50 protein-coding genes, 1 tRNA gene and 1 pseudogene (1 of these 52 running past the window's edge) are annotated in these 57,671 nt (G+C 59.9%); 27 read left to right on the forward strand and 25 right to left on the reverse strand.

Annotated elements, in window-relative coordinates:
- Positions 1–269: 269 nt before the first annotated feature.
- The 4 genes from AC1RQB_RS18695 to AC1RQB_RS18710 all read right to left on the reverse strand — a co-directional run bounded on the left by AC1RQB_RS18695 (position 270) and on the right by AC1RQB_RS18710 (position 3,950).
- Positions 270–668 (reverse strand): putative zinc-binding protein, encoded by a 399-nt coding sequence (locus tag AC1RQB_RS18695; protein WP_063340215.1) that lies wholly within the window; start codon positions 666–668, stop codon positions 270–272.
- 74 nt (positions 669–742) lie between these two features.
- Entirely contained in the window at positions 743–1,417 is a 675-nt protein-coding gene (locus AC1RQB_RS18700) for a Crp/Fnr family transcriptional regulator (protein WP_063340214.1), read from the reverse strand.
- Between the two features lie 86 nt (positions 1,418–1,503).
- Positions 1,504–2,151 carry a two-component system response regulator NarL gene (narL, locus tag AC1RQB_RS18705; protein WP_008067117.1) on the reverse strand — a complete coding sequence of 216 codons (648 nt, stop codon included), beginning with the start codon at positions 2,149–2,151 and terminating at the stop codon, positions 1,504–1,506.
- Positions 2,148–3,950, reverse strand: coding sequence for a HAMP domain-containing protein (locus AC1RQB_RS18710; RefSeq protein WP_063340213.1), 1,803 nt, complete (start codon positions 3,948–3,950; stop codon positions 2,148–2,150). Before AC1RQB_RS18710 ends, narL begins: the two co-directional genes overlap by 4 nt.
- Positions 3,951–4,253: 303 nt before the next feature.
- Between AC1RQB_RS18710 and AC1RQB_RS18715 the strand changes: the two genes are divergently transcribed.
- From AC1RQB_RS18715 to AC1RQB_RS18765, 11 genes are all read left to right on the forward strand, one after another.
- Positions 4,254–5,558, forward strand: coding sequence for an MFS transporter (locus tag AC1RQB_RS18715; protein WP_008067112.1), 1,305 nt, complete (start codon positions 4,254–4,256; stop codon positions 5,556–5,558).
- On the forward strand, positions 5,536–6,933 hold the full coding sequence (locus AC1RQB_RS18720; RefSeq protein WP_063340212.1) for a NarK family nitrate/nitrite MFS transporter: 1,398 nt from the start codon (positions 5,536–5,538) through the stop codon (positions 6,931–6,933). Before AC1RQB_RS18715 ends, AC1RQB_RS18720 begins: the two co-directional genes overlap by 23 nt.
- A 68-nt stretch (positions 6,934–7,001) precedes the next feature.
- Complete coding sequence (locus AC1RQB_RS18725; RefSeq protein ID WP_063340211.1) at positions 7,002–10,775, forward strand: nitrate reductase subunit alpha; 3,774 nt, start codon at positions 7,002–7,004, stop codon at positions 10,773–10,775.
- Position 10,776: 1 nt separating this feature from the next.
- Positions 10,777–12,315: a nitrate reductase subunit beta gene (gene narH / locus AC1RQB_RS18730; protein WP_038982852.1), complete on the forward strand. Its 1,539-nt coding sequence runs from the start codon at positions 10,777–10,779 to the stop codon at positions 12,313–12,315.
- Between the two features lie 2 nt (positions 12,316–12,317).
- Positions 12,318–13,073 carry a nitrate reductase molybdenum cofactor assembly chaperone gene (narJ, locus tag AC1RQB_RS18735; RefSeq protein ID WP_008067101.1) on the forward strand — a complete coding sequence of 252 codons (756 nt, stop codon included), beginning with the start codon at positions 12,318–12,320 and terminating at the stop codon, positions 13,071–13,073.
- A complete protein-coding gene (gene narI / locus AC1RQB_RS18740) occupies positions 13,066–13,746 on the forward strand; it encodes a respiratory nitrate reductase subunit gamma (protein WP_063340210.1) in 681 nt (226 codons plus the stop codon). Before narJ ends, narI begins: the two co-directional genes overlap by 8 nt.
- Positions 13,747–13,756: 10 nt before the next feature.
- Entirely contained in the window at positions 13,757–14,716 is a 960-nt protein-coding gene (locus tag AC1RQB_RS18745; RefSeq protein WP_063340209.1) for a peptidylprolyl isomerase, read from the forward strand.
- Positions 14,717–14,741: 25 nt separating this feature from the next.
- Positions 14,742–15,734, forward strand: a complete 993-nt coding sequence (gene moaA / locus AC1RQB_RS18750) for a GTP 3',8-cyclase MoaA (protein WP_063340208.1) — start codon at positions 14,742–14,744, stop codon at positions 15,732–15,734.
- A gap of 277 nt (positions 15,735–16,011) precedes the next feature.
- The gene (locus AC1RQB_RS18755) at positions 16,012–18,027 is read left to right on the forward strand and encodes a ribonucleoside triphosphate reductase (protein ID WP_063340207.1); all 2,016 of its coding nucleotides are present in this window, start codon (positions 16,012–16,014) and stop codon (positions 18,025–18,027) included.
- A gap of 32 nt (positions 18,028–18,059) precedes the next feature.
- Positions 18,060–18,227: an anaerobic ribonucleoside-triphosphate reductase gene (nrdD, locus tag AC1RQB_RS18760; RefSeq protein ID WP_017338867.1), complete on the forward strand. Its 168-nt coding sequence runs from the start codon at positions 18,060–18,062 to the stop codon at positions 18,225–18,227.
- Entirely contained in the window at positions 18,224–18,919 is a 696-nt protein-coding gene (locus AC1RQB_RS18765; RefSeq protein ID WP_198537170.1) for an anaerobic ribonucleoside-triphosphate reductase activating protein, read from the forward strand. Before nrdD ends, AC1RQB_RS18765 begins: the two co-directional genes overlap by 4 nt.
- Before the next feature lie 15 nt (positions 18,920–18,934).
- Here AC1RQB_RS18765 and AC1RQB_RS18770 read toward each other — a convergent pair whose 3' ends face one another.
- From AC1RQB_RS18770 to AC1RQB_RS18785, 4 genes are read right to left on the reverse strand one after another with little or no spacing between them, the layout of a single operon-like run.
- Positions 18,935–20,314, reverse strand: coding sequence for a 4Fe-4S binding protein (locus AC1RQB_RS18770; protein ID WP_063340205.1), 1,380 nt, complete (start codon positions 20,312–20,314; stop codon positions 18,935–18,937).
- Complete coding sequence (locus AC1RQB_RS18775) at positions 20,302–21,156, reverse strand: FTR1 family iron permease (RefSeq protein WP_207267264.1); 855 nt, start codon at positions 21,154–21,156, stop codon at positions 20,302–20,304. The genes AC1RQB_RS18770 and AC1RQB_RS18775 overlap by 13 nt, the downstream gene beginning before the upstream one ends.
- A gap of 22 nt (positions 21,157–21,178) precedes the next feature.
- Positions 21,179–21,511 (reverse strand): cupredoxin domain-containing protein, encoded by a 333-nt coding sequence (locus tag AC1RQB_RS18780; RefSeq protein WP_063340204.1) that lies wholly within the window; start codon positions 21,509–21,511, stop codon positions 21,179–21,181.
- The gene (locus AC1RQB_RS18785; RefSeq protein WP_008067069.1) at positions 21,512–22,042 is read right to left on the reverse strand and encodes an iron transporter; all 531 of its coding nucleotides are present in this window, start codon (positions 22,040–22,042) and stop codon (positions 21,512–21,514) included. It lies immediately after the preceding gene.
- 205 nt (positions 22,043–22,247) lie between these two features.
- On the opposite strand from AC1RQB_RS18785, the gene AC1RQB_RS18790 reads away from it, so the two are divergent.
- Positions 22,248–22,493, forward strand: a complete 246-nt coding sequence (locus AC1RQB_RS18790) for a DUF3079 domain-containing protein (RefSeq protein ID WP_063340203.1) — start codon at positions 22,248–22,250, stop codon at positions 22,491–22,493.
- Between the two features lie 67 nt (positions 22,494–22,560).
- On the opposite strand, the gene AC1RQB_RS18795 is transcribed toward AC1RQB_RS18790, so the two are convergent.
- From AC1RQB_RS18795 to AC1RQB_RS18825, 7 genes are all read right to left on the reverse strand, one after another.
- On the reverse strand, positions 22,561–23,235 hold the full coding sequence (locus AC1RQB_RS18795) for a polysaccharide lyase family 7 protein (RefSeq protein ID WP_008067064.1): 675 nt from the start codon (positions 23,233–23,235) through the stop codon (positions 22,561–22,563).
- A gap of 354 nt (positions 23,236–23,589) precedes the next feature.
- A complete protein-coding gene (locus AC1RQB_RS18800) occupies positions 23,590–24,381 on the reverse strand; it encodes an XRE family transcriptional regulator (RefSeq protein ID WP_081235175.1) in 792 nt (263 codons plus the stop codon).
- A 376-nt stretch (positions 24,382–24,757) separates the two neighbouring features.
- Positions 24,758–27,853, reverse strand: a complete 3,096-nt coding sequence (locus AC1RQB_RS18805) for an efflux RND transporter permease subunit (RefSeq protein ID WP_063340202.1) — start codon at positions 27,851–27,853, stop codon at positions 24,758–24,760.
- The gene (locus AC1RQB_RS18810) at positions 27,850–28,962 is read right to left on the reverse strand and encodes an efflux RND transporter periplasmic adaptor subunit (RefSeq protein ID WP_063340201.1); all 1,113 of its coding nucleotides are present in this window, start codon (positions 28,960–28,962) and stop codon (positions 27,850–27,852) included. The genes AC1RQB_RS18805 and AC1RQB_RS18810 overlap by 4 nt, the downstream gene beginning before the upstream one ends.
- Before the next feature lie 30 nt (positions 28,963–28,992).
- The gene (locus tag AC1RQB_RS18815; protein ID WP_063340439.1) at positions 28,993–30,507 is read right to left on the reverse strand and encodes an efflux transporter outer membrane subunit; all 1,515 of its coding nucleotides are present in this window, start codon (positions 30,505–30,507) and stop codon (positions 28,993–28,995) included.
- 117 nt (positions 30,508–30,624) lie between these two features.
- Positions 30,625–30,840: a hypothetical protein gene (locus AC1RQB_RS18820; RefSeq protein ID WP_008067053.1), complete on the reverse strand. Its 216-nt coding sequence runs from the start codon at positions 30,838–30,840 to the stop codon at positions 30,625–30,627.
- Positions 30,841–30,989: 149 nt separating this feature from the next.
- The gene (locus AC1RQB_RS18825; protein ID WP_063340200.1) at positions 30,990–33,887 is read right to left on the reverse strand and encodes an AAA family ATPase; all 2,898 of its coding nucleotides are present in this window, start codon (positions 33,885–33,887) and stop codon (positions 30,990–30,992) included.
- Between the two features lie 336 nt (positions 33,888–34,223).
- Between AC1RQB_RS18825 and mhpA the strand changes: the two genes are divergently transcribed.
- Together mhpA and AC1RQB_RS18835 are read left to right on the forward strand one after the other, a co-directional pair.
- Complete coding sequence (gene mhpA / locus AC1RQB_RS18830) at positions 34,224–35,882, forward strand: bifunctional 3-(3-hydroxy-phenyl)propionate/3-hydroxycinnamic acid hydroxylase MhpA (RefSeq protein ID WP_063340199.1); 1,659 nt, start codon at positions 34,224–34,226, stop codon at positions 35,880–35,882.
- A 2-nt stretch (positions 35,883–35,884) separates the two neighbouring features.
- Positions 35,885–36,529: a TetR/AcrR family transcriptional regulator gene (locus tag AC1RQB_RS18835; protein ID WP_008067041.1), complete on the forward strand. Its 645-nt coding sequence runs from the start codon at positions 35,885–35,887 to the stop codon at positions 36,527–36,529.
- A 22-nt stretch (positions 36,530–36,551) separates the two neighbouring features.
- Here AC1RQB_RS18835 and AC1RQB_RS18840 read toward each other — a convergent pair whose 3' ends face one another.
- The gene (locus AC1RQB_RS18840) at positions 36,552–37,787 is read right to left on the reverse strand and encodes an NADH:flavin oxidoreductase/NADH oxidase family protein (RefSeq protein WP_063340197.1); all 1,236 of its coding nucleotides are present in this window, start codon (positions 37,785–37,787) and stop codon (positions 36,552–36,554) included.
- A 355-nt stretch (positions 37,788–38,142) separates the two neighbouring features.
- Here AC1RQB_RS18840 and AC1RQB_RS18845 point away from each other — a divergent pair, with 355 nt between their 5' ends.
- The 5 genes from AC1RQB_RS18845 to AC1RQB_RS18865 all read left to right on the forward strand — a co-directional run bounded on the left by AC1RQB_RS18845 (position 38,143) and on the right by AC1RQB_RS18865 (position 44,448).
- On the forward strand, positions 38,143–38,757 hold the full coding sequence (locus AC1RQB_RS18845; RefSeq protein ID WP_063340196.1) for a TetR/AcrR family transcriptional regulator: 615 nt from the start codon (positions 38,143–38,145) through the stop codon (positions 38,755–38,757).
- An 84-nt stretch (positions 38,758–38,841) separates the two neighbouring features.
- Positions 38,842–39,933, forward strand: a complete 1,092-nt coding sequence (locus tag AC1RQB_RS18850) for a VOC family protein (RefSeq protein WP_063340195.1) — start codon at positions 38,842–38,844, stop codon at positions 39,931–39,933.
- A gap of 175 nt (positions 39,934–40,108) precedes the next feature.
- Positions 40,109–41,065, forward strand: coding sequence for a fumarylacetoacetate hydrolase family protein (locus AC1RQB_RS18855; protein ID WP_063340194.1), 957 nt, complete (start codon positions 40,109–40,111; stop codon positions 41,063–41,065).
- Entirely contained in the window at positions 41,065–42,966 is a 1,902-nt protein-coding gene (locus AC1RQB_RS18860; protein WP_063340193.1) for an acyl-CoA synthetase, read from the forward strand. The genes AC1RQB_RS18855 and AC1RQB_RS18860 overlap by 1 nt, the downstream gene beginning before the upstream one ends.
- Positions 42,967–43,128: 162 nt before the next feature.
- Complete coding sequence (locus tag AC1RQB_RS18865; protein WP_063340192.1) at positions 43,129–44,448, forward strand: outer membrane protein transport protein; 1,320 nt, start codon at positions 43,129–43,131, stop codon at positions 44,446–44,448.
- Between the two features lie 82 nt (positions 44,449–44,530).
- Here the strand turns inward: AC1RQB_RS18865 and AC1RQB_RS18870 are convergent, their stop codons facing one another.
- Positions 44,531–45,241 (reverse strand): class I SAM-dependent methyltransferase, encoded by a 711-nt coding sequence (locus tag AC1RQB_RS18870; RefSeq protein WP_063340191.1) that lies wholly within the window; start codon positions 45,239–45,241, stop codon positions 44,531–44,533.
- Between the two features lie 190 nt (positions 45,242–45,431).
- Between AC1RQB_RS18870 and AC1RQB_RS18875 the strand changes: the two genes are divergently transcribed.
- The 5 genes from AC1RQB_RS18875 (at position 45,432) to AC1RQB_RS18895 (ending at position 48,722) form a co-directional block, all read left to right on the forward strand.
- Complete coding sequence (locus tag AC1RQB_RS18875; protein ID WP_081235174.1) at positions 45,432–45,593, forward strand: DUF2986 domain-containing protein; 162 nt, start codon at positions 45,432–45,434, stop codon at positions 45,591–45,593.
- Positions 45,594–45,741: 148 nt separating this feature from the next.
- On the forward strand, positions 45,742–46,437 hold the full coding sequence (locus AC1RQB_RS18880) for a tRNA (adenine(22)-N(1))-methyltransferase (RefSeq protein ID WP_063340190.1): 696 nt from the start codon (positions 45,742–45,744) through the stop codon (positions 46,435–46,437).
- A 166-nt stretch (positions 46,438–46,603) separates the two neighbouring features.
- Complete coding sequence (locus AC1RQB_RS18885) at positions 46,604–47,206, forward strand: eCIS core domain-containing protein (protein ID WP_063340189.1); 603 nt, start codon at positions 46,604–46,606, stop codon at positions 47,204–47,206.
- 59 nt (positions 47,207–47,265) lie between these two features.
- A complete protein-coding gene (locus AC1RQB_RS18890; protein ID WP_063340188.1) occupies positions 47,266–47,616 on the forward strand; it encodes an ArsR/SmtB family transcription factor in 351 nt (116 codons plus the stop codon).
- Positions 47,617–47,654: 38 nt separating this feature from the next.
- A complete protein-coding gene (locus AC1RQB_RS18895) occupies positions 47,655–48,722 on the forward strand; it encodes a flavin-containing monooxygenase (protein WP_063340187.1) in 1,068 nt (355 codons plus the stop codon).
- A 49-nt stretch (positions 48,723–48,771) separates the two neighbouring features.
- On the opposite strand, the gene AC1RQB_RS18900 is transcribed toward AC1RQB_RS18895, so the two are convergent.
- From AC1RQB_RS18900 to AC1RQB_RS18910, 3 genes and pseudogenes are all read right to left on the reverse strand, one after another.
- Positions 48,772–49,446 (reverse strand): MarC family NAAT transporter, encoded by a 675-nt coding sequence (locus AC1RQB_RS18900; RefSeq protein ID WP_008067018.1) that lies wholly within the window; start codon positions 49,444–49,446, stop codon positions 48,772–48,774.
- A gap of 49 nt (positions 49,447–49,495) precedes the next feature.
- Positions 49,496–50,062 (reverse strand): hypothetical protein, encoded by a 567-nt coding sequence (locus AC1RQB_RS18905; RefSeq protein WP_063340438.1) that lies wholly within the window; start codon positions 50,060–50,062, stop codon positions 49,496–49,498.
- Positions 50,063–50,222: 160 nt separating this feature from the next.
- A pseudogene (locus AC1RQB_RS18910) lies at positions 50,223–50,357 on the reverse strand (carbamate kinase); the annotation flags it as partial.
- Positions 50,358–50,371: 14 nt separating this feature from the next.
- Between AC1RQB_RS18910 and AC1RQB_RS18915 the strand changes: the two are divergent.
- The gene (locus AC1RQB_RS18915; protein WP_131815865.1) at positions 50,372–50,563 is read left to right on the forward strand and encodes a hypothetical protein; all 192 of its coding nucleotides are present in this window, start codon (positions 50,372–50,374) and stop codon (positions 50,561–50,563) included.
- A gap of 148 nt (positions 50,564–50,711) precedes the next feature.
- Here AC1RQB_RS18915 and aldA read toward each other — a convergent pair whose 3' ends face one another.
- The 4 genes from aldA to AC1RQB_RS18935 are packed head-to-tail and all read right to left on the reverse strand — an operon-like array spanning position 50,712 to position 55,477.
- Positions 50,712–52,145 (reverse strand): aldehyde dehydrogenase, encoded by a 1,434-nt coding sequence (aldA, locus tag AC1RQB_RS18920; RefSeq protein WP_063340186.1) that lies wholly within the window; start codon positions 52,143–52,145, stop codon positions 50,712–50,714.
- Between the two features lie 20 nt (positions 52,146–52,165).
- On the reverse strand, positions 52,166–52,966 hold the full coding sequence (locus tag AC1RQB_RS18925; protein WP_063340185.1) for an aldolase/citrate lyase family protein: 801 nt from the start codon (positions 52,964–52,966) through the stop codon (positions 52,166–52,168).
- Positions 52,967–52,979: 13 nt separating this feature from the next.
- Positions 52,980–54,164, reverse strand: a complete 1,185-nt coding sequence (gene rhmD, locus AC1RQB_RS18930) for an L-rhamnonate dehydratase (RefSeq protein WP_063340184.1) — start codon at positions 54,162–54,164, stop codon at positions 52,980–52,982.
- 17 nt (positions 54,165–54,181) lie between these two features.
- Positions 54,182–55,477 (reverse strand): MFS transporter, encoded by a 1,296-nt coding sequence (locus AC1RQB_RS18935; RefSeq protein ID WP_008066999.1) that lies wholly within the window; start codon positions 55,475–55,477, stop codon positions 54,182–54,184.
- Between the two features lie 127 nt (positions 55,478–55,604).
- On the opposite strand from AC1RQB_RS18935, the gene AC1RQB_RS18940 reads away from it, so the two are divergent.
- Positions 55,605–56,546, forward strand: a complete 942-nt coding sequence (locus AC1RQB_RS18940; protein ID WP_063340183.1) for a LysR family transcriptional regulator — start codon at positions 55,605–55,607, stop codon at positions 56,544–56,546.
- A 504-nt stretch (positions 56,547–57,050) separates the two neighbouring features.
- Here the strand turns inward: AC1RQB_RS18940 and AC1RQB_RS18945 are convergent.
- Positions 57,051–57,138 (reverse strand) — tRNA-Ser (locus tag AC1RQB_RS18945).
- Positions 57,139–57,262: 124 nt separating this feature from the next.
- Between AC1RQB_RS18945 and AC1RQB_RS18950 the strand changes: the two genes are divergently transcribed.
- Positions 57,263–57,671 carry the 5' portion of a Bax inhibitor-1/YccA family protein gene (locus tag AC1RQB_RS18950; protein ID WP_007898177.1) on the forward strand. The gene runs 263 nt beyond the window's last position, so 409 of the gene's 672 nt are visible here — the first part of the coding sequence; it begins with the start codon at positions 57,263–57,265; its stop codon lies beyond the right edge, outside the window.

Here is a 57,671-nt window from a genome sequence, read left to right on the forward strand (position 1 = left end):
GTTAGCCGCGCACGGCCATGGATGGCCGATCGCGGCGGGCCCACGGAGCAGGACCGGAGCGAGGGCATGCCGAGCCTTAGCGAGGCACCGAACGAAAGGGGCAAAAGCGCTTTGGTTACTTTCGCGCTTTTCGAAAGTGACTCGCTGTAAAAGCGAAACCAATAGCAGTCGTTACCGCAGAAATGGATATGTACCCCGACCAAAATTATAGGTCAGCAGTCAGTCCGCCATCGCGGGCAAGCCCGCTCCCACAGGGTCTTTGTTGTCCTTCAGACCGTCGTTTCCTGCCGGCTTACATGCTGGCGAGCATCACTGGCAATCAACTGCCTGATCCCTTCAAACAACTCATCACTCTGCGCCTGCGTGCAGTCCTCACCATGGCGTTTACGCAGCCCGTAATGGCTGAGAATCAGATGCACATCCGCATGCAGCCCATGTTGCTTGAGGCAGTTTTCAACACATTGCAACGGACAGCCATCCAGCGCGAAGATCCGGCGCCCCGAGCGCGCTTTGTTGACCAGCGCCGCCACATGCCCGCCAACACCGACGATGCAGGACATTTCAGCCAGGCCACTGCGGTCCAGTCGCACGGCCTGGGTATTGGCCAGTTGGGCGACATTGGAGCAACCTGAGCAGGAGTAAACCAAAGGCAGGGTTGAACGGGGCATTTGCACTCTCCGTGGATGGACGCTGCCAGTGTGCAAGGTGCCTGGCATTGCGCCTTGATGACGGTCAATTCCGGCTATTGGAAAGCCGCCAGCTCCTCTTCAGCGAGGATGCTGATATGGCGACGCTCCATGGCGATCAGGCCGCACTCCACCAGACGATGCAAAATCCGCGAGAAGGTTTCCGGCTGAATCCCAAGCTTCGACGCCACCAGGCGTTTGGACACTTGCAAGACAATCTGGCCGGTAACCGGGTGGCGTTCCTGGAACAGAAAATTGATCACCCGACGAGTCGCACTGGCCATGGTCAAGGTATCGATGTCGCGCAGACGCAGGTGCAGGTGAACACTCATGCTCGCCAGGATCGCCAGACAGACTTTCGGCTGGTCCTCCAGGGCATTGCGGTAATGGTTGCCCTCGATACTTACCAGCACGCTGTCCTTCAGCGCGGTGGCGCTCACCGGGTAGAGCCGGGCCTGGCTGAACAGCAAGGCTTCGGCAAAGGTCTGGCCGGGCTGGATGATCTCCACCAGGTTTTCCTGGCCTTCGCCGGTGAGCCGGTACAACTTGACCTGGCCGCTGACCAGCAGGAAAAAACGCCTGGCCGGATCCCCTTGATGCATGAGCGTGCTGTGACAACTCAGACGCTTGAGCATGGCCAGGCTGCAGACTTCCTCGAAGACTTTCTCCGGCAGTTGGCTGAACAGATGATGACGGCGCAACGTTAAAACGATGGAAGGGTGGGTCAGCATGGCGTACCTCCGCTGACCGTCATAGTAGAGAGCGCAGGCCAATTGACCTATGCCTCTGCAGGCCTACCTCCAAGGAGGGATGCCTGTCAGCCTGCACTGCGCAGATGCTCCATGGCCCACACTGCCGCCTCCACCCGCGAGCGCAAGCCGAGTTTGTGCAGCAGGTTTTTCACGTGGACCTTGACCGTCCCTTCGGTGATGCCCAGCTTGTGCCCGATGACCTTGTTGCTGAAGCCGCTGGCGATGGTTTTCAACACCTGACGCTCACGCTCGGTCAGTTCCACCACGGCCTGGCGTGCAGGAGCGCGCAGTGCCTGGGCCATGACTTGAGTCAGCCCCGGGCTGATGACCAAGGCGCCGTTCAAGGCATCGCGGATGTACTGGATCAACAGTTCCGGCTCCATGTCCTTGAGCAGATAACCGTCGGCATCCAGGCGCAGTGCATCGCGAATATCGTCTTCGGCGTCCGACACGGTGAACAGCAGCACTTTGCCGGTGTAGTGCATCGCCCGTAATCGGCGCAGGGTTTCGATGCCATTCATTTGCGGCATGTTGTTGTCGAGCAGGACCAGATCCGGTCGAAGCGGCTCAATCAGACCGAGTGCTTCTTCACCCTGGCTGGCTTCGCCGACGATCAGGAAATCATCTTCGAGTTCGAGCATCTGGCGAATGCCGTGACGCATCATCGGGTGGTCGTCTACCAGCAGGATTCTGTGTTGCGGGGACGGGGTCATAGGGTGCTGCCTTCTGTTTGCTGCCCGAGAAATTCCGGGTGGAATTCCAGTTGGACACGGGTGCCTTGGGGTTCCCTGGAGATGATCTGCAGCTGGCCGTGCAAGCTGCGAGCCCGCTCATCCATGATGTTCAGACCGTGGTGTTCGCGTTGGTCGACGTTGCCGCTGAAGCCGCGACCGTCGTCTTCGACCGACAACCTGACCGTCTCGCCGTCTTGGCGCAGTTGTAGCCAGGCGTTTTGTGCATGGGCGTGGCGCAGACAGTTGGAAAGCGCCTCGCGGGTGATCTGCAGAATATGGATTTGTTCGCTGGCCGATAGCTGGAAGGCCAGCGTGTCGACGTGCAGATGCACCTGAAACTCCCCGCGACGGGAAAATTCCTCGGCGGTGTCCTTGAGTTCCTGCACCAGTCCCGCGTCGTGAATCTGCAAACGAAAAGTCGTCAGCAACTCGCGTAACTGGCGATAGGCATTGTTCAGTCCCTCGCGCAATTCGGCGGTGACGGTTTCCAGGGTCTGGACCGGTTCGCCCCGGCGCATCAGGGTCTGCATACGGCTGACTTGCAGCTTCATGTAGGACAGGGCCTGGGCCAGTGAATCGTGTAGCTCGCGGGCGATGATCGTGCGTTCTTCGAGCAGTAGCAGGCGATGATCCTGTTCCCGTTGGCGCTTGAGCGAGAGCGAGGTGCCGATCAGGTTGGCCAGGGCCTGGATCAGTTGGGTTTCCCAGGCTTGCATGGGATGCCCGTCGACAAAGTGCGCCTTCAGTTCACCCAGTTCACTGCCCTGGTTGCTGATGCTGAAGGCTTGCGGATTGGCTTTGTGGTGCTTCTGGCAAGTGGCGCAGTCGCTACTGGCGCAGACTTCGCGGATGTTCGCGCCATGCAGAGCCAGTAACTGTTGGGCCGGTGCCTGCAGTTGGCCTTGCAAGCACAGCGACAGGCGCAAGCCGGGCAGGCGTTGCTGGAAGCGTCGAATCAACTCATCCAGGCCTTCGGCATTGGCCAGGCGTGTGGCCAGGCTTCGGCTGCTTTGATACAGCAGCTCCAGAGCGGCATTGGCTTGTTGCAGGTTCAGGGTTTTTTGCCGGACCTGACTTTCCAGGGTGCGATGCGACTCTTCAATCGTCTCGGCCATGGTGTTGAAACTCGTGGCCAACTGGCCCAGTTCGTCCTGGGACTGATGGTTGACCCGCACCTTGAAGTCGCCGCGACGAAAGCGCTGGGTTGCGTCCACCAACTCCTTGAGGGGCGTGACGACACCGTACTGTAACTCGTACAACCCGATCAGCAGGACAATCATGGTGGTGAACAAGGCCAGGCCCTGGATCACCTGTTGCCAGCCTTGCTTTTGTTCGCTTTGACGCTGCAACAGGTTGACGAACTGGTTCAGTTGTTCAACGAAGGGCAGGGCCTGGACCTGAAAATAGGCCGCATCGCCGCGCAGCAGTGCCGGGAGTAAATCCTCGTTCCATTGTTGCTGGATTTGCCCATAGCTGATTTGCAGGGCGGCGGTCGGGCCATCTTCCAGCACGGCCTTGAGTGACTGGCTGGTGAGACGGGTTTGCAGGCTGTCGGTGATGGTGGCGATTTCTGAGGGCGTTGCACCCGCGGCGAGTTTCCAGCTCAGGTGATAAGTCTCCATGCGCACCGAGCCTGCGGTGTTGATGGCGGCGGCATCGCCCTGGCTGAACCAGGCGATCAGCCCGGCGCTCAGCGAACTGGCGAGCGCCAGCACGGCGATCAGGATCACCGCCAACCCGGCGCGAGCGGGCAGGGAGCTGCGCAACCAGCGGATCATCGGCGCAGGTCCCGGAAGAAATCAGGAAAACAGAGCATGTGCAGCACCAGAGTGGGTTTTGCCGCCGTTCCCTGACGCGCTACCTCTAAAGAGTTGTCGACAGGTCCTTGTCAGCAAAATCGTGGCTTAAAACTCTTAACAAGCTGATAAATAAAGGGTTTTAAGGCTTTTCAGGACTACCTCCTTAGAGGTAGACCGCACAAGCATAGGCCTATGCCCCTTTGGGCATCGTTGACCTGGGTCAAGTTTTTGCGGGGTTGGCCTCTCTAGTCTGCCGCCATGGCTAACTGACTGGAGAGCATTGTGACCCAACCGCGTGTACGACAAGGCTTGGTGCTGGGCATGAGCACGCTGGCCTTCACTGTGTGCTTCATGGTCTGGATGATGTTTGCCGTGCTCGGTGTACCGATCAAGGACCTTCTCCAGCTCAACGAAACCCAGTTCGGCCTGCTGGCCGCGACCCCGGTGCTGACCGGCTCGCTGGTGCGTTTGCCGCTGGGCCTGCTGACCGACCGCTTTGGCGGGCGCAGCGTGTTCTTCCTGCTGATGCTGGCCTGCGTCGCGCCGCTGTATTTGATCAGTCATGCCACCGCCTACTGGCAGTTCCTGGTGCTGGGCTTGTTCGTCGGCCTGGCCGGCGGCTCGTTCTCGGTCGGGATTGCCTACGTCGCCAAATGGTTCGACAAGGAGAATCAAGGCTTCGCCATGGGCATCTTCGGTGCCGGTAACGCCGGAGCCGCGGTGACCAAGTTTCTCGCCCCGGCACTGATCGCCGCCGGCAGCTGGCAACTGGTGCCGAAAGTCTTCAGCGCGATCCTCTTTATTACCGCGCTGCTGTTCTGGTTTCTCAGTGCCGAAAACAAGGACCACCGCAGTGCATCCGGCGCTACCTTGCGTGAGCAACTGCGCTCGTTGAAAGACCCTGCGGTGTGGCGCTACTGCCAGTACTACTCGATCGTCTTCGGTGGCTACGTTGCCCTGGCATTGTGGATGACCAAGTACTACGTGCAGGAATACGGTTTCAGCCTGCAAAGCGCGGCGCTGCTGGCGGCCTGTTTTTCCCTGCCCGGTGGCGTGCTGCGCGCCGTCGGCGGCTGGATGTCGGATCGCTGGGGGGCGCAAAGCGTGACCTGGTGGGTGTTGTGGGTCAGCTGGATCTGCCTGTTCCTGCTCTCGTATCCCCAGACCCAACTGCAAGTGCAGACCATCGACGGCCCGGTGGATTTCCACATCGGCCTGAGCCCGGCGTTGTTCACCGTGCTGCTGTTCGTCATGGGCATCGCCTTCGCGTTCGGCAAGGCCTCGGTTTTCAAATACATCGCCAACGACTACCCGAAAAACATGGGCGCGGTGTCCGGCATCGTCGGCCTCGCCGGTGGCCTGGGTGGTTTTGTGCTGCCGATCCTGTTCGGCGCCCTGGTGGACCTCACCGGCGTGCGCTCTTCCTGCTTCATGTTGATGTACGGCGTGGTCTGGGTCTCCCTCACCTGGATGTACTTCAGCGAAATACGCAAAAGCCCGGTGCTGGGTAAAGCGCCGCTGCTGACCCCGTCCCCGATTTCCAGCATTGCCCTAGGAGAAGAACATGTCCGTTCTGCAAAAGCCTGACAAAGGCCCGGTCATTCATGACTGGCGCCCCGAGGACCCCGCGTTCTGGGGAAGTAGCGGCAAACAGACCGCCACGCGCAACTTGTGGATTTCCATTCCTGCGCTGTTGTTGGCCTTCGCGGTGTGGATGGTCTGGAGCACGGTGATCGTGCGTTTGAACGCCATCGGCTTCACCTTCACCACTGACCAGCTGTTCTGGCTGGCGGCGTTGCCGGGGTTATCCGGGGCGACCTTGCGCGTCTTCTATTCCTTTATGGTGCCGATCTTCGGTGGCCGTCGCTGGACCGCCCTGAGCACCGCGTCGCTGTTGTTGCCATCGATCTGGATGGGCTTCGCCGTGCAGGACCCGAGCACCTCCTACAGCGTGTTCGTGTTGATTGCCTTGCTCTGCGGTTTCGGTGGCGGCAACTTCGCCTCGAGCATGTCCAACATCAGCTTCTTCTACCCCAAGTCGCAGCAGGGCACAGCCCTGGGCCTCAACGCAGGGTTGGGTAACCTGGGCGTTTCGGTGATGCAGTTCTGTGTACCGCTGGTGATTACCTTCGGTGTGTTCGGCTTCATGGGCGGCTCGCCGCAAGCACTGCCGGACGGTGGCCAGTTGTGGCTGCAGAACGCCGGGTTCATCTGGGTGCCTTTTATTGTCCTGGTGACGGTGCTGGCCTGGTTCGGCATGAATGACCTGTCCAGTGCCCGCGCTTCGTTCAGCGAACAGGCGGTGATCTTCAAGCGCAAACACAACTGGCTGATGTGCTGGTTGTACCTGGCGACCTTCGGTTCATTCATCGGTTTCTCCGCCGCGTTTCCGCTGCTGATCAAAACCTCGTTCCCTGATGTCATCGCTTTGAAATTCGCCTTCCTCGGCCCGTTGGTTGGCGCTTTGGTCCGTCCTTTGGGCGGCTGGCTGGCGGACAAGCTTGGTGGCGCGAAAGTGACCTTGTGGAACTTCGTGGCGATGATCGTGATGGTCTTCGGCGTCATGCACTTCCTGCCGCAGAACGGTACCGGCGGCAACTTCTACGGCTTCCTCGGCCTGTTCATGCTGCTGTTCATCACCACTGGCGTCGGCAACGGCTCCACCTTCCGGATGATCCCGGTGATCTTCCGCACCCAGCACGAAAAAGCCTCGGCCGGAAAACCACCGGCAGTGCGCGAACAAGCGCTCAAGGATGCCGGTAAAGAATCGGCTGCGGTCCTGGGCTTCAGTTCGGCCATGGGCGCCTTCGGTGCGTTCTTCATTCCCAAATCCTTCGGCTCTTCGATGGCCCTGACCGGCGGCCCGGAGATGGCCTTCTACATGTTCGTCGGCTTTTACCTGAGCTGCATCGTGGTGACCTGGTGGTGGTACGCGCGCAAAGGCGCCGCGACACCCTGCTGAGACGACCCGAATTCAATCATTGCGTGGGCGGGGCACAGAACCCCGCAGCAAGCCTGAGAGGACACACCGTGAGTCATTTACTGGATCAACTGCGGTTTTTCAATCGCAAGCAAAACGAGTTTTCCGACGGTCATGGAGAGACCCGCAAAGAGTCTCGCGACTGGGAGAACGTCTACCGTTCGCGCTGGCAGTACGACAAAATCGTGCGTTCCACCCACGGGGTGAACTGCACCGGCTCCTGCTCGTGGAAAATCTACGTCAAGAACGGCCTGATCACCTGGGAAACCCAGCAGACCGACTACCCGCGTACCCGCAACGACCTGCCGAACCATGAGCCCCGTGGCTGCCCCCGTGGTGCCAGTTACAGCTGGTACATCTACAGCGCCAACCGCCTCAAGTACCCGAAAATCCGTAAGCCGTTGCTCAAGCTCTGGCGCGATGCGCGGCAGACCATGGCGCCGGTCGAAGCCTGGGCCAGCATTGTCGAGGACAAGGCCAAGGCCGACTCCTATAAAAGCAAGCGCGGCATGGGTGGCTTCATTCGTTCCAATTGGGAAGAAGTCAACGAGATCATCGCGGCGGCCAACGTCTATACCATCAAGCAATACGGCCCGGACCGGATCGTCGGCTTCTCGCCGATTCCGGCCATGTCGATGGTCAGCTATGCGGCCGGTTCGCGTTACCTCTCGCTGATCGGCGGTGCCTGCCTGAGTTTCTACGACTGGTACTGCGACTTGCCACCGGCCTCGCCGATGGTCTGGGGCGAGCAGACCGACGTGCCGGAATCGGCCGACTGGTACAACTCCAACTACATCATCGCCTGGGGCTCCAACGTTCCGCAGACCCGTACCCCGGACGCGCACTTCTTTACCGAAGTCCGCTACAAGGGCACCAAGACGGTCGCGATTACCCCGGACTACTCGGAAGTCGCCAAGCTCACCGACCTGTGGCTGAACCCTAAACAGGGCACCGATGCGGCGCTGGCCCAGGCGTTCAACCATGTGATCTTCAAAGAGTTCCACCTGGACAAACCGAGCGCCTATTTCACCGATTACGCCAAGCGCTTCACTGATTTGCCGGTGCTGGTGCTGCTCAAGCAAATGGTCGACAAGGCACCGGGCGCCGGTTACCAGCCGGACCGCTTCCTGCGCGCCAGCGACCTGACCGACAACCTCGGCCAGGAAAACAACCCGGAATGGAAAACCATCGCCCTCGATGTCAACGGCGAACTGGTGTCCCCTCAGGGCTCCATCGGTTATCGCTGGGGCGAGAAGGGCAAGTGGAACATCCTGCCTCGTGAAGGCGGCGAAGGCCGTGAGATCGATTTGAAGCTGAGCCTGATCGGTGATGACGTGGCCGAAGTGGCGTTCCCGTATTTTGCCGGCGAGTCCCACGAGCACTTCCAGCATGTGGCCGGCGATGCCGTGCAATACCGCCGCGTGCCGGTGCATAACGTGGTGCTGGCGGACGGCAGCGTGGCCAAGGTCGCCACCGTGTTCGACCTGTCGGCCGCCAACCTGGCGATCGATCGCGGCCTCGGCGGCGAAAACGTGGCCAAGGATTACAACGACGCCTCGGTACCCGGCACCCCGGCCTGGCAGGAGCAGATCACCGGCGTCAGCCGCGAGAAAGCCATCCAGATCGCCCGTGAGTTCGCCGACAACGCCGACAAGACCAAGGGCCGCTCGATGATCATCGTCGGCGCGGCGATGAACCACTGGTACCACATGGACATGAACTACCGCGGGCTGATCAACATGCTCATGCTCTGCGGGTGTGTTGGCCAGACCGGTGGCGGTTGGGCGCACTACGTCGGCCAGGAAAAACTCCGTCCGCAATGCGGCTGGCTGCCCCTGGCGTTCGGCCTGGACTGGAACCGTCCGCCTCGCCAAATGAACGGCACCAGCTTCTTCTACGCCCACAGTTCGCAATGGCGCCACGAGAAGATGAGCATGCACGACGTGCTCTCGCCATTGGCCGATAAATCACAATTTCCCGAGCATGCCCTGGACTACAACATCCGCGCCGAACGCGCCGGCTGGTTGCCCAGCGCACCGCAACTCAACACTAACCCTTTGCACATTTGCCGCGACGCCGCTGCTGCCGGCATGGACCCGAAAGACTACGTGGTCAAGTCGCTGCAGGACGGTTCGCTGCGCTTCTCCTGCGAACAGCCGGACAGCCCGGTCAACTTCCCGCGCAACATGTTCATCTGGCGTTCCAACTTGCTGGGCTCCTCGGGCAAGGGCCACGAGTACATGCTCAAGTACCTGCTGGGCACCAAAAACGGGGTGATGAACGAAGACATCGGCCAGGTCGGCGATTGCAAACCCGAAGAGGCCGAATGGGTGGACGAGGGCGCCATCGGCAAGCTCGATCTGGTCACCACGCTGGACTTCCGCATGTCTTCGACCTGCGTCTATTCCGACATTGTCTTGCCGACCGCGACCTGGTACGAAAAAGACGACATGAACACCTCGGACATGCACCCGTTCATTCACCCGTTGTCGGCCGCCATCGACCCGGCGTGGGAATCGCGTTCCGACTGGGAAATCTACAAAGGTATCGCCAAGGCGTTTTCCAGCATGGCCGAAGGGCATCTGGGCGTTGAAAAGGACCTGGTGACCATCCCGCTGATGCACGACAGCGTCGGCGAACTGGCCCAACCGTTTGGCGGCACCGACTGGAAAAGCGCTGGCGTGGCACCGGAGCCGGGCAAGAACGCGCCGAATCTGCACGTGGTGGAGCGTGACTACCCGAACATCTACAAACAGTTCTCGTCGCTTGGGCCATTGCTGGAAAAACACGGCAACGGTGGCAAGGGCATCAACTGGAACACCGACGCCGAAGTGAAATTCCTCGGTGCGCTCAATCACAAAGAAGGGGCTGCCGGGATCAGCCAGGGTCGGCCGAAAATCGACTCAGCGATCGATGCTGCTGAAGTGATTCTGTCCCTGGCGCCGGAAACCAATGGCCATGTCGCCGTCAAGGCCTGGGCCGCGCTGTCGGAATTTACCGGCATCGATCACAGCCACCTGGCGCTGTCCAAGGAACACGAGGCGATTCGTTTCCGCGACATTCAGGCACAGCCGCGCAAGATCATTTCCAGCCCGACCTGGTCGGGGCTCGAAGACGATCACGTCAGCTACAACGCCGGCTACACCAACGTTCACGAAGGGATTCCATGGCGCACCATCACCGGTCGCCAGCAGTTCTACCAGGATCACCCGTGGATGCAGGCGTTCGGCGAGCAACTGATGAGTTATCGCCCGCCCGTCAACACCCGCACCATCGAAGGGGTTAAAGGCAAGCGCAGTAACGGCCACAAGGAAATCGTCCTGAACTGGATCACTCCGCACCAGAAGTGGGGCATTCACAGCACCTACAGCGACAACCTGCTGATGCTCACCCTCAGCCGCGGCGGGCCGATTGTCTGGCTCTCGGAGAACGACGCGAAAAGCGCTGGCATCGAGGACAACGACTGGATCGAGTGCTTCAACGCCAACGGCGCACTGACCGCCCGAGCGGTGGTCAGCCAGCGCGTCAAGGACGGCATGGTGATGATGTATCACGCACAGGAACGGATCGTGAACGTGCCAGGTTCGGAAACCACCAAGACCCGTGGCGGCCACCACAACTCGGTCACCCGGGTGGTGCTCAAGCCGACCCACATGATCGGCGGCTATGCCCAGCAAGCCTACGGTTTCAACTATTACGGCACGGTCGGTTGCAACCGCGACGAATTCGTCGTGGTGCGCAAAATGTCCAAAGTCGACTGGCTCGATGGTTCAAGTGGCGATGACCTGCCACGTCCGCTGCCGACCGATATCGAGGAGAACTGAGATGAAGATTCGCTCACAAATCGGCATGGTTCTGAACCTGGACAAGTGCATCGGTTGCCACACCTGTTCGATCACCTGCAAAAACGTCTGGACCAGCCGCGAAGGCATGGAATACGCCTGGTTCAACAACGTCGAATCGAAACCCGGGATCGGCTACCCGAAAGAATGGGAAAACCAGGACAAGTGGAAGGGCGGCTGGATCCGCAACGCCAACGGCACGATCAACCCGCGCATCGGCGGTAAGTTCCGCGTGTTGGCGAACATTTTCGCCAACCCGGATCTGCCGAGCCTCGACGATTACTACGAACCGTTCGACTTCGATTACCAGCACCTGCACACCGCGCCGCTGGGCGAGCATCAGCCCACTGCGCGCCCGCGCTCGCTGATCTCCGGCAAGCGCATGGAAAAAATCGAGTGGGGCCCGAACTGGGAAGAGATCCTCGGTACCGAATTCGCCAAACGTCGCAAGGACAAGAACTTCGACAAGATCCAGGCGGACATTTACGGCGAATACGAAAACACGTTCATGATGTATTTGCCGCGCCTGTGCGAGCACTGCCTCAACCCGACGTGCGCGGCGTCGTGCCCGAGCGGGGCGATCTACAAGCGTGAAGAAGATGGCATCGTCCTGATCGACCAGGAGAAATGCCGTGGCTGGCGGATGTGCATCAGCGGCTGTCCGTACAAGAAGATCTATTTCAACTGGAAAAGCGGCAAGTCCGAGAAATGCATCTTCTGCTACCCGCGGATCGAAGCCGGGATGCCGACCGTTTGCGCGGAAACCTGCGTCGGGCGCATCCGTTACCTCGGCGTGCTGCTGTATGACGCCGACCGCATCAGCGAAGTGGCGAGCACCGCCAATGAGCAGGACCTGTACGAGAAACAGCTGGAAATCTTCCTCGATCCGAACGACCCGGCAGTGATTCGTCAGGCCCTGGCCGATGGCGTACCGCAGTCGGTGATCGATTCAGCCCAGCGTTCGCCGGTCTACAAAATGGCCGTGGACTGGAAACTCGCACTGCCGCTGCACCCGGAATACCGCACCTTGCCGATGGTTTGGTACGTGCCGCCGCTGTCACCGATCCAGAACGCCGCCACTGCCGGCACCGTCGGTATGAACGGGGTGATCCCTGACGTCGACAGCCTGCGTATTCCACTCAAGTACTTGGCCAACCTGCTGACCGCCGGCGATGAAAAACCGGTCAAGCGTGCGCTTAAACGCTTGCTGGCGATGCGCGCCTACAAACGTTCCGAGCAAGTCGATGGCGTTCAGGACCTGCAAGTGTTGAAGGACGTCGGCCTGAGCGTGGCCCAGGTCGAGGAGATGTATCGCTACCTGGCGATCGCCAACTATGAAGACCGCTTTGTGGTACCGAGCGCGCACCGTGAAGACGCCATGAGCGACGCCTTCGCCGAGCGCTCCGGTTGCGGTTTCAGTTTCGGCAGCGGCTGCAGCGGTAGCTCTGACACCAACATGTTCGGTGCGAAGAAAGCCAACCGCCGCGACATCCTGAAAACCGTCCAGTTGTGGGAGGAATGAGCATGCAAATTCTCAAAGTGATTTCGCTGCTGCTCGATTACCCGACCGAGACGCTGATTGGCGGTCGCGACGAACTGGAGCAGGCGATTATCCAGTCACGGGAAATCAGCCCCAAGCAACGCGGTGCGTTGTTCGAATTGCTCGAGCTGATCTGCGCCAATGACCTGATGGATGGGCAGGAGCACTACGGTGCGCTGTTCGGCCGGGGTCGTTCGCTGTCGTTGCTGTTGTTTGAGCACGTGCACGGTGAATCCCGCGACCGTGGCCAGGCCATGGTCGACATGATGGCGCAATACGAAGAAGCCGGTTTTGCGATCGGCGTCAAAGAGCTGCCCGATTACATCCCGCTGTACCTGGAGTTCCTCTCCACCCGCGAAGACATCGAGGCTCGCGAGGGCCTGGCGGATGTTTCGCACTTGCTGGCCTTGCTCGCCGCACGCCTGGAAGAGCGCGAAAGCGCCTATGCCAGCTGCTTCCGGGCGCTGCTGCAAATCGCCGGTGCCGAACCGCATCAGGCGGTCGCCGACCTGCGAGCGCAGGTGGCGGCGGAACCGCGCGACGACTCCCTCGAAGCCCTCGACAAGATCTGGGAAGAGGAGGCCGTGGACTTTCTCCAGGCCGAACAGCAGGACCGTTGCAGTGGGCTGCCAAGCGCACCGGGCAAGGCTCGGGAAGAAAGCGCGGTGCCGTTGCACTGGGTGGATTTTCAGCATGAAGGGTTGGCCGCCGCGCCAGCCCAGGAGGTCGGTAATGTCTAAATGGAATCTGTTGTTGTTCGGGATCTATCCCTACGTCGCTTTGGCGATCTGCCTGATCGGCAGTTGGGCACGCTTCGACCTGTCGCAATACAGCTGGAAGGCAGGCTCGAGCCAGATGCTCAATCAGCGCGGGATGCGCGTGGCGAGCAACCTCTTTCACGTCGGTGTGTTGTTCGTGCTGGCCGGGCATTTCGTCGGCCTGCTGACGCCAGCGTCGGTTTATCACCACGTGATCAGCACCGAGAACAAGCAGTTGCTGGCCATGGTGTCCGGTGGGTTTTTTGGCCTGTTGTGCCTGATCGGCTTGCTGATGCTGGTCAATCGGCGGCTCACCGATCCTCGGGTACGTGCCACCTCCAGTCCTTCGGACATCCTGATTCTGCTGGTGCTGCTGGCGCAGTTGCTGCTCGGTCTGCTGACGATTGCCGCGTCCACCGCGCATATGGACGGCTCGGTGATGGTGATGCTCGCCGATTGGGCACAGAACACCGTGCTGTTGCGGCCGATGGAAGCAGCGGCGGCCATTGAGCCGGTCGGGCTGACCTACAAGCTGCACGTGTTTCTCGGTTTGACCCTGTTTGTGCTGTTCCCCTTCACCCGTCTCGTACACATGATCAGCGCACCGATCTGGTACCTGGGGCGTCGTTATCAAATCGTTCGTCAGAAGTACTGAGGAGACAATCATGTCAGGTGGATGTGGATGTGGTGGTGGTAACGGCGGCAGCGGTGGCTGCGGGTCTTCCAAAAAAGCCGAGGACGTTCTCGATATCGCGCCAGTCGCAGAGGCGCAGTTTGAAGCACTCCCGGTGGAGCCGGCGGCTGCCCACGACGCTCCGGCGCAGTTGATCGCCAGCAGCGAGCAGGAGTGGCCGATCATCAGCGTCAACGAGGTCTCGATCACACCGGAAGCGATGGCCCAGGAGCTGCAATATCACCCGGCCGAAAGCCGCGAGGAAGCGGTGTACCTGGCCGCCCGGGCGTTGGTGATTCGCGAGTTGTTGCAGCAGCGCATTGCCGAACTCGGCGTGTCGATGGAGATCGGTGCCGGCGAGAACGAAGAAGAAGCGGCCACGCGCTTGTTGCTCGAACGCGAGGTGCACGTACCGCAGTGCGATGAGGAAACCAGCCTGCGTTACTACGAAAACAATCGCGGGCGCTTTCACAGCGCACCGTTGCTGGCGGTTCGGCACATCCTGCTCGAGTGTGCGCCGGATGATGTCGAGGCGCGCGCCGTTGCGCATGATCAGGCGGAAGTTCTGCTGCAACGTCTGGAAGACTTTCCCGGCAGTTTCGCCGAGCTGGCCGTGAAGTATTCGGCCTGCCCGTCGAAGGCTCAGGGCGGTTCTCTGGGGCAAATCAGCAAGGGCCAGACCGTGCCTGAACTGGAACGTCAGTTGTTTACTCTGGCGCCGGGCCTGGCCAGCAAACCGCTGGAAAGTCGCTACGGCTGGCATGTGGTCAGTGTCGATCAGCGGATCGAAGGCATGCCGTTGCCCTATGAAGTGGTGTCGACAGCGATCCGCACGCTGTTGCAGCAAGGCGTCTGGCAAAAAGCCTTGGTGCAGTACCTGCAAACCCTGATCGGTGCGGCGGATATTCGCGGCATCCACTTGCAGGGCGCCGACTCACCGCTGGTGCAGTGAGCATCGTGGCAAACCGGGAGATGTGATGAACGCTGTAATGCAGGATGGCTTTGGACGGCAGATCGATTATCTGCGGATGTCGGTGACGGACCGGTGTGATTTTCGCTGTGTGTATTGCATGGCGAAAAACATGACCTTCCTGCCGCGTCAGCAGGTGCTCACGCTGGAAGAGTTGCAACGTCTGGCAACGCTGTTCGTCGGGTTGGGCGTACGCAAAATCCGCCTGACCGGTGGCGAACCGCTGATTCGTCCGGGCATTGTCGAACTGTGCCGCAACATCGCCGCGCTGCCCGGTTTGCGCGAACTGGTAATGACCAGCAACGGCTCGCAACTGAGCCGCCTGGCCCGGCCATTGGTGGAGGCGGGGGTCAAGCGGATGAACATCAGCCTCGATAGCCTGGACGGGCAGAAGTTTCGTGCGATCACCCGCATCGGCGATCTCGATCAGGTGCTCAACGGCATCGAATCGGCGCGGGACGCGGGGTTTGAGCGGATCAAACTCAACTGCGTGGTGATGAAAGGGCGCAACTTCGATGAAGTCCCGGCGTTGGTGCAATACGCCATCGATCAGCGCATCGATATCAGTTTTATCGAAGAAATGCCCTTGGGCGACGTCGGGCGTTCCCGGGGCGAATCGTTTTGTTCCAGCGACGAAGTGCGGGCGCTGATCGCCAACCAGCATCGGTTACTCGACAGCACTGAAAACAGCGGCGGACCGGCGCGGTATGTGCGTCTGGAGCGCCATCCCGATACTCGGATCGGGTTCATTTCACCCAACAGTCACAACTTCTGTGGCAGCTGTAATCGGGTGCGGATGACGGTTGAAGGGAAGCTGTTGCTTTGTCTGGGGCAGGACGATGCCCTGGATTTAAGAGGATTGCTGCGGCGTTATCCGCTGGATGACCAGCCTGTGATCAATGCCGTGCAAAAGGCCTTGCGCGGTAAGCCGTTGCGCCACGATTTCAGTCCTGAAAGGGAGGTGCAGATTGTGCGGTTCATGAACATGAGTGGCGGTTGAGCTGTCTTGCACGATTCAAAAAATACAACCAATCCATGTGGGAGCGGCGGTGCGACGATTCGACTTGCCCGCGAAGAGGCCATTACATCCAACATCAATGTTGACTGATAGACCGCCATCGCGGGCAAGCCCGCTCCCACATGGGACCCGCGCTTGTCACAGATTCACCGCCAAATCTTGATATCGATCAATTGCAGATCAGCCCTTTGTCCGTACTCTTCACTGCATGTTGTGTTTGTTTGTCTATAAACATCTATATGTAGTGTCTGGAGGCCGAATGCAGAGCACGCTGATCTCAGTTGGATGTAACCGCTTGCACAAGCGTGATGGCAGTCTGGTTGCCTTCGATGCGGACAAGATCCGTCAGGCGTTGATCGCCGCCGGCAAGGCAACGGGGGAGTACACCGGGGTTGAGGTTGAAGGTTTGCTTCAGGCGGTACTCGCTCGGCTGGACGGACTGCCAAGGCTGCATGTCGAGCAGATCCAGGATCGTGTCGAACGGGTATTGATGGACGCCGGTTTTTTCTTCGCCATGCGGGCCTACATCGTCTACCGCGAACAACACGGGCGTTTGCGTCGTGACCGCCGGACCATGGTCGAAGTGGCGACCTCGATGAACGAGTACCTGGACCGGGAAGACTGGCGGGTTCAGGCCAACGCCAATCAGGGGTATTCCCTGGGTGGGCTGGTGTTGAACGTGTCGGGCAAGGTCACTGCCAACTACTGGCTGGACGAGGTGTACAGCGAGGCCATCGGCCAGGCCCACCGCGAGGCGGACTTGCATGTGCACGACCTCGACATGCTCGCCGGTTACTGCGCCGGGTGGTCGCTGCGCACCCTGTTGCACGAAGGGCTCAACGGTGTGCCAGGGCGTGTCGAAGCCGGTCCGCCGAAGCACTTGAGCAGCGCTTTGGGGCAGATGGTGAACTTCCTCGGCACCCTGCAAAACGAATGGGCCGGTGCTCAGGCATTCAGCTCGTTCGACACCTACCTGGCGCCTTATGTGCGCAAGGACCAGCTGAGTTATCAAGAGGTGCGCCAGGCGATCCAGGAGTTCATCTACAACCTCAACGTGCCGTCGCGTTGGGGCACCCAGACGCCGTTCACCAACCTGACTTTTGACTGGGTGTGCCCGCAGGATTTACGCGAGCAGATACCCGTCATCGGCGGGAAGGAAATGCCGTTTGCCTATGGCGACCTGCAGGTCGAAATGGACCTGCTCAACCGCGCCTACATCGAGGTGATGCAGGCTGGCGATGCGAAAGGGCGAGTGTTCACCTTTCCGATCCCGACCTACAACATCACTCATGATTTCCCGTGGGACAGTGAAAACGCCGACCGCTTGTTCGAGATGACCGCGCGTTATGGCCTGCCGTACTTCCAGAACTTCCTCAATTCGGATCTGCAGCCCAATCAGGTGCGTTCGATGTGCTGCCGTTTGCAGCTGGATGTTCGCGAGTTGCTCAAGCGTGGCGGCGGCCTGTTCGGCTCGGCGGAGCAGACCGGATCGCTGGGTGTCGTCACCATCAACTGCGCCCGTCTGGGCTATGTGTTCAAGGGCAACACCAGTGGTTTGTTGCAGCGCCTGGACGCATTGATGGAACTGGCGATGGAGAGCCTGGAGGTCAAGCGCAAAGTCATTCAGCACCACATGGACGCCGGTTTGTACCCTTACACCAAGCGTTACCTGGGTACCTTGCGCAACCATTTTTCCACCATCGGCCTCAACGGCCTGCATGAAATGCTGCGCAATTTCACCGGCGACGAGGAGGGTATGCACACCGAGCACGGCCGGCAGTTTGCCCTGAAGATGCTCGATCATGTGCGTGCCACGTTGCTGCGTTTCCAGGAGGAAACCGGTCATCTCTACAACCTGGAAGCGACACCGGCAGAAGGCACCACTTACCGCTTCGCCAAGGAAGACCTCAAGCGCTATCCGGACATTCTCCAGGCCGGCAGTGTGCAGGCGCCGTATTACACCAACTCCTCGCAACTGCCCGTGGGCTACACCGAAGACCCCTTCGAGGCCCTGGAACTTCAAGACGAACTGCAATGCAAATACACCGGCGGCACGGTCCTGCACCTGTACATGGCAGAGCGGATTTCATCGACCCAGGCCTGCAAGCAACTGGTGCGAAAAGCCCTTGGCCGCTTCCGCCTGCCGTACCTGACCGTGACCCCGACGTTCTCGATCTGCCCGGTGCATGGCTACCTCGATGGCGAACATGAGTTCTGCCCCAAATGCGACGAGGTCCTGCTGCTGCAAGAGCAGAAAGCCGGCGCTGTTCATTGATTTCGATCCACTCAACTGCAAGGAGCTTCACCATGACTGCATCGCAAACACTGCCCCAGGCTCAACGTCAACGCTGCGAAGTCTGGACCCGGGTGATGGGCTATCACCGTCCTGTGTCGGCGTTCAATCCGGGCAAACAGTCGGAGCACCGTGAGCGGGTGCACTTCACTGAAAGCGCGGCACTGGCCGGGCGCCAATGAGTCGAATGCTTCGGGTCGGGGGCATGGTGCCCCTGACCACTATCGACTATCCGGGACAGCTCGCCTGCGTGCTGTTTTGCCAGGGTTGCGCCTGGCGTTGTCGTTATTGTCATAACCCGCAGCTGATTCCCCCTCGTGGCAGTGAGGAAGTGGATTGGCGGCGGGTGTTGGCATTTCTGCAACGTCGTCAGGACCTGCTCGATGCGGTGGTGTTCAGCGGTGGTGAGCCAACCTTGCAGGACGGTTTGCTCGGCGCCATGGATGAAGTGCGGGACATGGGATTTCGCATCGGCTTGCACAGCGCCGGCATCAAGCCTGCCGCGTTCGCCAAGGCACTGACCGGCGCGGATTGGGTCGGTTTCGATGTCAAGGCGTTGCCCGAGGATTGCCAGGCCATCACTCGGGTCGAGGGCAGCGGGACCGCCAACTGGCGCAGCCTTGAGCATCTGTTGGCCAGTGGTGTCGACTACGAATGTCGCACCACGGTGCATTGGCGTCTGTTCGAGCCGGCGCGTCTGCTGATCCTGGCAAAACGCTTGAATGCGCTTGGCGTCAAACGCTTCGCCGTGCAACTGGTTCGCACCGAGCGGATGTTCGATCCGCTGCTGCCGAGCGTTTCGGCTCAAGCGTTGCTGCCAGAGTTGTGGGAGGCCATGCGCGAGTTGTTTCCAGCCTTCGTGTTGCGGGGATAACGGGGGCTGGGCAACTCAAGCCCAGCCCCAGAATTGCAACCACCAGCCAAATCCCACCATGCCTTCGGCCAGGAGCAGGCAAGCGATGGCGGACCCGCGTCGCACCTGGGAAAGACCTTCGCGACTCAGCCGTTTCCAACCCAGTAGCAGGCTCCAGCCCATCGCGGCCAATAACAGACAGGCCCTGGCCGGTTGCACCCACTCCAGCAGCAGACCTTCATAACGCAGTAATTTGACGGTGGTGGCCGACAGCCCGAGAAACAGTCCGGCACCCCCTAAGGGCGTGAGTGTCAGCGCCAGGGGCCAATACAGTGTGCGATCCCGCGCCAGTCGGGCCGTCAGGCGCAGAAGCAGCATCAACGCCGTGCCGAGCACGATCGAACTCAAACTCAGGTAAGCGACGATGCTGAAACCGTCGAGCCAGCTGAAGCTGTCATTGAGCTGCGGGTAATGGGTCAGCAGCCACCAGGGGGCGTTATCCTGCAAGGCCCAGAACTGGTTGTGTTCGACCAGCCACTGGGCCAGGGATTGTTTGAGGGCGACAAACCATGGGCTGACCGTCCACTGAAACGCGCCCATGGCCAAGCCAATCACGCCGAACAGCAGCAAGCGTGTATCCCAAGGGGATAGGGTCTGTGCTGTCGCGTGAAGAATCTCCTGATTGCTGGAGCGGGCGATCAGTTGAACGGCACCGCGTTGCCCGCTGCAGCGTCCGCAGGCGTGGCAATCACTGGCGCCTTGCAGGCGGCGGATATCGAGCAGGGGAGCGCAGTTGGGCGGCGGCAGGCGTGGTGCGGAATTTTCTAGCCAGCGTTGTTCGTCGACCTGAAAGTGCACGGGGGCCAGCCTTGCGAGCAGGGCGAAGACACCGCTGACCGGGCACAGGTAACGGCACCAGACTCGCTTGCCCCGGGCGAACAACAACCCGACGATGACCGCTGCGACGGTCGAACCGCCCAGAATCAACAGCGCGGCCTGGGCGTAGTCATAGACGCTGATCAATTGGCCGTAGAGGGTCGTCAGGCAGAACGCCAAGGTTGGCCAGCCGCCCCAACGCAACCAGCGCGGCACACCCAGGCCTTTACCGTAATGGCTGGCCCATTCGCTGAGCGAGCCTTCCGGGCACAAAACGCCACACCAGAGTCGGCCGAAGAACACCATCGACAGCAACACGAACGGCCACCAGATCCCCCAGAATAGAAACTGCGCGAGCAAGGTCAGGTTGTCGAGTATCCGTGCCTGGCTGTCTGGCAGCGGCAACAGCGCCGGGGTCACCAACAGCACCGCATAAAACACTACAACAGCCCACTGCACCGCACGGATGACGGGCGCATGACGACGCATCCCGTTGCCCAGTCGTTGGAGCCATCGATTGCGCCGGCTCAGGTCGGGCATGGCAGGTTTTCCGCAGTCCGTTGCCGTAGCCAGCCGCCGACGGCCAGCCAATAACCGATCCACACCAACAAGGTCAGGCCACTGGGGCTTGCCCGATAACCGGCGAACCCGGCAAGAAAACCACCCAATCCATGGCTGTCGCTCAGCAACGTGCTGCTGTCCCAAAGTGCTTCGCCAACGAGGCTGTAAATCACGTCCGGCAAATCCAGGGCGAGCAGTTGGCCGCCGATTCGTTCGGTGCCGCTGACCAGCAACGCTGCGCCGAGCATGAGCAGGATGACTTCGCTGATGGCAAAGAATCGCTGCCATGAAATGAATCGGCGACTGCTGTGCAGCAGCGTGATGGTCAGCGCCGACAGCACCAGTCCCAACACGCCGCCGACGGCAAACAAACCGAGCTGCGGACCTCGCAACCGGGCGCCGGCGCCATAGAGAAAAACCACCGTTTCGCTGCCTTCGCGGCTGATCGCGAGCATGGCCAGCAGTAATAGACCTGCGCCCCCTTGCCGAGCCAGGTGGCTATCGGCGTGTCGTCGCAAATCGTGGTTGAGGCTGCGTCCGTGGCGATGCATCCAGCCCACCATCTGCACCATCAACAGGCTTGCAACCAGTGCGAGTGCGGCCTGGAACCATTCGCTGGCCGACCCGCTCATGGCCTCACCGGCAAACAGAATCAACACCGCCAGCAGGCCCGAGAGCATCAACCCCAGCACCACACCTGCCCAGAGGAATTTGACCAGCCGATTACATTGGCCTTGCTGGCTGGCCCAAGCCTGGAGAATACCGATCACCAGCAACGCCTCGACGCTTTCGCGCCAGACGATGAACATTGATTGATTCATGGAAGCTCCGTGCGCTAACAGGTTATTTCGCGAGGATGCCGCCCTCGGGCAATTGCGGATTGAACTCGTCAAAAAAGGGGTAGTGACCGGGCCTCAGGGGGTGAATGACCACGAAGGTTGTCACGCCCGGCGACAAGACTTTTTCAACCCGCAACGGCGTGCTCTCGAACTCGGCCGGACCTTGGCCGACGTTCTTCAGAACGATCTTGAAGCGCTGTCCGGCCGGCACCTCCAGCAAGGCAGGGGTGAAGTGGCCATCGCGCAGAACCAGTTCGTAGCTCGGCAACTCGGCATGGGCCGTCAACGGTGCAACTGTTCCGGCCACAATCAGCCAGGCAAGATGCAGGCGCTTCATTCAATAGCCGCCTTTTTTACCGATGCCGGCGTAGATGAATTCGTAGTGCAGTTCGCAGCGTTCAAACCAGGGAGCGACACCGGTTTCCTTATCGGTGTGGCGCCCGAGGGAGCCATGACCGCCGGGTGGCAGGACGGTGAACGTCAGTTGATATTTACCGGGGCCAAGCAGCTTTACATTGTCGCCATAGTGCGGGCCGTCGTTGGCCACCATGGCGTGGAAATCGCCTTTGATCTCGGGGTCGCTGCCGTGTTTTTTCAGGTTGAAAGAGACGTTCAGGTAGGGGACGAAACTGCCTTCCTGAAAGCCCTGGCGATTGTCCGCAGTGGCGCGAATATCGGCTTCCAGGTGGACGTCAGAATCCGCCGTGGCGCGCATCATCCCCGCAGGTGCCATTTCTATCGGCTGCAAATACACCGCCCCGACTTCCAGCCCGGGACACAACTGTGGTTCCCCGATCGGGTATTCCTTGGCGTGAGCCAGCGGCGATAGCAAGAGCAGGGCGAGTGATAGCGAAAAAGGGGTACGCATAATAGCTTCCTGAACACTGACGAGTAGGAGCCCGAGTCTAGGAAGCTTTGCTGCGAACAATAATGATTGTTATCAAGTTTTGAGCAATTAGACCGATGGTTCAGGATTGCGCAGGGGCTTGATGTCGATTCTTGACAGGCATCAAGGCTGGTGTCGCGCAAGGGTTGTAGGTTGGGAAAACGCCACTCAATGATCGGAGATCGGCATGGCCAAGAACTTCCCCGTCAACCCCAAGCACCCCGAACGGATCTGTTGGGGATGCGACCTGTATTGTCCGGCGAAGTCCCTGGCGTGCGGCAATGGTTCCGAACGCACGATGCATCCGGTGGAGATGTTTGGAGAGGATTGGCACCTGCCTGGCGATTGGGGCCTTGATGCGATCATTACTACAGACAAGGTGGTGGATGACTTTCAATCACTGCCTGATGATGCGCTGCACGCAAAGCGTTGATCCGCTTTTCGTAGGAGCCAGCGGTGCGTCGATCGCCACACCGCTGGTTCCTATAGGCTGCAGGATATCAAGCGTGGGTGATGGAAAGGTCGCTGATGATGCACACCGAACCGTCTTCGGGGTCGGTGGTGTCGGAGTAATCGATCTGGTTGTACACACCGCCGTGGAAGGCCAGCGTTTTCGTGTCCCAGGTGTTGTCGAGGCGCATGATTGCGGAGGTCGATTTGACCCCGTTACAGCTCGCCGAAACGGAGACAGCGCCGCTCGAATTGGCGTGAATGTTGATTTTGAACAGTGCACCGAGCGGCACGTCTTCCAGAACCGTCGTGTTCACCGGGTCTTCTTGAAGATAACTCGACCGGAACCCCATGGTGATTCGGCCTTTGTTCCAAAACACTTTCACCGGTGGTCGCTCTGAACCCTGCACATGAATCTGGCCGATCACGACCTTCTGCAGCGAGTTGACCTTCGTCAGGCGCATTTCTTGTCGATTCCAGTGGTCAGCAGCGCTGGCGAACAGCCAATAACCCGGCTCTTTCCACTCGCAGCGGGTACGGTGCGTGCTTTTGCTCGAAGCGCCGAGCGTCGGCGCCGTCATTTGCAGCGAACCATCTGGAAGCATCGAAATGACTTCCGGGCATTCAAGCAGTGCCCGCCAGCCGATGAGCTCAAGTGCGATGGGGTTGGTGTCGGAGATAGGAAGCGGTGTAGCGATTGTGTAGTTGCTGATGTCTACGGTCATGGTCATTTTCCTTAATTCATTTTGATGTCACCTTTTGCTCCGTTGAGCCTTTCGCTGTTGATGTAGGCCTACATCCCACTGCCCACTCAGTGAATGGGCAGAAGTGATGCTTTCGTTGTTGCTCGCGTTCCGGGTCATGTGTCCGTTCGGTCAGCGCCTCGTCCGCCGTCGCAGATCTAAAGAGCGGTGCGACTTTCGATCCTTTGAAAATAAAAGTAGCAGTGCTTATATTTAATGTAAATAGCGCTGCTAATAATATTTTGGCGGGGCGTAAAAAAACCCGCACCTGGCGGGTTTTTGATGTTTCGGCTTTTTAGCTGCAACCTCATCGCCTGACGGGCATGTGAACGTCAATCAGCGGGCAAACATTCCCCACCAGAACACGTGGCCCAGGATCACGATCTGCTGTTCCTGAACTTCTGCAAAGGTGTAGTCCTCATCCGGATGCTCGTCGCGATTGAAGCTGCGCAGGCGGATGCCCGTCGGTAGGCGGTAAACCTGCTTCACCCGTAGCTGACCGTTGTGGTTGATGGCGTACATGTCGCCATCAACGATATCGCCCAGTGAGCTCTTGCCTACGTTGATGCCTACGGTCGCGCCGTCACGCAGCACTGGCAGCATGCTGTTGCCGCTGACAACCACGCACTTCGCGTTGCTGAACTGAACGCTGTTATGGCGAAGGTCTTTCTTGAAAAAGCGAAGCCGGGCAGTGTCGCTTTCCTCGATCACGAAACGGCCTGATCCGGCCGCCAGTTCCACTTCACGCAGGAAGGGAACGTAGACCTCATCGTCGTCCAGGGGAGTGTCGTCATCCCAAGGCTGGATGTCCGACATCAATACGCTTGGCTGAATGCGTTCGAAAGACTGGACGCTTGCAACCGTCGACATCAGGCGTGGGCTCACTTCGCTGGCATCGAAGCGCAAGGCTTTTGCCAGTTTCAGGAGTGCCTCGACATTCAGTGGAACCTTGCCGGTTGCGTACTGACTGAAGGCGCTTTGGCCAGACCATCCGCAGGCCTCGGCCACATCCGCTTGAGTGAGATTTGATCCAGCCGCTTTGGCAGCAGACTTTCGCTGGTCGTAAATAGCCTTGAGCCTGGAGCTCTCGACGACTTCTTCAGGGGTAAGGGGGCGGCGTGTTTTCATGGTGACAAGGGTATTAGCAGAACTGATATTTCTGCAAGCAGCGCTGCTAGTAGTTTTCGACTGATAAAAGCAACTCCGCTGCTCTGCGTGGCCGATCGTGATGATCCCCGGTGTGGCTGCAGGATTATCCGGGCATCTTGAAACCGTTGGCAAACTTGCGCATAAGCCGCACTGGATTCTCGACATCCTGTTCTTCCCATGTGGCGAAAATCGATAGCCCCATTCTCAGTCGCGCCTTCCGCACAAAAAAAAAGCCGCTCACTGAGCGGCGTTTTTGTTGCAGAACCTCGCGGCTGACCTTGGTTGTTTTCAACAACGATGCTGAGCAAGCCCTTCTAATAGTGGTGAGGTCGGGAACACAGTGCCACGGCACTCATCACTCAGAAGCGAGTGCGGCATCCCCCCGTACCTGTTGGCTGTCAGCGGCCGGCTGGCGACCCACCTTGAACCATGCAGCGTATAACGCCGGGACGAAGAAGATCGTCAATAGCGTCGCCACGGTAAGGCCGCCCATGATCGCAATTGCCATCGGCCCCCAGAACACACTGCGCGTCAGCGGGATCATTGCCAGCACGGTGGCCAGCGCTGTCAGCATCACTGGGCGGGCCCGGTGAATGGCGGCATCCAGCACAGCATTCCATGGGTCGCGCCCTTCAGCGATCTCGGTTTGTACCTGATCGATCAGGATCACCGAGTTGCGCATGATCATGCCACCCAATGCGATGATGCCCAGGATTGCGACGAAGCCCAGCGGCGACTGGAACACCAGCAGCGCCGGCACCACACCGATCAGGCCCAGCGGTGCGGTCAGCACCACCATCCACATGCGAGAGAAGCTCTGCAGTTGCAACATAAGCAACAGCAGGATGCTGATCAGCATCAGCGGGGCCACCGCCAGCAGTGCCTTGTTGGCTTTGTCACTTTCCTCCACCGCGCCGCCCACGTCGATGCGGTAGCCCGACGGCAGCTTCGCTTCGATATCCTTGAGCAACGGCTGGATCTCCTGCGTTACCGATACACCTTGTTCGCCATCCTTCACGTCGGCACGCACCGTGATCGCCATGTCGCGGTTGCGGCGCCACAACACTGGCTCTTCCAGCTCAGAGCGCACCTGTGCGACTTGCGACAGTGGCACCACCGTGCCCTGGCGCGTGTAAAGGTTGATGTCTTTCAGTGTGTCGAGGCTCAAGCGTTCCTCAGGCACGGCACGGGCCACGATGTCGATCAGGTCCTCGTGCTCACGCAGTTGCGACAGGGTGGCGCCGTTCATCACGGTTTGGGTCGCCAGCGACACATCGGCCGGCGTGAGGCCCAGCGCGCTCGCCTTGTCCTGATCAAGCTCGACCTTCAGCGTGCGCACCGGGTCGTTCCAGTCGAGCTGGAGGTCGCGCACCTTCGGGTTGGATGCAACTACGTTCTCCACCTCACGGGCGATCCGGCGCACCACTTGGGTATCGGGGCCGACGACGCGAAACTGCACCGGGTAGCCGACAGGCGGCCCCAACTCGAGCCGGGTCACGCGCACCCACGCCTGCGGGAATTGTTGGTCGGCCGAGGTCACCAGCCGCTCACGTACCCGCTCGCGCGCATCCAGGTCCTTGGTCATTACAACGAACTGGGCGAATCCTGGATTCGGCAGCTCGGGGTTGAGCGAGAGATAGAAGCGCGGTGCGCCGGCGCCGGTGTAGGCGGTATAGAAACGCACGTCCTCGTCCTTCGCCAGGATCTCCTCCATATGCTTGACCTGCTCGGTCGTCGCGGCGAACGAGGCGCCTTCCTTGACGCGCAGGTCAATGACCAGTTCAGGGCGCGAACTGTTGGGGAAGAATTGCTGCGGCACCAGTTTGATACAGGCCAGAGCAAGCACCAAAGCGCCAAACGTCGCACCGATGACCACCCAGCGACGCTCGATGGCGGTGTCGATCAGGCGGCGCAGGGTACGGTAGAACTTCGTGTCATACATATCACCATGCTGGTGCTTGCCCAAGTCGTTGGGCAGCATCTTGACCGCCAGGTACGGCGTGAAGATGCCGGAACAGATCCACGAGAACAGCACCGCGGCGCCGACGATCCAGAAAATGCCACCCGCGTACTCGCCGGTGGTGGACTTCGAGAGGCCGATCGGCAGGAAGCCCACGACGGTGATGAGTGCGCCGGTCAGGCGCGGCATGGCGGTGGACTGATAAGAGAAGGCGGCCGCCTTTACGCGGTCCATGCCGGTTTCCATCTTCGCCACCATCATCTCGATGGCGATGATGGCGTCATCCACCAGCAGGCCCAATGCGATAATCAGCGAGCCGAGCGAGATACGCTCCAGGTTCCAGCCCATCGCCAGCATCACCAGCGCTACGCCGCCCAACACCAGCGGCACTGTGGTCGCGACCACAAGGCCAGCGCGCCAGCCCAGGCTGGCCAGGCTCACTGCGATCACGATGATCAGCGCCTCAGCCAGCGCGTGCGCGAAGTCGTGGATAGCATCCTTCACCGTGGTGGGTTGGTCGGCCACGAGCTCAAGCTCCACGCCATGTGGAAGCTCCGACTGGATCTTGGCGACTGCCGTGTCCATCGCCTTGCCAAGGTCCACGATGTTGCCGTCGCTGGTCATCGTGATGCCGAGCATCAGCACTGGCTGGCCGTTGTGACGCACCGTGTAGGTCGGCGGATCCTCGAAGCCGCGTGTAACGGTCGCAATGTCGCCGAGCTTGATCAGCCGACCGCCTGCGGAGATGGGCACGTTGCGGATAGCCTCTTCGCTGGCGAACTGGCCGCTCACACGCACCATGACACGGTCGCCGCGGGTGTCGATCTGGCCGGCGGGCAACATGGCGTTCTGACTCTTGAGGCTTTCGGCGATGGCCAGCGGTGTAATGCCCAGCGCTGCCAGGCGCTCGTGCGAGAACTCAACGTAGACACGCTTGGCCTGCTTGCCGATGACGTCGATCTTCTTGACCATCGGCACTTTCAGCATCTGGCGCTTGATGTCCTCGGCCGCGTCCGACAGGTCGGCGTGGCCGATGCCGTCGCCCTTGACCGCGTACATCAGGCCATACACGTCGCCGTACTCGTCGTTTACGATCGGGCCGATCACGCCGTCAGGCAACTCGCGGCTCAGGTCGTTGAGTTTCTTGCGCGCCTGGTACCAGGCCTCGCGCTGGTCAGCCTTGGAGGTGCCGCCGCGCACGGTGAGCGTCATGCCGGCGTAGCCTTGCCGCGCGTAGGTGACCACTTTCTCGAAGTTGTCGATCTGCTCGAATTTCTTCTCCATGCGGTTGAGAACCTGGTCCTGCATCTGCTGGGCGGTGGCGCCCGGCCAGATGACCATGGCGGTCATGGAGGGCACGGAAAAGTTCGGATCCTCGAGCTGACCGAGCCTGGTGAAGCTGAAAGCGCCGGCCATCGCGACAATGAGGAGCATGAACAGGACGATGGCGCGATGGCGCAGCGCCCAGTCGGTGAGGTTCAGGTTGTTCATCGGGCGGCCTGCTGCGTGATGTTCGCGTCAACAATCGCCGCATCGGGAAGCGCGACCTTAAGTCCGGAGGCCATCTTCTGCACCCCGGCGGTAACGACCAATGCACCGGCCTGCGGCCCGGAGACGAGCACCTCGTCGTTGCGGTAGCCCAATACCGCCACCTGCACCAGTTCGACGACGCCTACCGGATTTTTGCCCTCGGGCGTGACCACCCACAGCGCAGGCTGGCCGCCGCTTTGCGTCAGTGCCGTGGCTGGCACCGCTGCCACCGAGACACTGGTCATCACGCGCTCGGCCGTTACCGTGGCAGTGGCGCCCAGCGGCAGCGCCTGCATTGGCTTGAGCCGCGCGCGATAGGTGCGCGTTTGCGCCGCAGCCTGCGGCGACAGCTCACGCAGCGTGACATCGAAGATCTCGTTCGGCGCACTGGCCAGCGAGGCCTTGAAACGCGCCTCCTTGAAGACGGACAGCTGATCCTCGGGTACATCAACAACGATCTCGGACTCATCCGGATTCGCGATCGAGACAACCGGTTGGCCCTCAGCCACGACTTGCCCGGCCTCAACGCGAACAGCCGTGACGACGCCGCTACGCGAGGCGCGCAGCACGGTGTATTTGAGCCGGTTGCGTGCGAGCTCAAGCTTTCGCGCCTCGGCCTCGGCGGTCGCATGCGCGGTCTGGGCATTTGTATGTGCACGCTCGTCGTCGGCCGCGCTGACCGAGCCGTCAGCCTTCAGCGCGGTCAGGCGCTGGCGGTCCGAGTCGGCCTGACGCGTCTGCTCGGCGGCAACCGCCCACTGTTGTCGAGACGCTTCTTCAGCGAGGCGGTAGTCGCTGTCATCCAGCACAGCCAATATGCTGCCTTCGCGTACAAACTGGCCTACATCGACGTTGCGCTGGGCGACTTTGCCGCCCACGCGGAAGGCCTGTTCGACTTCATGTCGCGACTGTACGGTGCCCACGTAGCGACTGATGTCGCGGGCATTGTCGTAGCTGATTTCAACGGTGCGTACCGGTCGTGGTGCCTGCACGGTTGGCTGGTCCGGGCTACACGCGGACAGCATGACGGCTACGGCCAAAGCGCCGGCCGCAGTAAGGGAGGTTTTCAAGGCGGTTCCTCTTTGAAAAACGGCAGTTTCTTAAGAAAGTGGTGGCCGGTCGGCTTGGGTGGCTGCGGTGGGAGTGACGGGTTGTTCGAACACCTGCCAGCCCCCGCCCAGTGCCTTATAGAGCTGCACGCTATCGAGCAGCAGGCGGGTGTTGCTGTCGTTGGCATTCAGGCGCACTGCCAGGCGTGCCCGTTGCGCGTCGAGCAGCGGCAACAGGTCGATCTGCCCCCTGTCGTAGAGCGATTGCGCGTGGCTCAGCGCCGCCTCAGCGGACTCGGTGGCCGACTGCAATGACTGGGCGCGCTGACGCTCTTGCGTCTGCGTGACGAGGGCGTTCTCCACGTCTTCGAGCGCGCGCACAATGCCGTCCTCGGCGCGCAGTAGCGCCTCACGCTGGCCGCTCTCGGCGACCTCGTTGATCGCGCGTGTACGCCCGGCGTTGAAGATCGGCATCGCAAGCAGGCCGGCCACATTGGTGAAGCGCGCGGCGCCCAGATCCAGACCGTTCAGCTCAAGGCCTTGGCGGCCGTAGGATGCACCGAGGAACAGCCGCGGGAACCACTCAGCCGCGGCTTGTTTACGGCGTGCATTGGCGGCATCGAGCTGCGCCATCAGCGCCAATACGTCAGGCCGACGCTGTAGCAGGGTGGCGGGCTGCCCCTGGCGGGCTTCGGGCGCTACCACGTTGCCAGGGGAGGGCTGGATGCTCGTGGCATTAAAGGCCTGGTCACCGATCAGTACCGCGATGCGGTGTCGCGATACGGCTGCCAGCGTCTCCAGCGGTGGGATCTGCGCGCGCGCCGATGCGGCATCGGTCTGTGCGCGCTCGACGTCGAAGGAGGTTGCCAGCCCTACACGGTGGCGCGCGTTAACCAGGCGCAGTGTCTCGTCCTGCGCCTTGGCGATCGCGCCTAATGTTTCGGCCTGGCGCAGTGCGCCGACCAGCGTGAAGTAGTTGCTGGCGACGTCGCTCATTACCAGCAGGCGCACGCCGCGCACGCCATCCTCCGCGGCCAGTGCGTCGGCCTCGGCCGCTTGCGCGCCAGCGCGCAGGCGTCCGCTCAGATCAAGTTCCCACGAGACGTCAAGGCCCGCGCCCACGGTCTCGGTATCTGGATAACCCTGCTTCTTGGTCGTGCTGTAGCCGCTGCTACGGTCGGAGCCGAAGGCGGACATTCCGACACTCGGAAAGAGCCAGGAGCGACTGATCGTCTCACCGGCGCGAGCGGTGCGCACACGCTCGGCGGCGATCTTGATGTCACGGTTCTCGCGCATCGCGCGGCGCACCAGATCCGTCAACACCGGGTCGTTGAACGTCTCCCACCATGCGGCTTCGGGTTCCATTTCGGAGGCCGTGCTTGCGGCGAACTTGGGCGGCAAGTCTACCGACGGCTTGGCGACCTCTGTGGAACAACCGGTCAAGACCAGAGCGAAAGACGCGGCGAGCGCCGCACCCACGACGACGCCGAGCAGGCGTTCGGCATGTTGCAGGGGCGTCCGCCCGGTGTAGCGGATCAGCGGAGGGGAGGTTGGAAGTCGCGGCATCGGATTGGACTCGTGTAGATTCGAGATGGCGTCAGCGTAGGGCCCGGTGTGTGCGAAGTCGTCAGCGAAGCGTCGCCGTTCGGTCGCCATATCGAGCGCTCATTCATGTTGGAGGCGTCACTCGCCGTCGGTATCTGCCGCGTGCTCGCCGGCCGCCGATGCGAGGTCCGAGTCAATCGACTCCAGTAACTCATCGGCGGACGAAAACTCGCGCTGACGCCCGGTGACCAGGTTTTCAAGGCGGCCCGCGAGGGCTCCTGGCGTGGCATCGCTACGCAGCTTCACGACGTATGAGCGGCGGTTCGGGTACTTGGATTCAGGGTTCAGGCTCATTGCGGACCAGGGGGCAAGAAAGTTCGACGACAGCGTAGGCCGTCCCCTGGGGCAAGTCGTAAGCGAAAGGTCAGATTTCGGTCGGCTTGAACACCGAAGCCCTGTGGGAGCGAGCAGGCTCGCTCCCACAAGTTTGCGCCCTTAACTCATCAAGCCGACTCTGCGCCCTTAAGCAGCGAGCGCGCACGTTTAACCAGCTCGGTTCCATGCGTTTCGGGTAACTGGTCAAGCAGCACCGCCAGGGCCTGGCGGTCCTCGGTCGTGGCGTCGTGGTGCTCACACAGTTCGACTAACGCCTGCAGCTCCAGCCATGGTGCTTCTTGGGCACGCGCCTCCTCAATCGCACGCCGCACCGCAGTACTGCCGGCATCGAGCCGGCCCTGCGTCCGCGCAATCGCCGCCTCCAGCAGCAACAATTGCGGCAGGTACACGCGCTCGCCCAGTTCTTCCCCAACTTGTAGGGCTTCCTGTAGCTCGACTCGCGCGGAGTCGCAATCACCCGCCAGCAGCAACGCTTCGGCGGCGTAGCCGAGCACCTCGCTGGCACCGGAGCGCATGCCGAGTCCGGTGTGTTCGTCGTAGGCCTCGCGGATGCTGCGGTAGCCGTCGCGCGGTGCGCCGTTGCGCGCGTCGGCCCAGCCGCGCCACCAGCGGCAAGCCGTGCGCCCCAGTGCGAGCGAATACTCGTCGACCAATGTCTGCATGTCGTCAGCCAGCGCTGCCACACGCACAGGGTTTCCCATTCGCACTTCGATCAACACCTCCTGCCAGGTGGCGACCAGCCAGGTCATAGGCTGGCGAAGCGTTTGTGCGCGGTTCCGCGCCAGTTGCATATGAGCCCGGCCTTGCTCAACCAGGCCAGAACGCACGAGTTCTATGGCCAGCATGCCGTGCAGCATGACCTGAGGATCGGCCGCAAAAATCTCGTTCGCCCTGATGTCCAACGGCTCGGCGATTGCGAGTGCGCGCTCCAGCCATCGGCGGGTCGCCTGCGTGCACCCCTGGAGATGATGAACCTCGCCTTGCACGATGCACGCCACCAGCATGAGTGCTGGATCGTTCGCGTCGATCGATAGGGCTTCGGCGCGGTCCGCGACCGCCAGCGCCAACGTATAGTCGCCGCGCAGACCGAGCAGATAGCCGAATCCGTGCAGCAGGCGACCGCGCATCGGATGCTCGGGTACATCCGTTAGCCGCGTATACGCGCGTTCGAACGCGTTCCTGGCTTCGCTACCGACACCGAGCGTATGGAAAGCCGACACGCCTTGCAGCGTGGCCAAGGTAATTTCGAGTGTATCGCGCTCCATCCCTTCCGGCGCCTGCCACAGCAGGACCATCGCGCGCTCAGTGAGACCGAAGCACAAGGCTGGGCTGAAGTGCAGCAGCGCGGCTTCCGCGGCCTCGGCGTAGTAGTGCAGCGCGATCATCGGCTGCCGGGCCCGGTCGAAGTGCGTCGCCAGCTCCGAGGCAGCAACCGGCATGCCGGCCATGCGCTCGCGTTCGAGCGCAGTGCCAACCTGGCGATGAAGGTGGGTACGCAATGAGCGCGGCGTGCGGTCGTACAGTACCTGGCGGAAGAGGGCATGGCGGAACGAGTAGGGTAGCTCCACCGTCTCTTCAAGTTCGGCGGCTCGCGACCGCGTGAGCCACACCTGCTCGCGCACCAGTTCCTCGCAGGCGTGGGCCACCGAAGCGAGGTCGCGTTCGAGGGCCAGCGAAACCGTCTCGACCCGGAACTCGACTCCGCATACCGCTGCCGCCGAGAGCAGCGCGAGCTGCTCCTGCCCAAGCTTGGTGATGTAGTGATCAATGATGGCCGCGAGGTTCTCGGGAACCGCCATCCCCGCCAGCCGGGCCTCGATGGTGGCGTCGTCGCCCGTTGTGTCCATCACTTCACTGATGACTGACGAGACGAACAGCGGCACACCGTCGGTGCGCTCATGCAGGGCACGCACGAAGGTTTCATCGCGCGCCAGCGAGGCCGAACGCAATGCGACATAGTCAGCGACCTCGGTTTCCGAGAACGGGTCGAGCACCACTTCCTCGCACAGACGTTGCAGGCGCAGTTCGTGACGCAACGAGTTGAGCGGATGATCAAGCGCCACCACCTCGGCGACGCGGAAGCTCGCCAGCCACATAAGCCGAGTGCGGCCCCGTCGCCGCGCCACATAGTCGATGAGCTGGACCGTCGCCCGATCACTCCAATGCAGGTCTTCGGTCACCAGCAACAGCGGACGCTGCTCGGTGTAGCGGTCCAGCAGTTCACCCATTTCCCGCAGCATGCGATCCGGACCGATGCCGGCAAGCTCGCGCCGCAACGCGTCTCGCTCTTGCGCGGTGCTCAGCCACGGCAGTTGCAGCAACCAGGTCGGCGCCACGGCGCGCATCAGCGTCGGCAGGGCGGGGTCGCTGCGGCACAGATCGGCCAACGCTTCCAGCACCGGCAGGTACGGCTCGCCGGTGCCGTAGTGCTCCACGCAATGGCCACGTGCGCAGGCGATGTCGCCAAGGCTGGAGAGGAAATGCTCGATCAACGTGGTCTTGCCAATCCCTGGTTCTCCGGCAAGCCAGACCACTGCGCGTTGCCCACCGTAAGTCCGCTCCCACGCGCGCTGCAGTCTTGAAAGTTTGTCGGTGCGACCAATGAATGGCGGCGACGGATACGCACCGGCCGCCGGCACCGTCGCGGATGCCGGCGGCATCGAAGGTGCAGGGGAGGGCGCGGCGATGAAGCGATAGCCGCGCCGCGACACAGTCTCGATGAAGCGGGGCTGCTTGGGGTCATCGCCCAGCACCTTGCGCAGATCGCTGATGGCCGTCTTCAGCACTGAGTCGCTGACGAACCGATGCCCCCACACGGCATCAAGCAACGCATCTTTGGTCACCAGCGACCCAGGCTGGCGCGCAAGTACGCACAGCAGAGTGAAGGGCGTTGGCGCCAACGCCACAGCTTCTCCGTTACGTAACAAGCAGGCGTTGGCTTCGTCGAGCTCGAACTCGACGAAGCAGAGCTGGACTGGGTTCGGATGAGGCTGCGGACGCGCCACGTTGGATTCCTGAAGACAAAAACATAGTTTCTAGCACTGGGCCATTACTCCAATAACAACGCTGATCGGCTCATAAGCCAAGCCTCGCCGGTCGGAAATTGATGCAGACGCTTCCCGCTCTCCATCGCGGGACAATTTGATGAGACGTTGCGACGGCGCAAGGCCCCCTGACACCTTTGGCACAGCACATATGGCCTCATTCCGAGGTGGTAATGATCTTGAAATGCTAATGACGAAAATTTCAATATTGAAATATGTCTCAATTTTACATACCTTCACCTTGCCTGACGATGAGACCGACGCGTCTCACCACTTCAATCACAACAAGGGCTCGAGATGAACAACAACAAAAAAGCTTCGCAACTGCCTCCCGCCGCCGTCGATGTGCTGGTCGTCGGTAACGGCCCGGTAGGGGCGACAATCGCGGCGCTGCTCGGCCGCTATGGAGTAAAGACACTGGTAGTGGACAAGACCCATGAGGTCCTGCTAATGCCCCGTGCCATCGCTCTGGACAACGAGGCGCTGCGCATCCTGCAACTCGCCGGATTGTCGGAAGATGCTTTCGAGAAGATCGTCATCCCTGAAGTGAAGATGCATTCCCCGGTCCTCGGGCAATTCAGTCGAGCCAACACCGCCGGGTGCATCGACGGCCACCCCAAACTGGTGACCTTCTATCAACCCGACCTCGAACACGCGATGCGTAAACAGGTCTGCGGGCTCAAGTCAGTGATCAGCCTGGGTGGCTTCGAGCTCGAGAATCTGGTCGAGGAGCCGGATTGTGTCGTCGCCTCCGTTCGGGATCAGGACGGCCATCTGCATTTCATTCGCGCCCGATACCTGATCGGTGCGGATGGTGCCAGCTCCAGGGTCAGGGCCTTGATCGGCCAGGAATTCGAAGGACAAACCTATGCAGAGGATTGGCTGATTGTCGATGTAAAAAACCGGCATAAGTCCGCGATTGATCACGTTGAGTTTCTCTGTGATCCAAAGCGCCCAACGCCGCACATGCCCGCTCCTGGCGGAAGAGAGCGTTGGGAGTTCATGCTGCACCCAGGCGAATCCCGGGAAGAGCTGGAAAGCCCGGAAAGCATCGCCCGGCTGATTGCGCCATGGATCAATCCTCAGGAGCTGGAAATCGAGCGCAAGGCGGTGTATCGATTCCACGCACGCTGCTGCAACAGGTTCAGCAAAGGGCGAGTTTTCCTTGTAGGGGATGCGGCCCACATTACTCCCCCCTTTGTCGGGCAAGGTCTCGTCGCGGGGCTTCGAGATGGCGCCAACCTCGCCTGGAAACTGGCCTGGGTCCTTCACGGCCAAGCCGCGCCTTCAGTACTTGATACCTATGACGTAGAGCGCCGCCCCCATGCCCAGGCGATGATCAATCTGGCAAAACTCATGGGCCGTCTGGTGATGCCGAGAAACAAGGTCGCCGCTTTCTTCATCCATGGCCTGATGCGCACATTGGCGTTGACTCCCGCTACCAGAAAGTACTTCGAACAACTGGACATCAAACCGAAGAACATCTTCAAAAACGGTCTGTTCATGCATCATCGTCGTGGCGACAAACTGGTGCGCGGTAGCCTGTTTCCCCAGGCCTGGGTTCGCAACACGCAACAGCAGATCCAGCTGAGCGACGATGCGCTTGGACACAACCTGACCCTGGTCGGATTCGGTGTCGACCCGTTGTCGCTGCTGAGCACTGCCGAGGTCTTTTCCTGGATACAGATGGGAGGTCACTTCTTGCAGATCGGAGCCTGCGGTCAGCGCTCCGACAGCGCTTGCGACTTCATCGAAGACCTGAACCATGACATCCTGCCGCTGGCTGCCAAAGGCACGCTCGTCGCGATCCGCCCTGACCGTATCATCATGCACCACGCTCCCGGCGCACAGGCAGGCAGCCTGGTTCGAGACTGCCAGATCCTGATGGGTAGCGCCGACTCCACTGCCGACAACGTTTCCATTACCATCAACGAGCCTCCTCGATTAAGAGCGTAAAGATGCCTTCCCCCATTTTTCCTTCAGAAGCAACTGAGCAAGAGCCTCTCACTCGAGGCCACAAGAAGCGGGAACGCACCCGTCGCGGCTTGGTGGACGCGGCGTTGCGTCTGGTCGCACGCAAGGAAGTGGGGGAGATTGCACTGCTCGATGTCGCCGCGGAGGCCGCGGTCTCCAACGGCACCATCTACAACTATTTTCGAACGCGTGACGAAGTCCTCGAGGCGGTTGGCATCGCCATGGCGAGCGAGTTCTCCGATGCCATTTCCGCCCTGAGCTCGGACGTGCACTGCGGTGCACAGCGGCTTTCGATTGGCGTGCGCATGTTCATCTGCCGGGCCGCGTACGACCATCAATGGGCTAACGCACTGCTGCGCATCATTCATTCCGATCAGACCATGCGCTCGCGCTTGGCCGCCCATGTGCTGGGCGACCTGCGTGACGGTCTGAGCGCAGGGACTTTCGCTTATGAGGACGAAGGGATTGCCCTGGACATGGTCGTATCATGCACAACCGGAGCCATGCGTTCGGTTGTCGAAGGGCGTGTAGTGGCGGATCACGATCTGTTGGTTGCGGAAATGATTCTCAAGGCGCTGGGCGTAACACCTGCCAGAGCCAAGAAAATCGCCGGTAAGCCGCTACCCTAGTCTTGATGTCATCCTTGGCCGGCTAAGCCCGGCCAATCCATTGCCGATAGTTCTTCGCCTGGCGACGAGATTTCAGCTGATTGCCGATCAATGCCATGAGTGGCGACGTCCTGGGTTTTGTCTGTTTGCCTTGGCTCAGCAAGCCGAGTTGCTTCTTGACCACCGACACCACGGCAAGCGACGCCAGCGCCTTGTTCTTCCAACGGACGACGATGGGCTCCACTTCAGTGTCCTGACCTGCCATCCACTGGCTTGGCAGGGCTGGCTCGATTGCCAGCGCAGTGGCAAGCCCCACCATCGACACCGAGCCGCTCACCACTCGCTCCGCGACCTCCTTTCTGCGCACGCCGCCGGTGACCATCAGCGGCATGCGCGCTATTTCTCCTATTTTTTCCGCGCACTCGAGAAAATACGCTTCTCGAGCCAGGCGGCTGCCATCGCGGGTTTGCCCCTGCATCGCCGGGCTTTCATAGCTGCCACCGGACAATTCGACCAGGTCGACCGCTTTGGCGTTGAGCATTTCCACCACACGAGCCGCATCCTCGGCATCGAAACCACCGCGTTGAAAGTCTGCGGAATTGAGCTTCACAGCGACGCAAAAGATCGGTGCCACTCGCAGGCGTATTGCATCGATGGTTTGCAGGAGAATTTGCGCGCGATTTTCCAGGCTCCCACCCCAACGGTCGCTACGCCGGTTGGTCAAGGGGGAGAGGAATTGGCTGAACAGGTAACCATGCGCTGCATGAATCTCCACGCCGGTGAATCCGGCACGCTCAGCCAGCACTGCGGCCTGGGTATAGCGCTCAATCAGCTCTTCGATCTCCCGCTCATTCAAAGCCCTGGGTGGCACAAAGGCCTTTGATAGTCCGGGAATGTCGACAGCCACCGCGGAGGGGCCCCGTGCCGATTGCCCCATGGAGGCCAATAGTTGCCGTCCGGGATGATTGATTTGCATCCAGGCCTGGGCTCCGCGACTGCGGCAAGCATCGGCCCAGAGCCTGAATTTGGCCAGGTTCCGATCGTCCTCAAGTACCACACCAGCGGGTCCGGTCAAGGCGTGCCGGTCAACCATGACGTTGCCAGTGATGATCAGGCCGGCCCCACCGTCCGCCCAACGCCGGTAGAGCTTGACCAGCGCATCCCCTGGAGCGTGATCCTCATTGGCAAGATTCTCCTCCATGGCAGCCTTGGCGATCCGGTTTGGAATCACCGTGCCGTTAGGCAAACGAAGCGGTTTGAAGAGCTTTGAGCCGGTCATGTTCTGTCCTTCAGCTGATGAGAATTCGGCCAGCCATCGCTAAGGGTCATACCGTTTGAGCACCGTCTGTACAGTGCTTGCTCAGGTTCTTGAACTCCTGGTTTGCATCGATGGGCCGGTTTGATGACCTGCCGGGACGGCGAGCCAGAAACACGATATAGCTGAACACGCGTGTTCAGTTGTGTCAATGTGTAGAACCCCGCAACGATCCTGCCATATCCAATCTATCCATCTGGTTTTTTACGTCATAGAAAGGATGTCATTGAGAAAAACGTATTTAATTCAAAAAACGTTGTTGACGTGAACTGAACACAAGTGTTCAATCGAGCCATAAGGTAATCCTGGAGAGAGAACCGTGGAATCCCTGAATCCAACACAGCGCCGTATTCATCAAGCCGCCTTTCGCCTGTTCGCTGAAAGAGGCACCTCGCAAGTGAACATTCTTGACCTCGCACAAGAGGCAGGCGTGGCGCGCGGAACGGTCTATAGCAACATCGACAACATGGAAAGCCTGTTCGAGGCAGTCGCCAGCCATCTCGCCAAGGAGATGCATGAGCGCGTCAACAAGAGCTTCAATTCCCTTTCTGATCCGGCTCAGCGCCTTGCCAATGGCATTCGATTGTTCATTCGTCGAGCGCACGAAGACTCTCAGTGGGGGGCGTTCATCCATAAATTCGCCATGAGCAATGCTTCGTTGCGCGAAATGTTCAGCAGCCAAGCGACGACGGATCTTCTGAGCGGACTGTCCAGTGGGCGGTACACGTTTGAAAAGGAGCAATTGCTTTCGGTAATGACGCTGATATCGAGCAGCGTCCTGGGTTCTATTTTCCTGGTACTGGAAGGCCACAAAACCTGGCGCGAATCGGGCTCTGACACGGCCGAGCTGGTGTTGCGGGCATTGGGCGTACCGCCCGAAGAGGCTAGAGCGCTGGCGATCACCGAGTTGCCAGCACTGCCTTCCCTCGACTGATTCATTAACCGAGTCAACCAGACACCCCTGGATTTTCAGGGGTGCGGGGACGGCTTTACCCTGAAAACCCGGAAAACAAGAACAATGACCCACAAAAATGAAATGCCCCGGTTAGCGACACCACAACCTGCCCGGCATCCGAAGCCGACGGTGAAGGCCCAGGATCTGACGCATCTGATCTTTCAACGACCGGATTTGAACGAGGCAGCGCGGTTCCTGACCGACTTCGGCCTGTCGGTGAGTCAGCAGGACGCCGATACGCTTTACCTGCGCGCCACCGCCCCCACTGCTTACTGTTACCGTGTCCATCGTGCAGAACATGCACGTTTTATCGGGTTCGGACTGGCAGTCCAGTCGCTCAAGGATCTGGAAAAACTGACGCGTATCCCAGGCGCGTCATTGGTAGAAAAATCAGAACATCCTGGTGGTGGGTATTGCGTCAAACTCACCGATCCTTCCGGATTCATCGTGGAAGCTGTTTGCGATCAGACGGCAGGTATAACGCTGGGGCACCGGGCTCCTCTTTCCTGGAATCTGGCGCAAGAGCAACCGCGAATCAACGCCACGCAGCGCCCGCCGATCGCTCCGGCTGAAATCCTCAAACTGGGCCACATCGTCATCGAAGTGGCCGACTACCAGGCGACCTGTGCCTGGTATACGAAGCACTTCGGGTTTATTCCCAGCGATGTGCAAGTACTCCCCGATGGCACACCTATTGTCACCTTTATGCGCCTTGACCTTGGTGACACTCCTGCGGATCACCATACGCTCGCGATAGCGCAAGGGTTCATGGCGACCTATAGCCATAGCGCCTATGAGGTCGTCGATGCAGACGCTGTGGGCATGGGGCAGCGCGTCCTGCGCGAGCGCGGTTGGGTGCACTCGTGGGGCATCGGCCGACACATCCTGGGCAGTCAGATCTTCGATTACTGGCAAGACCCTTGGGGCGATAAGCACGAGCATTACTGCGACGGGGATATTTTCACGGCTGCACAGCCTACGGGCATTCATCCCGTGAGCCCCGAGGCAATGGCGCAGTGGGGGCAGCGCATGCCCAAGCGTTTTACAAAACCGAAGATGAGTCTGGCCAATCTGCGTGCGCTGTTGCGCAACCTGCGGCGCAGTCCGGACTTGAGCATTCGCAAGTTGATAACACTCATGCGGATGTTCGGGTAGAGCAGTCGCCATGTCGGGCAATGCAACCAGATATGGCCGTCGGGATGTGCTCAAAGCCGGCGCCTTGATCGTCGGCGGCTCGTTGGTCTACAGCGTTGCCAGCCCCCCCTCAGAACAACACCACAGTTCTCGCGCCGCCGAGCACGGGACAAACGCCGCTCCAGGAGTACCTTCAATGTCTGCTGTACACGTAGTCCGCTTCGAATTTCAGAACGGTATCCACTGGGGCGTGCTACGCCAGGGCCGTATCACGGTTGTCCCCGGTGCTTTTGAAACCACCGGTGATTTCATTCGCGAGAACAGTATCGACGACCTCGCTCAGTTGAAAGGTACGGAGCTTGCGGAGGGCGAAGTGAAACTGCTGTCGCCGGTGACCCGCAACCAGCAGTTCGTCTGCCAGGGCGCCAATTACCGTCAGCACATGATCGAGTCGGGCATGGACCCGGATGCGAAGAAATTCAACATGATCTTCACCAAGGCGACGAGTTGCCTGGTGGCGGCTGACAGCGACCTGATCAAGCCGCGCACCGTGCGCTTCCTCGACTACGAGATCGAACTGGGGCTGGTGATGAAACGCGCGATCAACGGCGCTGTTGCTGTCACCGACGCCAATCTGCATGAGTTCATTGCAGGCGTTGTCATCGTCAACGACTACTCGGCTCGTGACATTCAGATTCCTCAGATGCAGTTCTACAAGGGCAAGAGCTTCCGCACTTTCGGTCCGGTCGGCCCGTACCTCTGCCTTCTGGATGCCACGAATATTCATTACCTGAAAGAGCTGCAACTACGCCTGACGGTCAACGACCAGGTGCGACAGAACGACAGCACGGCCAACCTGGTTTACGGCCCCGCTGAAACCCTTACCGAACTTTCCGCCCTGCAAGATTTCGCCGCTGGAGACCTGATCGCCACCGGTACGCCTGCCGGTTGTGCGCTCACGGTGCCTTCGCCTGCCAAGCAGCGTATTGCGGCGCTGATGCCGGAAGCGACCAAGTGGAAGCTGTTCCTCAAGGCGCAGGAAGGTCGGACGCAATATCTCAAGCCAGGTGACGTGGTTGAGGCGCGCATTCGCAGCGCCGATGGTGTGATCGACCTCGGCGTGCAACGCAACCGAGTCGTGGAGCAAGCCTGATGGTTGTGCAGACCCTGAGTGACATCGAAAGCCTCGAACAAGTCCCCCTGTCGGAACGTGGCCTGGCATCCAGTACTTATGAAGCGCTGCGACAGGCAGCCCGGTGCTCCCCCCAGGCACCGGCGCTTAGCTTCTTCGCCGATGCCGCCGATTTCAAGCGCACCTACAAATGGAACTACTCCCAGCTCTTTGCCGATATCACCCGCGCGGCGAATGCTTTCCATGACTTGGGTATAAAGCCGGGCGAGGTGCTTGCCTTTATCTTGCCCAATCTGCCGGAAACCCATTTCACGATATGGGGCGGGGAGGCGGCGGGCATCGTCATGGCGATCAATCCGCTGCTCGAGGCCAAGCAGATAGCTGGCTTGCTGAATGCCGCGAAGGCATCCGTGGTAGTGACGCTCGCGCCGACGGCGGGCAGCGATCTGTGGCCCAAACTGGCTTCGCAACTGGATCAGTTACCCACGGTCAGGTCTGTCGTGTGGGTCAGCATGGAGCCCTATGTCGCCGAACCCGTGCGTGGGGCCCTGAAAGCAGCGGCACTGAAGGAACGCGACTTACACCGAGATATCGCGATCCACGATTGGCAATCGCTGATGAGTACTCAGCCGCACACACACCTGAAGAGTGGTCGGCAAATCCGCCAGGATGAGTGCTCCTCCTACATCTGTACGGGCGGCACCACCGGGCTCCCCAAGATCGCCGCGCGTAGCCATGGCTCTGAAGTGTTCAATGCATGGGCCGTAGCCGCTCATTTGCAGCCACGCAGTGGTGGCCAGGTCATCTTTTGTGGCCTGCCGCTGTTTCATGTCAATGGACAACTGGTGACGGGGCTGGTGCCTTGGACGCAGGGCGACCATGTGATCCTCGGCACGCCTCATGGCTATCGTGGCGAGGGGGTGATCCCACGATTCTGGGAGATGGTCGAGCACTTCGGTATCAACCTCTTTTCCGGCGTGCCAACTGTCTATGCCGCACTTCTGCAAAATGAATGGCAGGGCTGCGACCTGTCCAGTCTTCGCTATGCAATGTGTGGCGCCGCACCCATGCCAGCTGAGCTTTTCCGGGAGTTCGAGCGCCGGACCGGGGTAAAGATCCTTGAAGGCTACGGTCTGACGGAGGGCACCTGCGTTTCCTCAATCAATCCACCCCATGGCGAGCGCCGTATCGGCTCCATCGGGATGCGGATTGCTTACCAGAATATGCGCGCGGTCGTGCTTGATGATTCTGGAGAGTATCTGCGCGACGCCAATGTGGATGAGATCGGCCTCATCACGATCAGTGGTCCGAACCTCTTCGACGGCTATCTGGAAGAGCGTCATAACCAGGGCCTTTGGATCGATATCGACGGTCAGCGCTGGCTGAATACAGGCGATCTGGGTCGCCAGGATGCGCAGGGTTATTTCTGGCTGACCGGACGCAAGAAGGAGTTGATCATTCGCGGCGGCCACAACATCGACCCCAAGCAAATCGAGGAAGCTCTGCAGGCGCATCCCGCCGTCGCCTTGGCCGCTGCAATCGGTAGCCCCAATGCCTACTCGGGCGAGGTGCCAGTCGCCTACGTTCAACTGCGCCCCGGACAAGTTTGCAACGCCGAAGAGCTTGAGGCATTCGCTCATCTCCATATCAGCGAGCGGGCAGCAGTCCCCAAGCGCATTGAAATCCTCGAGGCGTTGCCACTGACTGCCGTGGGCAAGATATTCAAGCCCGCTTTGCTACAGCGGGAGATTGCCAAAGTAGTCCAGGAGGAAGTGGAACGCCTGGGGCTTTCGGATGTTGCTGTTGAGGTCGTGCAGGACAATCGCCGTGGGCATGTCGCCTGCATCAAGGCCGGAACTGGCCAAGAAGTTCTGGCTCCGCTCTTGGGGCGCTATAGCTTTCAAGTCGAGTGGCTTAATTGAGTCTCTGATTCACATCTGTAAGTCCAGCAGTCATGCCCTGGCGCTGTTCGGCCAGGGCGTTTAACACAACTTCGATCAATTCCAACCGGCACTGAAAAGTGCACAGGAAGGCGAAGCCTTGCCTGCGTGCAATCAACAAAAACAATAAACAAGAGGTGGACAATGAAACTGAATAGCCGTGTGATCCCGTGTTTCTTTACTCAGCGAAAGTATGCTGTCTGGATCAAGTTCACCAGTGCCATGGCCCTGCTCAGCGCCTCTTCCATTGCAAGTGCCAATGGCATTGCTCTAAACGAACAAAGTGCAAGCAGTGCGGGAACTGCTTATGCGGGAAGGTCATCTTCGGCGCTGGACGCCAGCACCATCTATGGAAATCCTGCTGGCCTGACCAAGTTGAAGCGCAGTGAAATTTCCGGCGGTGCCGCGATCGTTTCGGTGAGCGACGACATCAGTGATGCGCAGAGTAGTGCCGCGGGAACGAACAAGGGGGATTCGGTGCCTTTGGGCGTCGTGCCCTTCGCCTATATGTCGACACCGCTTGATGAGCGTCTTTCGGTGGGGCTGGGCCTCTATGCCCCGAGTGGTCTGATCAATGATTATGAGGGCTCTTTTCAGGGTCGCTACCATGGCTCCTACAGCACGACCAAGGAGATAACCCTGCAGCCTACCATTGCCTATCGGATCAATGATTACGTGTCGATTGGGGGTGGACCGACCCTGAACCGTTTCAATGCAAAGCTTCAGAATTACATGGCGACCGGCGCCCTGAACAACGGCCAGGACACACTGGTTACCATCAAAGGCGATGACACGGCGATTGGCTACAACGTCGGGCTCTTGGTCGACTTTAACGAGGCAACCCGTTGGGGGATTACCTATCACTCGAAGGTGAACTATCAGCTCGAAGGGCACACTGAGGTTTCCGGCTCCCCGAGCGTTATCCCGCTGGACGGAAAGTATGACACCAAGATAGATCTTACGATGCCCGAATCAGTGGATACGTCCATCACCCATCGATTCAATAGTCGCTGGACCGGCTATCTGGGGACCACCTGGACACGCTGGAGCCGGATTCAGAAGATCGAAGCAATCAACAGCGGTGTTTCCGCCATGGGCCAGGCTGCTGGCCTGGGGCGTGTGGCCGAAGAGATGAACTGGCACGACACTTGGTCCACCGCGGTTGGCGCATCCTATCAGTTGAACCCGCAATGGCTGATTCGCGCAGGCTATGCCTATGATCAGGCGCCCGTTGGAAATGCCGACCGCAGCGTGCGCGTTCCGGTCGGGAATCGCCAGGCCGTGACCTTGGGCGGCGCTTATTCGCCGAACGCCGATCTGACATTAGACTTTGCGTATGGCTATCTCTGGGATTCAAAAGCCTCAGTACAGCATTCGAACGACTCCGGACTTCAACCGGCATACAGTGCCAACTACAAAAATAGTGCGAATGGAATTTCAGTGCAGGCAACCTATCGGTACTGATCGACACGACTCCATTTTTGCAAGTCTTGCACCTTTAATCGAAAAGCAACTATCCCGACGGGGCGTGATGCAGTTCTGCCTGTCAGTCAGCACCCATTGCCGCGACTACTTTTGCTGCAGTGGGTGGGTTTTGCTCAGCCACCAGCAGCAATGACTGCGGCATAGGGCTTTGCGGGTGCTGCGGTTCCTGCAAGCCGGCCAGCCGAAAACCGGCCATGTCCAGGGCATTGAGCCAACTGGACAGCGTTCGGAAGTACCACGGCATGGGTTGCCACTGCCCCTTGAACCCAGCGAAGGTCTCCTCCCGCCAACCATCTTGATAGTCGCCCGCCGCCGCGGTCCACGGGTGCAGCGTCTGGATCACCAGCGTGCCACCAGGGACGAGCAGGGCGTTCATGGCCGCGAGCAGGGGAATGATGTCTTGGTGCAACAGGGCAAAGTTGGCGCAGATCAGGTCGTAGTTGCTGCCAATGTCTATCTTCGCCTCCACCAACTCTTCATAGCTTGCCAAATGCACCCGCGAAGAGCCTGCCGCCCGCGCCGCCTCAACCAGCGCTGCATCGCCATCCACACCAACCGCCTGGATGGCCCGGTCAGCCAGCGCACGCAACAGCCAGCCCTCGCCGCAGCCCAGGTCGAGCACGTGCTCGGGTTGGCGGCCGAGTACCGCCAGCAGGATGGCCTGGTCGGTGACTTGCAGGCGGCTTTCGATGGTGCCGGTACGGATGGCTTCGATCCAGGATTGGGCGTTGTGGTGCCAGCTCTGGAGGAGGGTGGACTCGGCGGTGGGCATTTCGATGTCCGGCGTCGTGGGTTAGATGGAAGGATAGGACAAGTGCTGGTGCAGCGGATCCGTTTGGCGCTGGGGCCCGACTTCCGGCAGGTCGCGGCAGCGTTGTCGCGAACCATGTGGAAGCCACAATCATTGTCCCGTTACCCGAACCTCTGCCATCATTCAGGAACTCACACGCCGAGCAAGAAATATGAACCGTCGTAAAAAAATAAAGCAGTTATTAAAGGCTCACGCAAAAAAGGCCAGCGCCAAATTGGCACCGGCCAGTAAGTCTAAATACATCAGTAAAGCTGACCGATTGAAACTGGCTGCTGAACCCGGTCTGGACTCAATTATTTCGCCTGAGAGCTGATCCAGACATTTTGGGTCGATACGTGTGCGGTGGTCGGGGCGCGCCATGGCCCTGGTCGCATAAATTTGAAATGCCTGGCGTGACTCGACAGAATCGCGCCCCGATCCGGCCAAAGTTGTCGGATGTTCGTGATTAAAAGGGGCTGCGGTTGAACGAACACACATTGTCCATGCGCCTGGAACGCGTCGCGGCGCATGTACCAGCAGATGCGCGCCTGGCCGATATCGGCTCGGATCACGGCTATCTGCCGGTGGCGTTGATGCGCCGTGGCGCCATTGCTGCGGCGGTGGCGGGCGAGGTGGCATTGACGCCGTTGCGCTCGGCCGAACGTACTGTGCGCGAGAACGGCCTGGACCAGTGGATCACCGTGCGCCTGGCCAATGGCCTGGCGGCGATCGAGCCAGAAGACGGGATCACGGCGATCAGCATCTGTGGCATGGGCGGCGAGACGATCCGCGACATCCTCGACAACGGCAAGGCGCGCCTGAGTGGCCGTGAGCGACTGATCCTGCAGCCCAACGGCGGCGAGCAGCCATTGCGCCAATGGCTGATGGAGAATGGCTACCGTATCCTCTGCGAGGAAGTGCTGCGGGAAAACCGCTTCTACTACGAGATCATCGTCGCCGAGCGCGTCGGGCCGGTGCTGTATACCGCCGAAGAGCTGTACTTCGGCCCACTGCAGATGCAGGCACGCAGCCCGGCGTTCCTGATCAAGTGGCAGCGCATTCTGCGCCACAAGCAACAGACGCTGACCAGCTTCGCCCGGGCTCGGCAGGTCGTGCCCGAGGAAAAGGTACAAGACATCGCCCGGCAAGCCCGGTGGATCACCGAGCTGCTGGCTTGAACACGCTCCAGCGGTTGTACGTAAAGTCGCCTATCGAGGGATTCACGGAAAAAATGGTCTGCCCTGCAATTATCTTGGGAGCGCCTGGTTCGGGACTACGCTAAAGCTATGCTGATCCTCGATCAATTGTGACCTGTTCGCGCTGCGTCCGTCCCTGGAGCGCCCAATGCCACCCATCACCGCGCGCCTGGTGGCGCTGTTTGTGCTTTGCCTGACGCTTGAAGTGCCAGCCCAGACCAACGCTTGCCCAGCTGGCGAAAAAGAAGTGTGCCTGAACGGCTGCATCTGCCTGCCAGACCTGGAGCCGATGCTCGGCTCCCTGCCTGATGACGTCCACCAGGTCGCGGCACCTGCCCTGGCGCTATGGCTGACCCAAGCCCGCGCTGATGCAGCCAACACCGGCATCCAACCCATTCCACCGCACATCCGGCAGCAACTGCTGCGCTGGTACGACCCCAGCGTCCTCGATGCCGCGCACTACAAAGTTAGCGACAACGGCCAATTCAACGCCGCGACTGCCATGCTGCAAAATCCCGATGTCGGAGCCGTGACGCTGATCGACATCATCCTCTTCCGGGACGCTCAAACCGCAGAACAGAACATCGCGCTCTGGGCTCACGAGTTAAAACATGTGCAGCAGTATCAGGAGTGGGGGGTAGAAGGATTTGCCCAGCGGTATACACAGGATTTCAATGCTGTAGAGGCGCCGGCTTATGCCATACAGGCTGAGGTCAGGCGGTCGTTGCGCGAAGGGCTTATTGAAAAATAGCGATGCACACTTATTCGGCGAATTGACGTGTGCATGGATGTGCACATATAGTCATCCGCATGACGAACCGAATTTCCATACGTTCCCGGGCAATTGATGCCGCAATCGACTCTCTCGATGGAGCTTTCTTCAAAGCTCTGTGCGAGCCGTCGCGGGTAGCTGTACTCAAGCGAGTCATGCAATTGGAGCGTGCGGATATCGCCGAGATTGCCGAGGGGCTGCCTCAAGAGCGTTCTGTGGTATCTCGCCATCTGCAAGTGCTCTCAGAGGCGGGCATCGTCCGTGCTACCAAGGTCAGCCGGCAGATGTTTTACGAGGTGGATGGAGCGGCGGTGGTGACACGGCTCGAAGGCATTCTCCAACACATGAAGAGTCTGGCCCCGTTCTGCTGCCCTGGTGCGCCAGCGTAGTTTTTTTATTATCTGTATATATGCATGAGTGCGCATACATGAATGTAAAAACTGAGCCCATGGACGTCATCGTTATCGGTGCGGGCCAAGCTGGGCTCGCGTGTGGTTGGCATCTGCGGCAGCAGAACCTCAGGTTTCTCATTCTGGATGCCGAGAACCAGCCGGGTGGAAACTGGCGCAACTACTACGACAGCCTGAGACTTTTTTCCCCTGCCGCGTACTCATCATTACCTGGGATGCCCTTTCCAGCTGACGCCAGGCACTATCCGCTACGCGATGAAGTCGTACGTTATTTGGAGCAGTACGCGGATGCTTTCCAGCTACCCATTCGGCATAACATGCGAGTCCAGAAAGTGCGTAGGAAGCACGGACTATTTTTGCTTCAGGCATCGGATGGTCAGTGTTTCTGCTCCAAAGCATTGATCGTTTGCACCGGCGGATTCAATCAGCCGTTCATCCCCAACATTCAGGGGCTGGAAAGTTTTCGCGGGCAACGTTTACACAGTGCTGATTACCGAAATGTCGACGGCTTCAGTGATCAACGAGTAGTGGTCATAGGTGCGGCCAACTCAGCGGTACAAATTGCCCATGAGTTGGCTCAAGTCAGCAGCGTCGTATTGGCGACAAGGGAATCGATCCGGTTTTTTCCGCAAAAGATCCTCGGTGTGGATTTTCATGCTTGGCTCAAGTGGACAGGGATAGAGAAGACTCGTTGGCTGAATGATCAAGGTACCCCTGTACTAGATGATGGCGCCTATCGTCGAGCCATGAAACAGGGACTTTTTGAGCGCAAGCCGATGTTCACGCAGGTAACGTCAAAGGGTGTGCTCTGGGCCGATGGCCAACACACCGAAGTGGACAGTTTGATTTTCGCGACCGGATTTCGTCCAAACCTTGGTTTTTTGGCCGGTCTGCACAGGGAGGTCAACGGAAACCTTGCTCAGCGCAATGGGCAGGCCGAGCACGTACCGGGTTTGTATTTTGTGGGATTGCCGAAACAGCGCAACTTTGCTTCGGCCACCCTCAGAGGCGTTGGGCCAGATGCTTCTCACATCATCCCCAGCTTGATGCGTTTCATTCACGATGCATCGTCGATGAATTCTTGATACAGCTGACTTTCAAACGTTTTGCAGAGCAAGGCCCCGCCCTTCGAAACTACTGAGGGCGGAGCAGGTGAGCATTACTGTCGATGATGGTTTGGATTATTTCCACCGAGCCATTAATGGCGAATTGCGCACCCATGCATACCAGAAGGAAACCCATCAGCCGTGATATGGCGTCAATGCCTGACTGTCCCATTATTCTCATGATTATTCCTGAGCCAAGCAGGCATACCCAAAGGATAAGAGCGGTAATCAGGAAAATTAACGGAGGGGCTACTAATAAGACCCAGGCAGGAAATAACGTACTGTGTTTGATAGTGGCGGCGGAACTTATGATCATCGCAATGGTGCCAGGCCCAGCCGTGCTGGGCATGGCCAGCGGGATGAACGCAAAGTTCGGTTGTTCGGTTGCGCCATTGCTGGAAGCAGAGTGTTGAGGAGGCGGCGGAAACAGCATCTTCAAGCCCATAATGATGAGAATTCCGCCACCGGCCATACGCAAGCCCGGTATGGAAATGCTAAATGCATCCATAACAAACGCGCCTACATAGTAAGTGAACGTCATGATCAGAAAGACATAGAATGACGTCAGAAAAGCCTGTGACTTTTTTTCCTTGTGACTCAGCCCCTTACTCAAGGCGAGAAACAGCGCAACTGTGGTGGGAGGGTTAGTCAACGGCAGCAGCGCCAGTAACCCAAGTCCGATTGCATTGAACAGATCTGTCATGTCGAACTCAAGTCCTGTTGTTCGAGGCCACGTTTGTCGGCGAACGTCGTTAGCGTGAAGTTTTGACCTCCAGGACTTCGGTATAAATGGCATCGACCGTCTGACCCACCTGGAGTTTCTTCATCCTTTCCTGAAGCTTCGGGTCTTCGACTTTCAGGACCGTCGCTTTTCCCTCCGGCGGAAGCAAAGTCACCTCATGCTGTTTCAAGTCAATGCGAGTGATCTTGGACGTGACCTTGACCTGGCGAACCGCTTCACCTCCGGGATTGGGATTGTCCTTGGTGGCACGGATGGACATGGATTCATTAGTGACGCCCGGTGCACCGCCAACATCGGTATCAAGCTTATAAGCGACCGAGCGAATCACATGAATATCGACCGTGTCGCCGACTTTCAAATTGTGCAGGTTCTTGGCCTGGTCGGTGAGCTGGATAGGCACTGGACTTTTGTCGTGACCTTCGATGGTGACCTGGTAGTTGGCGGGATCAACGGCCAGTACGCGTGAAACGATGTGACCTTCCATGGCATTGCTGCCCAACGGTATGTCGGCGGCATGGGCCGTCACGCCGGCGGTTGAGAGGAGTGAAGCGAGGGCAATGGCGCGGATTGGTTTCATGGGGCTGCTGTTCCATAGATGGTTGACAGAACGAATCCAGGTGTCCCAATAGCCATGCCGTTCGACGTTTAGATGACCAGGCTGGAAGGTAGCCATTCTGATTTCTCCTTTTGGAAACCTGATCCCGGTGCAGGCGATGAACCTGCCCGGGATTTTTGCCTTATTGGTAACTGATACCCGGTGCCGCAGTGCTCACACGCGTGCCAGCCTTGCCCTGGACAATCGCTTCGATATCCGAGAGTGGACCGATCACCGCGGTTTTTCCAGTATGGCGGGCAAAATCGCAGTCCGCTTGGGACCTGCGGTGAGGTGTCCGACGAAGCCGAACATTCGCGGATCGCCGCGCAGAGTTTGCAGCAGCTACGCGTTGACGCCGCGCCAGGGGCAGGCTTTGGCTGTGATGGCGCCGATAACGTGATGTTCGGCGGCGAGCTTCCAGTAATGTTCGGGCAGATGAGCCGCATGGAATGTGCCCCCGGTTCGGGCCATGGAGCGCCTTGAGGGCGGTGCGGATCGAACAGGCGAATATGGCTGTCGATGATCGTGCTGTTATAGAGCGGGGTAACCGTCATAGTGATGTCTATGTCAGGGGATGGGTCAGGCGCCTGCGGAACGGCATGGTGCGTGACCCTCACTGCAAGTGCGTGGCTCAGCCTTGCAGATACACCGCATGGGTATGGGTGTATTCGTACAAGCCGTGCTTGCCATCCGCGCCGCCAATGCCTGACTTGCGCACGCCGGCGTGGAAACCCTGCATGGCTTCGAAGTTCTCGCGATTGACGTAGGTTTCGCCAAAATCCAGCTCGCGCATCGCGTGCATGGTTTTGCTCAGGTCGCGGGTGTAGATCGATGACGTCAGGCCATAGTCGCAGTCGTTGGCCATGGCGATGGCTTCGTCGAGGTCATCGACGATCTGGATCGGCAGCACCGGGCCGAAAATCTCTTCGCGCATAATCTCCATGTCGGCGCGGCAACCGGCCAGCACCGTGGGCTGGAAGTGGTAGCCGTTGGGCAGATCGGCAACCTGCCCACCGCTGATCAGACTCGCGCCCTGGCTCAGCGCGGTGCGAACTTTCTGGTTGACGCTGTCCAGGCCCTGACGGTTGATCAGCGGGCCCATCTCCACATCAGGCTGGGCAATCGGGTCGCCATAACGGGTGGCGCTCATGGCCGCGGCGATGCGCTCGATGAACTGATCGGCTACCTTGCGCTCGACGTAGACCCGCTCGGCACAGTTGCACACTTGGCCGCTGTTGATGATGCGCGAGTCACGGATGGCTTTGACCGCAAGATCCAGATCGGCATCCGCCAGGACGATGGCCGGCGCCTTGCCACCCAGTTCCAGATTCAGTTTGGTGATGTTCGGCGCAGCGGCGGCCATGATCCGCGAGCCGGTGTCGACGCTGCCGGTGAAGCTGATCATGTCCACGTCCTTGTGCGCGCTCAAGGCCGCGCCCACCCGGCCGTCGCCGCAGACCACATTGAACACGCCGGCTGGCAGATCGGTTTCGGCCACCAGTCGGGCGAATTCAAAGCAGTTGTTCGGGGTTTCTTCGCTGGGCTTGATCACAATGGTGTTGCCGGTCAGCAGGGCCGGGGCCATCTTGCGGGCGATCAGGAAGAACGGGAAATTCCACGGCAGGATTCCGGCCACCACACCCAAGGGTTTGCGGAACAGGAAGATGTTTTCGTTCTGCCGGTCGCTGGTGATGATTTCGCCTTCGATGCGCCGCGCCCATTCGGCCATGTAGTCGAGGTAGTCGGCGGTAAAGTTGACTTCGACTTCGGCGAGGCCGCTGATCTTGCCTTGTTCCAGCGTGATGGTGCGCGCCAGATGGGCGACGTTTTCCCGCAGCTTCGTGGCGATCCGGCGCAGATGCCCGGCGCGTTCAATCGCCGGTTTACGCGACCAGTCTTTTTGCGCAGCGCGAGCAGCGGCGAGGGCGCGGTCGACGTCGTCGGCAGTCGATGCCGGGACTTTCGACAACACGGCACCGGTGGCCGGGTTGATCACATCGAGATGGGCAGCGCTGGCCACGAATTGGCCGTTGATGAAGTTTTGGTAAACAGGCACGGACGACATTGGGGCGACTCCTTGGCTGATCAATAGGTGCGCGACGGCGCTTGCTCGGTGGCCGGTGTGCGGTAGCGCGCGAGGGTGGCCGTGGCGCTTTGGCGCAGCAGGCTGATGTCGATAGCCACCGCAATGAACTGGCAGCCCCAGCTCTGATAGCGGCGCGCGTCTTCTTCGTTCGGTGCGAGGATTCCGCAGGCCTTGCCCGCCGCGAGGGTGGCTTTGACGGCATGTTGAATGCGTTCTTGAACCTCGGGGTGGCCAGGGTTGCCGGCATGACCGAGGCCAATGGACAAATCCGCCGGGCCGATAAACACCGCATCCACGCCTTCGACGGCGGCAATCGCTTCGACATTTTCAACGCCCAGGCGCGATTCCACCTGAACGATCAGGCACAGCTGTTCATGGGCGGTGTCGAGGTAATCGGGCACGCCGTCCCAACGCGTGGCGCGGGTCAGGCCGCCGCCGACGCCACGAATGCCGTGCGGCGGGTAACGCATGGCGCGTACCAACGCTGCGGCTTGCTCGGCGGTTTCGACCATCGGGATCATCAGCGTCTGTGCACCGATATCCAGCAGTTGCTTGATCAGGTTGGCGTCGCCATTTACCGCGCGCACAATCGGTGAAGTGGGGTAGGGCGCGACAGCCTGCAACTGGGCCAGCACACCGGGCACGGTGTTCGGCGCGTGCTCGCCGTCGATCAGCATCCAGTCGTAACCGGTGGTGGCGACGATCTCGGCGGCGTAGCCGGTAGCGAATCCGGCCCAGATTCCATACTGGGTCGCGCTGTTGTTCAGCGCAGCCTTGAAAGCGTTGTGCGGCATGTTCATGACGGGGTCCTTCTCAGCGGTTATACGGCCGATGCAGTTGGCATTCCGGGTTGAGGGTGACGCCGAAACCAGGCTGGTCGAGTGTCGACAGGCGCATGCGGCCGTTCACCGGCACCGGTTCACCGAGCAATTGCGGGTGGAACATCGGCACCACTTCATCGGCTTTGGGCGCCATCATCAGGAACTCGGCGAACGGGCTGTTATGCCGGGTGGCGACAAAGTGATAGCTGTAGACCGAAGAACCGTGGGGAATGACCAGCGCGTTGTGGGCGTCGGCCAACGCCGAAATCTTCACCAGTTCGGTGATCCCGCCGCACCAGCCGACGTCCGGCTGGATGATGTCGCAGCAACCCATCTCCAGCAGCATGCGGAAACCCCAGCGGGTCGCTTCGTGTTCGCCGGTGGTGACCAACATGCCTTTGGGTACGTTGTTGCGCAGCGCTGCGTAGCCCCAGTAATCGTCAGGCGGCAAGGCTTCCTCAATCCACTTCAGCCCATACTCGTGGGCGCCGACCGCAAGTTTGGTTGCATAGTTGAGGTCCAGGCTCATCCAGCAATCGAGCATCAGCCAGAAGTCCGGGCCGACCCGCTCGCGCATGGTTGCCAGCTCTTCGAGGTTCTTGTGCAGGCCTTCCTCACCTTCGGCCGGGCCGTGGTGCAACGGCATCTTGCCACCGATGAAACCCATTTTCTGCGCCAGGTCCGGACGGGCGCCGGTGGCGTAGAACTGCAATTCGTCACGCACCGCACCGCCGAGCAACTGGTGCACCGGCTCCTGGCGGATCTTGCCGAGCAAGTCCCACAGCGCCAGGTCGACACCGGAAATCGTGTTGATGACGATGCCTTTGCGGCCGTAATACAGCGTCGATTGGTACATCTGGTCCCAGATTTTTTCGATGTTGGTGACCTGGGCACCTTCGAGGAAACGCGCCAAGTGTTTCTCGACGATGTAGGCGGCAGGCTCGCCACCGGTGGTCACGGCGAAACCGACCGTACCGTCGCTGGCTTCGATCTCGACCACCAGGGTCCCGAGGACGTTGATGCCGAAGGTGCGGCGGCTCTGGCGGTACTCGGGGTATTTGCTCATCGGCGTGGCGATGTGATCGTCGATCCAGTGGCCGTCCGCCTGATCGTGATAATCCGCGCCGCCGCCTCGCAGGGTGAAGGCGCGGACGTGTTTGATGGTTGGAATGCCCATGGTGTGACTCCTCAGGTTTAAACGGTGGCCGGTTTGCTGGAAGGCTTCTGGACGGGTGAGCGGATGCCCAGGACCAGCAACGCGGCGATGACAGTGGTGCCAGCCAGCACGTACAAACCGGCGGCCGGTGAATGGAAGGCGCCTTCGGCCCAGTTCTTCAGCACCGGGGCGATGAAGCCGCCGAGGGCGCCGAACGAGTTGATCAAGGCAATCCCGGCCGCAGCGGCGCTGCCGGCGAGATAACTGGAAGGGAAGGTCCAGAACACCGGTTGCACGGCGATGAAACCGGAAGCGGCAAAGCACAGGGCGACGATGCCCAGGAAGGGGCTGCTAAAGGTCACCGAGCAAGCGATCCCGGCTGCCGACATCAGCAAGGTCAGGCAGGCGGTGCGGCGCCGTTCGCCGGTGCGGTCGCTGTAGCCGGGGATCAGGTACGCTGCGACTATCGCGCAGATCCACGGAATCGCCGTGACCAGTCCGACCATCAGCCCGACCTTGGTGCCCAACAATCCGCCAACCTGGGTGGGCAGATAGAACACCACGCCGTAGACACTGGCCTGAATCAGCAGATAAATCAGGCACAGGTACAGTACCGACGGCTGGCACAGGACGTTGAGCAGGCTGCGGCCGTGGTTCTGTTTATGGCTGTCTTCTTGATCGAGGATGCCTTGCACTTGTTGGCGTTCTTCAACCGTCAGCCATTTGGCATCGGCCGGGCGATTGTCCAGATACCAATAGGCCCAGACGCCCACCGCCGTGGCCATCAGGCCTTCAACCGCGAACAGCCACTGCCAGCCGTGGACACCGGCAAATCCGTCCAGCTCCAGCAACAGGCCGGACAGCGGGCTGCCGAAGATGAACGCCAGCGGCGCACCGAAGTAGAAGAAGCCCATGGCTTTGCCGCGCGCGGCGCTGGGGAACCAGTAGGTGAGGTAGAGGATGACGCCTGGGAAGAATCCGGCTTCGGCCACCCCCAGCAAAAAACGCAGGATGTAGAAGCTGGTTTCGGTGTGGGCGAAGACCATGGCGGCGGAGACAAGGCCCCAGGTGACCATGATCCGGCACATCCACAGGCGGGCGCCGACACGGTGCAGGATCAGATTGCTCGGGACCTCGAGCAGCGCGTAACCGACGAAAAACACCCCGGCGCCGAAGGCGAAGGCGGCGTCACTGATATTGGTGTCGGCTTGAAAGGCTTGCTTGGCGAACCCGACGTTGGCGCGGTCGAGGAAGGCCATGATGTACATCAACAGCAGGAAGGGGAGCAGCCGCCAGGAAATTTTGGCGAGCAGAGGCGCGGGTAGAGTCTTCATCGCAGTTTTCCTTTGGTAGGGCATTTGTTCTTATGGGAAAGACTGTACGGCCGTGGAGCGATGCGTTACAAATCGAATCTAGCTCACAACTGATACCCTAAAGGTATCGATCGCGAAGGCCCCCCTCATGACCACGCCAACCATCTCCCGCAGCCTGCTCAATCGACTGCGCTACAAGCATTTGCACATGCTGGTGACGCTCAGCAGCAGTCAGAACCTGCACCGCGCCTCGCAAAGCCTGAACATGTCGCAGCCGGCGGCAACCCGGATGCTGCATGAGATTGAAGACATGTTCGGCTGCGATCTGTTCGAGCGCCTGCCCCGCGGGATGCGGCCAACGGCACTGGGCAGTGAGTTGATTCGCTTCGCCGAATCCGCCATCAGTGGTCTCGATCGCTGCGCCGAAGATCTGATCGCGCGGCAGCAGGGCGGTTACGGTTACCTTTCCATCGGTACCATCATGGGCGCGGCACCGGATCTGGTGATGGATTCGATTGCCGAGATCAAGGCGCTCAATCCGCAACTGCGAATTCGCATCATGGGCGACACCAGCGACCAGGTGATCCAGTTGCTGGAGCAGGGCCGCATCGACTTGGCCATCGCACGGCGCAATGCTGCCACCGACAGCGAGCACTACGCCTTCGAACTACTGGGTAACGAACGCCTGCTGGTGGTGGTGCACGCCGGTCATCCTTTGGCCCAGCAAAAAAAACTGGAACTGGCGGAACTGGTCAGCAGTTGGCCGTGGATCCTGCAACCGGAAACCAGCCCGGCGCGGATCGGCCTCGATCAAGCCTTGCAGCGCCTGGCCTTGCCGACACCGGCAGACATTATCGAGTGCAGTTCGGTGTACTCCATGCAGCAACTGATTCAATTGACCAATGCGATCATGGTGCTCTCGGAAACCGCTTTGCGCGACTACCTGAAAATGGGTCTGGTGGTGGCGTTGCCGGTGGAGCTGGATGTGCAACTGGCGCCATTCGGATTGCTGCTGCGCAAGGGCGAGCACATCAGTCGGGAGTTGGAGGTGTTCATCGATCTGTTGCGCCAAAAAGCCGGGGCGCTTTGATTTATCACGGCGACGGAAAACGCAGCAGCTTACGTCGGCCCTAGTGTTACCGAAGAGCAATTCTTTGGCGCCGGCATCGGCATTGCCGCGCGCAAGAACGATCCGCTGGCCGGTCGCTTCAATCAGGCCTTGCGACGATTCGTGCCAACGGTACCTACGACAAGGTTCGCCAGAAGTATTTCGACTTCGATATCTACGGCGAGTAATGACCGGATGTTCTTCCGGCACACATGCTTGCGGCCGTTCTCTTCATTGATCGGAGCAAAGATGCAAACCAAGGCGTTACCCCGGGTTGATGCACTGTTGCAAACGGCCGTCGACAACCCCGAAGTTCAGATTTGAACCGGTGAGCTACAGGCTGACCTGGCTCAAGTTCAAAAAACAAACCGCTGGTCGAAAAGCCTTACTCCATCCAAGGTGTGGGCTGAAGTGTGGACTGGAGCTATTTGTCAAACCCCAGAAACGAAAAAGCCCTGAATAATCAGGGCTTTGTCGGTACAAATATGGCGGAGGCGATGGGATTCGAACTCATGGACCTGTTACAGTCGACGGTTTTCAAGACCGTTGCCTTAAACCACTCGGCCACACCTCCGTTTGCGTTGCGGGCGCCATAATACCTGAATGAAACACACTGTCAAACTCTCTGCATGGCTTGTTACAGAGCGTCTGTTATGATCTTTGCGACTGAACGTTTCAAACCCAACAGGAGTGTCGCCATGCGCGAACAGGATTACGCAGTTAATAACAGCGTGCAGGCTGAGCAGCTAGAGGTTAGCCGCGTCCTGCGCAACACTTACGGTTTACTCGCCCTCACCCTCGCATTCAGCGGCGTGATGGCGTTTGTTGCGCAGCAGATGCGTGTCGGCTACCCGAATATCTTCGTGGTGCTGATCGGCTTCTACGGCCTTTTCTTTCTCACCAACAAACTCCGTGATTCGGCATGGGGTCTGGTTTCTGCGTTCGCGCTGACCGGTTTCATGGGTTTCCTGCTCGGCCCGATTCTCAACCGTTACCTGGGGATGCAGGGCGGTGCGGAAGTCGTCAGCTCGGCCTTCGCGATGACCGCGCTGGTGTTTGGCGGCCTGTCGGCTTATGTGCTGATCACCCGTAAGGACATGAGTTTCC

Source organism: Pseudomonas sp. GW822-FHT02E03 (assembly GCF_058802325.1).

Excerpts from the sequence above, each read along its gene's own strand:
- AC1RQB_RS18695 (WP_063340215.1), bottom strand. The coding sequence starts at position 668 with ATGCCCCGTTCAACCCTGCCTTTGGTTTACTCCTGCTCAGGTTGCTCC.
- AC1RQB_RS18700 (WP_063340214.1), bottom strand. The coding sequence starts at position 1,417 with ATGCTGACCCACCCTTCCATCGTTTTAACGTTGCGCCGTCATCATCTG.
- narL (WP_008067117.1), bottom strand. The coding sequence starts at position 2,151 with ATGACCCCGTCCCCGCAACACAGAATCCTGCTGGTAGACGACCACCCG.
- AC1RQB_RS18710 (WP_063340213.1), bottom strand. The coding sequence starts at position 3,950 with ATGATCCGCTGGTTGCGCAGCTCCCTGCCCGCTCGCGCCGGGTTGGCG.
- AC1RQB_RS18720 (WP_063340212.1), top strand. The coding sequence starts at position 5,536 with ATGTCCGTTCTGCAAAAGCCTGACAAAGGCCCGGTCATTCATGACTGG.
- narH (WP_038982852.1), top strand. The coding sequence starts at position 10,777 with ATGAAGATTCGCTCACAAATCGGCATGGTTCTGAACCTGGACAAGTGC.
- narJ (WP_008067101.1), top strand. The coding sequence starts at position 12,318 with ATGCAAATTCTCAAAGTGATTTCGCTGCTGCTCGATTACCCGACCGAG.
- narI (WP_063340210.1), top strand. The coding sequence starts at position 13,066 with ATGTCTAAATGGAATCTGTTGTTGTTCGGGATCTATCCCTACGTCGCT.
- AC1RQB_RS18745 (WP_063340209.1), top strand. The coding sequence starts at position 13,757 with ATGTCAGGTGGATGTGGATGTGGTGGTGGTAACGGCGGCAGCGGTGGC.
- moaA (WP_063340208.1), top strand. The coding sequence starts at position 14,742 with ATGAACGCTGTAATGCAGGATGGCTTTGGACGGCAGATCGATTATCTG.
- AC1RQB_RS18755 (WP_063340207.1), top strand. The coding sequence starts at position 16,012 with ATGCAGAGCACGCTGATCTCAGTTGGATGTAACCGCTTGCACAAGCGT.
- nrdD (WP_017338867.1), top strand. The coding sequence starts at position 18,060 with ATGACTGCATCGCAAACACTGCCCCAGGCTCAACGTCAACGCTGCGAA.
- AC1RQB_RS18765 (WP_198537170.1), top strand. The coding sequence starts at position 18,224 with ATGAGTCGAATGCTTCGGGTCGGGGGCATGGTGCCCCTGACCACTATC.
- AC1RQB_RS18770 (WP_063340205.1), bottom strand. The coding sequence starts at position 20,314 with ATGCCCGACCTGAGCCGGCGCAATCGATGGCTCCAACGACTGGGCAAC.
- AC1RQB_RS18775 (WP_207267264.1), bottom strand. The coding sequence starts at position 21,156 with ATGAATCAATCAATGTTCATCGTCTGGCGCGAAAGCGTCGAGGCGTTG.
- AC1RQB_RS18780 (WP_063340204.1), bottom strand. The coding sequence starts at position 21,511 with ATGAAGCGCCTGCATCTTGCCTGGCTGATTGTGGCCGGAACAGTTGCA.
- AC1RQB_RS18785 (WP_008067069.1), bottom strand. The coding sequence starts at position 22,042 with ATGCGTACCCCTTTTTCGCTATCACTCGCCCTGCTCTTGCTATCGCCG.
- AC1RQB_RS18790 (WP_063340203.1), top strand. The coding sequence starts at position 22,248 with ATGGCCAAGAACTTCCCCGTCAACCCCAAGCACCCCGAACGGATCTGT.
- AC1RQB_RS18795 (WP_008067064.1), bottom strand. The coding sequence starts at position 23,235 with ATGACCGTAGACATCAGCAACTACACAATCGCTACACCGCTTCCTATC.
- AC1RQB_RS18800 (WP_081235175.1), bottom strand. The coding sequence starts at position 24,381 with ATGAAAACACGCCGCCCCCTTACCCCTGAAGAAGTCGTCGAGAGCTCC.
- AC1RQB_RS18805 (WP_063340202.1), bottom strand. The coding sequence starts at position 27,853 with ATGAACAACCTGAACCTCACCGACTGGGCGCTGCGCCATCGCGCCATC.
- AC1RQB_RS18815 (WP_063340439.1), bottom strand. The coding sequence starts at position 30,507 with ATGCCGCGACTTCCAACCTCCCCTCCGCTGATCCGCTACACCGGGCGG.
- AC1RQB_RS18820 (WP_008067053.1), bottom strand. The coding sequence starts at position 30,840 with ATGAGCCTGAACCCTGAATCCAAGTACCCGAACCGCCGCTCATACGTC.
- mhpA (WP_063340199.1), top strand. The coding sequence starts at position 34,224 with ATGAACAACAACAAAAAAGCTTCGCAACTGCCTCCCGCCGCCGTCGAT.
- AC1RQB_RS18835 (WP_008067041.1), top strand. The coding sequence starts at position 35,885 with ATGCCTTCCCCCATTTTTCCTTCAGAAGCAACTGAGCAAGAGCCTCTC.
- AC1RQB_RS18840 (WP_063340197.1), bottom strand. The coding sequence starts at position 37,787 with ATGACCGGCTCAAAGCTCTTCAAACCGCTTCGTTTGCCTAACGGCACG.
- AC1RQB_RS18850 (WP_063340195.1), top strand. The coding sequence starts at position 38,842 with ATGACCCACAAAAATGAAATGCCCCGGTTAGCGACACCACAACCTGCC.
- AC1RQB_RS18855 (WP_063340194.1), top strand. The coding sequence starts at position 40,109 with ATGTCTGCTGTACACGTAGTCCGCTTCGAATTTCAGAACGGTATCCAC.
- AC1RQB_RS18860 (WP_063340193.1), top strand. The coding sequence starts at position 41,065 with ATGGTTGTGCAGACCCTGAGTGACATCGAAAGCCTCGAACAAGTCCCC.
- AC1RQB_RS18865 (WP_063340192.1), top strand. The coding sequence starts at position 43,129 with ATGAAACTGAATAGCCGTGTGATCCCGTGTTTCTTTACTCAGCGAAAG.
- AC1RQB_RS18870 (WP_063340191.1), bottom strand. The coding sequence starts at position 45,241 with ATGCCCACCGCCGAGTCCACCCTCCTCCAGAGCTGGCACCACAACGCC.
- AC1RQB_RS18875 (WP_081235174.1), top strand. The coding sequence starts at position 45,432 with ATGAACCGTCGTAAAAAAATAAAGCAGTTATTAAAGGCTCACGCAAAA.
- AC1RQB_RS18885 (WP_063340189.1), top strand. The coding sequence starts at position 46,604 with ATGCCACCCATCACCGCGCGCCTGGTGGCGCTGTTTGTGCTTTGCCTG.
- AC1RQB_RS18890 (WP_063340188.1), top strand. The coding sequence starts at position 47,266 with ATGACGAACCGAATTTCCATACGTTCCCGGGCAATTGATGCCGCAATC.
- AC1RQB_RS18895 (WP_063340187.1), top strand. The coding sequence starts at position 47,655 with ATGAATGTAAAAACTGAGCCCATGGACGTCATCGTTATCGGTGCGGGC.
- AC1RQB_RS18900 (WP_008067018.1), bottom strand. The coding sequence starts at position 49,446 with ATGACAGATCTGTTCAATGCAATCGGACTTGGGTTACTGGCGCTGCTG.
- AC1RQB_RS18905 (WP_063340438.1), bottom strand. The coding sequence starts at position 50,062 with ATGAAACCAATCCGCGCCATTGCCCTCGCTTCACTCCTCTCAACCGCC.
- aldA (WP_063340186.1), bottom strand. The coding sequence starts at position 52,145 with ATGTCGTCCGTGCCTGTTTACCAAAACTTCATCAACGGCCAATTCGTG.
- AC1RQB_RS18925 (WP_063340185.1), bottom strand. The coding sequence starts at position 52,966 with ATGAACATGCCGCACAACGCTTTCAAGGCTGCGCTGAACAACAGCGCG.
- rhmD (WP_063340184.1), bottom strand. The coding sequence starts at position 54,164 with ATGGGCATTCCAACCATCAAACACGTCCGCGCCTTCACCCTGCGAGGC.
- AC1RQB_RS18935 (WP_008066999.1), bottom strand. The coding sequence starts at position 55,477 with ATGAAGACTCTACCCGCGCCTCTGCTCGCCAAAATTTCCTGGCGGCTG.
- AC1RQB_RS18940 (WP_063340183.1), top strand. The coding sequence starts at position 55,605 with ATGACCACGCCAACCATCTCCCGCAGCCTGCTCAATCGACTGCGCTAC.